The following is a 57,671-nucleotide window of genomic DNA, read 5'->3' as shown; positions in this document are numbered from 1 at the left end:
CATAGCCAACATTACCACTAAAGTAACTGCAATGATAGAACCAATAAGGTGCAACAACAATTCTGATACTTTATGTGAAGCTGTTTCTCCATAATTTCTAGTAACTTCTACATGTACATCATCAGGAATTAAAGTAGTTCTCAAATGGTTCACTTTATCTATAATTACTTCAGAAATTTTCATAGCATCTGCGCCTTTTCTTTTGGCCACAGAAATAGTTACTGCAGGATATTCCGATTTATATGTATTCGATTTTTTACTTGCTTTCCCAAAACCTAAAGACACATAATTTTGTGGCACTTCTGGTCCATCCATTACTGAAGCAATTTGTTTCAAATAAATAGGCTGATTTTGCTGCACACCAACCACCAAATTTTCTACATCAGTTTTAGATGCTAAAAATTCACCTGTTTTTACTAAAAATTCAGTATCATTTTTATCAAAACTTCCAGAACTTAATTGTGTGTTGTTAGCTTTTATCATTTCTGAAACCAACAAGAAATCTAGACCACTTTCGGCCAATTTATCCTTGTCTAAAATAACACGTAATTGTCTGTTTCTTCCACCAATTTTATGTGTAATAGAAACATCATTCGCCTTCTTGATTTCAGTTTCTAATTCTTGCGCCATTTGCCCTAACTGAAAATCATTGTAGTTTTCGCTCCACAATGTTAAACCTAACATGGGTACATCATCTATAGCACGTGTTCTTACCAAAGGAAACGTAACTCCTTTTGGCATTTCATCCATATGTTTGTTAATTTCGTTGTACAATTTTACAAACGAGCGTTCTATATCTTCTCCTACATAAAACTGCACAATTACCATGGCTTTTTCATTCATCGAAGTCGAATACACATATTCTACACCTTTAATATTAGAAATTAATTTCTCTAAAGGTTTTACAACTCTAGACTCCACTTCAGTAGGACTTGCTCCTGGATAACCCACAAAAATATCTGCCATTGGAACATCTATTTGAGGTTCTTCTTCACGTGGAATTAAAAACGAACTATACACCCCAATAACCATAAATACGATCATTAGCAATACAGTAAGTTTAGAACCAATAAAGACTTTTGCAATTTTTCCAGCTAAACCTTCTTTCATATTATTTATATTTTGGGCGTTTTAACAGGCTATTCGTTTGAATCTTTTTATTTGTTCTCCATACAATCCCGATGAAAAATCGGGATTACTCGAACTAATATAAAAAGGATTTCCACTACTATCCTTAACGCAAATTTTAGTTATTGAATTGAAATTTTTGCTCCGTTAAATAATTTTCCTTCAGCCGAAATTATATAGGTTTCATCAGCAGACAAACCAGCCAAAACTTCCACTTGATTTCCATAAGTTCTTCCTAAACGCAACCAACGTAACAAAGCTGTTTTACTTTCACTTACTGAGTAAACCCCTGATAATTGTCCGTTTTTAACAATTGCTTGAATAGGAATTAAAACCATTTCCGATTTCACTTTTCTTTCAACTGGAAACTGAACTGTTGTAAACATTCCTGATAAAATATTAGCATCCGTTTTTTCCAGATTTATTTTTACTAAATATTGTCCTCCAGTATTTTTAGCAGAAGTGCCTACTTCTATAACTTTTCCTTGAATATTTTTATCAATAGATTTTACCAATACATCAACCGAAGTTCCTTTTTTAATTTGAGATATTTCAGTTTCAGGAACCATTGCCATCACTTCAAAATCTTCTGGAGTTTCTATACTAATTAATGGCATACCAGGATTTGCCATATCTCCATTTTCTGCATTCTTACTTGTAATTACACCACTAAAAGGCGCTGTAATATTAGAATATGCAAATTGAGCGTTGATCTCGTTTTTCATTTGATTAGCAGATTCTAAGCTTGCTTTTGCCATTTCGAAATTAGCAGTCATATCATCCATTTCTTTTTGAGTAATACTATTACTTGAGTACAAATTTTTAAAACGATTGTAGTTCTTTTCAGCATTAATAAAGTTTGTTTTGGCCTGCATAATTCCTGCATTTATTTGTGCTTTTTTTGCTTGTAAATCTGTATTATTTATAGAAATTAATAGTTGACCTTTCCTTACTTTATCGCCCACATTTACATGAACTTTGGTTACATAACCCATCATCCTCGTGCTAACCTCTGCACTATTTGTGGCTTGTATTTTACCACTTACAGATAAAAATGGTGTATTATTATTTGGTTGTACTTTATCAACTTTTACTTTAATGGCAGGCGTATTATCTAATGCTAAATTTTTGTTTTCATTTCCACAGCTTTTAATTAATAATGATGCAGAAATTAAAGTGATGATGTAAATATATTTTTTCATTTTATGATTTGTTTTTAAATTAGGTCTAGACTGCGTTCGCCCTGAGATTATTCTGTATCCTCTAGCGCAGTCGAGAGGTTACTCTTTCGTTAAAAATTCTAAATAAATTTGTGTATAATTATGTTCGAAAATAGTTTGATAATATTCTAATTGCTTCTGTGCAAATTTGGTTTCTGCGATTAACAAATCGGATGTTTTTTCTAAACCTTCTGTAAATCTATTTTTAATAATTCTTAAAGATTCCTCTGATTGTTGCATGGCCAGACTTGTATATTCTAATCTGTTTTTAGCATCTACTAATTGACGTTTTACTTTGTTTAATTCTAAATTACTTTGAGAAACATATTGTGTATATTCTAATTTAGACTTCTCTAATTCTGCTTTACTTTTTTGAGCTTTTACGAAACGTTTAGAACCTTCAAAAATATTCCAACTTAACTGAGCACCCACTAAATAGCCACTTGCATCCCCTTGAAAAATTGTGTTGTCATACATTTCATAACTTCCAAAAGCATTTAATGTTGGTAAAAATGCCATTTTATCTGCTTTATTCATTGCTTCATAAGCTTTAGAAGCTAATCCCATTGCTTTTATATCTGCCCTGTTTTCAGAAATTTTTTTATCATCTATTTGAATTGCAGAAATTGATAACGAATCTTTTGGTTTGTATAACTTATTCGTTTCATCATTCATTAAATAAGACAAATAATTAGAGGCATTTTGTACGTTACTTTTGGCTGTTTGTAACTGATTTTTAACTTCGGTAACACGCACTTCCACATTTAAAACATCAATTCGTTTTAATAAACCTTGTTGAAAATTATTCTCTACAATTTTTTTATTTGCCTTTGCTGTAGCTAAAGCATTCTCTAAAACAGTAACACCTTTGTAAGAAAGTTGCAATTGCATGTAAGCTTTTTCAACCTCAAAAAATAAATAGTCTGCAGTTCTTTCTCTTTGTAAAGAAGTTGCATCCATTTTAGATTTTGCAGCCTTTCTTTGATAAAATCCTTCTAAATTAATTAGTGGTTGTTCTATTTTTATGATGGTTGCAAAATTTTGGGTGCTTTCTGGATTATTTAACAAATCTGGATTAAAATCTGCAGCAGTTAAAATTCCCTGATTTAATTTAGAGCCAAATGCCATTAAAGGATTTGTTGTGGTAAAACCTGTATGACTTGCTGTAATGTTTGGTAAAAAAATAGCCTTTGTTTGATTGAAATCTGCTTTGGATTTTTCAAAATCTTTTTCAGAAATTTTTATATTTAAGTTATTTTGTTCAACCTTTTGTAAAACCTCAGACTTAGAAATTGATTTAATTTCTTGAGCTTCTAGAGAAAAGTGAAAAAGAAAAAAAATGAAGATTAAAAAGTTATTTTTCATCGTTTAATATCTATTTATACTGCAAAAATAGAACGAAGAAAAACTTCTATAAGTAACAAAGGTTACTTACCAATGGTAAACATTAAAGGTTATATTTTTATGATATTAACAAACAGCTCCATTCCTTCTCTATTGTGAAAAGAATTGTAGCAAGAATCCATTTGGATATTTTTAAAATAGGTTTGAAAATAGGTTCTATATTCCTTTTGATTGCCACCAAAAGGAGGATGATTGTCATTTAAAACAGCATCAAAAAGAAGTCCTACTAACTTGCCTGTTGGTTTTAGAATTTCATACATCTTTTGGGCATAGTTAGGTCTTAATGATGGATGAATGGCACAAAAAAAGGTTTGCTCAATTACTAAATCAAAAGTATCATTCAAATTAAAAAAATCAGCTTGTATTAATTGAGCATCAGGAAAATTAGGGATTCTTTTTTTGATATTTTGCAAAGGAATTTCTGACAAATCAACAACAAAAATATTTTGAAATCCGTTGTTATATAAGTACTCTGCTTCATACGAATTGCCTCCACCAGGAATTAGAATTTTTAAATCTTTATCTACTAATTGATCAAAATAAGCTTTTAAGGGTGGAGAAATTACACCCAAATCCCAACCTGTTTTATTGTTTATGTATTTATGATTCCAAAAATCTGCTGATAAATCCATGGTATAAAAGTATGCTTTTTTACTAAAAAAAGCACCTGGAAAAAATTCCAGGTGCCAACTAACCAACTATTATAAAAAACTAACTAAAACTATTTATGATTGAAAGGATCTCTCCTTTTTGTACCATCCCTGATTGTCTCCAAACTTGTTTTCCTGCTTTGTATAAAACAAATGTAGGCACGCCTCTTACTTGGTATTTTGATGCCAAAGCTTGATTTTTATCAACATCAATTTTAATGATAGAAACTTTTTCACCCAATTCATCTTTTACTTCTTTTAAAATAGGACTCATCATTTTACAAGGACCACACCATTCTGCAAAAAAATCGACTAATACTGGTTTCTCTTGATTGATAATTTCTGAAAAATTACTCATAATTATTCTTATTTTTTAAATGAAACATTCCAAATTCCACGAACCTCATTGATGTTATAACCAAAAGCCAAATCATTTGGATATAATTTTTGAAGGGATGCCAAAGTGTTTGCTGAAATCTGTTTTTCAAGAGTTCCATGACATTGCAAACACATTCCGTTTGTTGAAATTGGGTAATATACGTTTACAGCATTATTACTTTCTACAACAATAGGTTCAGATTCTTTATGTTGTTTGCTATCGTTTTTAAAAATTTTTATGTATTCTAATTCTTCTTTATTCGCTTTGTTTTTTGGGTTTCTAGGTTTGTCTGAAACTCTTTTAATGGTTGCATTATGAGCAACTGACATACTATCTGTTAAAGGAAATGCTTTTTCGTTACAAAATTCTAAAGCGGCTTCTGTTCCTTTTTTTTGAATTTTACTCATTAAATTTGTACCTAAAACTGCTTTTGTTGAAAGGGCATATTTTAAACCTCTTTCTGAGTAAGGTATTTCCTTAAGATTCACTTCTGTTTTTCCTGTTTTCTTTCCCTTCATCATTTCTTTCCCATGTCCTTTTCCTTTTTCTTCATTATAATGAGATTCGAACCATTCTGGCTCTTCAATTTCATTATCAAACATATATTCAGAGATTTGTTTTATGGTTTCTTCAGAAAAATATTGCTTTGGCATTATACCAAATTTTTTAACTGCTCCATACATTTTTGCATTCTCTTTCGTTGGATTTTTAATCCAGTTTTGCATAGAGTTTACAAATTCTTCTTTGCTTGTATTCTTAGAAATATAATGTTTTTTTACTGCAATCATTGGAGGCGCAATTCTTTCATCGTGAGAAGTGGTTGGGTTATGGCATACATAACATTTCGTTTGCATTAATTTTTTCCCAGGATGATTACGAACCTCTTCTATTTTTTTTGCATAAGAAGGTTCGTTGCTCTTTTTACAACTAAAAAAGCCAAGTAATACCAAAATGAATATGTAATGTTTCATCTTTATTTTTTTCAAAAATAATAAAGATAAAGTATATGGTTCGTAACAAAAGTTACAGTTCTAAAACTTTTATACTGTTTCTATACAATTGAATTTTACCATCGTTTTCTAACTTTTTTAGCAAGCGAGAAACTACTACCCTAGAGGTATGTAAATCTTCTGCAATTTCTTTATGGGTAGTTGTTAACTCATCGTTTTGATTAACCATAGCTTTGTCCTTTAAGTATTTAAACAAGCGCTCATCCATTCTTAAAAAAGCAATAGTATCTATTGCTTCTAAAAGTTCTTCTACTCTGTTATGGTAGCTCTGTAATATAAAAGATTGCCAAGATTTATAAGCACTTAGCCATTCTGTCATTTTTTCTTTTGGTAACATTATTAAAGAAACATCTGTTTCTGCAACTGCTCTAATTTTACTTTTTGTTTGTCCCATGCAACAAGACAAAGTCATAGCACAAGTGTCTCCTTTTTCTAAATAATATAAAACCAATTCTTCACCATTTTCATCTTCACGCAAAATTTTAATGGCACCAGAAAGCAATAAAGGCATCGATTTTATATAATCGCCTTTTTGTATAATTATACTATCTGCAGTAAATGATTTTTGAACACCTATTTTAGAGATTTCCTTTATTAAATCTTCTTCGAGCAAGTAACCAAAATTGGTTTGTAAATCGATATTCATTTTTACTAATTTATATGTATAAATATAAATTTAATAAAACGATTCAACAAAGTTTAATGAAAAAGAATTGAAAGTATTATTTTTCTACTTTTTTATCATTATTCATTAATAAAAAAACAGCTGAAATTAAACCAACAACTACCAGCACAAAAACACCAATCATAATAGTGCCATTTACCCAAGAAACTAAATTTATATTTAAGGAATTCATAAGTCACATATTTTGATACAAAACTAAAACCTATTGGATTCGAAAAATATGATAAAAATCAGCTTCTAAAATTTTACATTTAAAATATCTCCACTTAATTGTAATAATTGTAATTCAATTAATTTGGCATCAAACTTTGCATTATTTAAAGCCGTTTTTGCATTTATTAAGTTAATTTGAGCTTGTCTAAACTCGACAGAAGTTATTTGACCTAATTTAAAACGTTCTTGTGTTCTATCGAAATTATTCTGATTACTTAGCACATTTTGTTCTTGTGCGCTTAATATAAACAACTGATTGTTATAGTTTTCCCAAGTATTTTTTAGGTTATTTTCGATATTTACTTTCTGTTGTTCTAATAATATTTGTTGATTATCTAATGCAATTTTAGCGTTTGTAACTCTCGTTTTTGTTGCTCCACCATCAAAAACATTCCAGGTTAAATTTAAACCTGCATTCAAACCATCTGATGTAATTAATTTTGCCCCAAAAGGATTTATTAAGTTTTCGTTTACAGTTTTATTAAACCCATAAGACGTATTAAAGTTTAAAGAAGGTAAAAAATTAGCTTTATTTATTTTGATGTTAAACTCAGAAATTGCAATGTTTTTTTCGTTTTGTTTTAACAATGAATTGTTCTCTAATGTTTTTGATTTTAAGTCGTCATAATTCAGCATTTTATTATAATCAACTTCGGTTTCTACATCAAAATTGGTATCATCTTTAGAACCTAAAATTACATTTAAACCACGTTTTGCATTGTTTAGTTGTTGCTTTGCAGTTATTAAAGTAATGCTATCGTTATTTACATCTACTTGTGCATTTAACAACTCTAATTTGGTAGATTGCCCATAATCATATTGATATTGTGCACGTTGCAATCTTTGTTTAGAAATGGTTAAAGCTTCTGCTAAATTATTAGTGTTTTCTGATAAACGTGCAATTTGAAAATAGGTCGTAAATAACTGCAAATACGTGTTTTCTATGGTTTCTCTAGCTTGTAATTCAGTTAAATTGTACGTTTCCTTTAATTGTTGCACATTATATTTTCTTCCAAAACCATCAAAAATTGTATAGTTTAAAGCTAATGAGGCATTATACGTTTTTGAAACAACACCATCTCCTGATATTTCTGAATCATTTCCAGTGGTTCTGTCTGTAAAAGTTAAACTTTGATTATTTCTTTGATAATTTGCGCCAGAATTTAATGTTGCTGTTGGCAGAAAACCTGTGTTATAAATACTTGTATTATTTTCTGCAATTTCTAAATTGTTTTTGGCAATTTTAATTCCGAAATTATTTTCTAAAGTAATTTCTAGTGCTTTTTCTTTGGTTAAAATTTCTTGAGAATTTATTGATAAACTCAAAAGAAATGCAATAATCACAATGCTGTTTTTACTCAATTTCATAAACATTAGATTTAGTATTAGAAATAAATTCTTCGTGGTCTTTTTCGTCATCAAATTTAGATTCGATAATGGCTCGTTCTACTTCTTCTTTGGTTACCTTTTCATTAATTTTCAACCATTTAATATTCACTTTTATAGAATTGGAAACAGATAATAAAAGTGGCAACATTACTAAAGTTAATACAGTTGCAATCGCAATTCCATAAGCAATTGAAATTGCCATCGGAATTAAAAATTGTGCTTGTCTACTTTTTTCTAACATTAATGGTGCTAAACCTGCAACAGTTGTTAAGGATGTTAAGAAAATAGCTCTAAAACGAGATTGACCTGCAGCAATTAAAGCGACATCAAACTTCATACCTTCTTTTAAATAGCTGTTAAACTTACCTATTAAAACAAGGCCATCATTTACCATAATTCCTATTAAAGCAATAATACCTAACCAAGATAAAATACCAATTGGAAAATTGTGGAAATAATGCCCCCAAACAACCCCAATCATACTAAAAGGAATCATAATAATTAATAAAATTGGCTGGCTATAAGAACGAAATGTAAATGCAATTACAAGATAAATTAATAATAAAATAATTGGCCCAACTACATTTACAGAGTCCGTTGTTTTTTTAGCTTCTCTATTCTGACCTTCAAATAAAGGCGAAACTGTTGGATATTTAGACAATATTGCTGGCATAATTCTAGTCTTAATATCGTCTAGAATTTCTGTTGCACTTGTTTCTAAATTTTTTAAATCTGCAGTAATTTGAATTTCACGTTTTCCTTCTAAGTGATTGATAGCAATATCTCCTCTTTCAATTTCGTAATTGGCAATTTCAGAAAAAGGAATTCGATTTCCTGTTGGAGTTATAATACGCATATCATCTAAATCTTTTATAGAAGACCTGTCCTTTTTGTCATAACGTACCCAAACTTTTATTTCATCTTGTCCTCTTTGAAAACGTTGTGCTTGGAAACCAAAAAATCCATTACGTACTTGAGACATAATAGATTGTAGGTTTAATCCTAACAAATAAGCATTGTCTTTTAGCGTAATTTTAATCTCTTTAATTCCTGCAGGATCATTGTCTGAAACATCTTTTAAAAGTGCATTATTTTCTAATTCTTCTTTTAATTCTTGTTTTGCAGCTTTTAAATCATCGATATTATTACCTAGTAAAGAAACTGCTACTGGGCTTCCTCCAAAATTACCTCCAGAACCAAAAACTAAACTTTCTACGCCATACACTTTCCCAACTCTGTCACTAATTGCGTTTGTAATTTCTGGTGATGAAACATCTCTGGCTTCGCCAGGCAAAAGGTTTACAGTTACACTGCCATTTGCAGAACCTGGCCCAACTCTTTTAATTACGTTTTCTACAACTGGAATGTTTCCTGTTTGTTTTGCTGTATATTCTTTGTTAACCTCCCAGACTTTTTCTTCTATTAAAGAAATAATAGAATCTGTGATTTGCTCATTAGTACCTTGAGGCATATTTAGAGTTATCTGAACTCTATCACTCGCAATCCTTGGGAAAAATGAAGTTTTTACGATACCTGCTCCAATTGCCATAAAACTGAAAATTAAAATAGCAATTGGCACACAAAAAGCAAAAATTTTGTTTTTTAAAGAAAACCTTAAAAATGGAACATAAAAATCATCTCTAACTTTACACAAACCTTTATCTGCATATCTATTTATTTTGGCAAAAAAGGCATCTATTTTACTCTCTTTATCTAACTCAATCGATTCTCCATTTTTAACTACAATTACCTTATTTCTTTTGTGTTCTATGGATTCTATAGCTGAATCATCAAAATTAAAATTAGCAGCTAAATTTTCTTCTTTTCTGCGTTTTAAAGCTTTGGAATGCGCAATGTGTGCAGGTAAAATAACTAAAGCTTCTATTAATGAAACAGTTAATGTTAACAATACAATTGTAGAAACCTCGCCAAAAAAACTACCTATTCTACCATCCACAAAAAAGAACGTAGAAAAAGCAATTATGGTTGTTAAAATTGCAGAAACAATTGGTGGAATTACTTCCATGGTTCCATCTATTGCTGCTTGAATTTTGGTTTTTCCTAAATCGTAATAATGATGATAAATATTTTCGCCAATTACAATTCCATCATCAACCAAAATACCAATAACGATAATCATTCCAAAAAGTGATAATACATTTATGGTAACACCTAATTGAGCTGCAAAAATAAACATCCCAAAAAAAGCAACAGGCAATCCAAAAGCTACCCAAATTGCCAATCTTAAATTTAGAAATAGGGCAAGAAAAAATAATACTAACAGAATTCCCATAAATCCATTTTCTATTAGAAGCCAAGTTCTTCCATTTAAAGTTATAGACGCATCACTAGAAACATTTAATTGAACATTTTGTTGTTTTTGATTGTACTCATGAATGTATTCTTTTATTTTTTCTGCGGATGAAATTAAGTCTTCATTATTGGTATTACTTACTGTAATATCGATGGCTAAATTGCCATTATAAAATAATCTGTCTGGGTTTTCTGACCAAGTATCTCTAACTTCTGCAACATCTTTTAAACGGATAATGTTTCCATTTGTTTCTGTTCTAACAATTATATTTTGCAGTTCAACACCATAATAAGAACGATTGCTAGCTCTAATTAAATAATCTTCTTCAGCTGTTTTTATATTACCACCTGTTATTAAAATATTAGAATTTCTAACTGCCTCTGCAACTTCTGTAAACGACAAATTATAAGCTAACAAATCGTTTTCGCGAATTGCAATTTCTATTTCTTCTTCTGGAAAACCTGAAATAGATACTTGAGAAATACCTTCTATTCCACGTATGTCATTCTCGATATTTCTGGCATATTGCTTTAAAGATTTTAAAGAAACATTTTCTCCACTAACTGTAAAACTAATGGTGGGTCTTATACTTTCTACTTTTGCAATTACTGCAGGTTCCATGCCTGAAGGGAAAGATGGAACTCTATCTACTGCGTTTTTTACATCAGATAAAACAACATCTATATCTTTGCCTTTTTCAACCTCGATATTTACAGTTGCAGCATTTTCTCTAGACACAGAAGTAACTCTTTCTACACCAACAATTCCTTTTAAATTGTCTTCAATTTTAAGCACAACACCTTCTTCCATTTCTGCTGGTGAAGCTCCTGGATAAATTAAACTAATGTTTATTAATTGTGAATCTACCAAAGGAAAAAAGGAAGATTTCATACTAATTGCCCCAACTGCTCCTAAAACAACAAATGCAAAAATCATTACGTTTACAGCAACAGGATATTTTATAAAATAAGTAATTATTTTTTTCATATAACTACTTTTTAGTTTCGGTTTTTACAATCATTCCATCAAAAGCACCAGGTAACGTTTGGGTTAAAATTTTATCGCCAGTTTGCAAACCTTTAATAATTACTTTTTCGGCACCAAAATAAATAGGTTGTATTTCAGTTAAAGTTAATATACTATCGTTTTTAACTGTGTAAACTGCTCTGTTTTCTATGAGTAATTTTCTTGGAATTTCTATGGCATCACTTTCCGATTTTGCAACTAAATCTGCTTCTAAAAACATCCCTTCTTTTAAATCTTCATGGGTAACATCTATATACGCTTTTATGGTTTGGGAAACTTGATCTATTTTTCCATTTACACGCACAACTTTACCCATATAAATTTTAGATTTATCCAAATTATTTAAGGCTACAGAATTCCCCACTTTTAATAAATCTGCAAATTCAGAACTAATAGAAACTTCCATTTCGTAAACGCCTGTATCTATAAATTCACCTAATTTTTGACCAGACCTTACTAAAGATCCTGGTGTAACTAAAGCCTCTGTTAAAACTCCAGAAAATGGAGCACTAATTCTGTATTTAGACAAACGAACTTCCAAATTTTTAACATTGTAATATGCCGTTAAAATTCCACGACCAGAAATAAAATATTTCTCTTTATCTGATGAGAATTCGGGTAGTTTTGGAATGATAGCATTGATATCGAAACTCTGCAAATAGCTTTCCCATTTTTTAAATTCTACAGGATAATCTAAACGCAAATCTGGTAAAACAGCTGTAATTAAATTATATAAATTACTTTTTTGCGATTGAATACTCGCGTAAAACTCATCACTATTTATGCTTAATAGTGTTTCTCCTTTGTAATAAGCAGTACCAGCTTTAAACAATTTACTTGATGATTTTAATAAGCCTTGAACTTCTGAATAAATATCAATTTTGTTCTTTGCATTCAAGTTTCCACTAGCTGTTAAAACAATTGGAACGTCTTTATTTTCAACATTTTCTACAAAAACTGTTTTAATAGTTTTTTTAAAAGTCGGTAGAGGCTTTTGGTTTTTGTCGATAAAATATTTTCCTAAAAAAATAGCTCCAACAATTAATAAAACTCCAATTATTGATAATATTATATTTCTCATATCTAGTTAGTTGCACTTTCTTTAAAATTTAGAAAGTAAAATAGTTTTGCTGCAAAGATACTTTATACCCTTAGCTTTACTAATTTGCACAAAGCGAAGTTTGTTAAAGAAACGTTATAATTTTTTTGTTTTATTTTAAAATTAGCTTAAAAAGTACTTTTTTTTAGCATCTTTATCGCTTGAACCTTAAGATTATTAAATAACTTGAATTTCTGCTCCAATACTAACAATGTATTATTTTTTTCTTCTATAGAAGCTATTTCAGACGATATTTGGTTATCATTAGAAATTAATGATAATCTATATTTTAATCGTAATTTTTTAAAAGCAATAGAAAAAAATCATTCAGAAATTCAGTTTTCTTACATTATTTTATTAGATAAAAGTAAAAATCCGATTGCATTTTCTTCCATTCAAATTGTAGATTTTTATATTGATGAAATTAAAAATGATTTAGAGTTTATTATTAGAAAAATAAAAAATATTGGAAGAAAACTGCACATTTTTAACAATGATAAGCCTTTAAAACTGCTAATTTCTGGAAATACTTTTGTGAGTGGAGAACATGGAATTTTTATTAAAGATAATCAAGATAAAAAAGTAATTATAAAAGAATTAGCAAAAGCAATTTTACATTATTCAAATGAAAATAAAGATTTAAAAATCGATGCTTTTTTAATTAAAGATTTTATAAATGAATCGCTTTTTATTACTGATGAGTTAAAAGATTACAATTATCATCCTTTTTTAGTAGAGCCAAATATGAAAATGATGCTACCTGAAAACTGGCAAAATTTTGATGATTATTTAGCAGCCATGAAAACTAAATTTCGGGTAAAAGCAAGAAAAGCAATTACACAAAGTAAAGATTTAAAAATTGAAAAAGTAACCATAGAAAACATTGAAAAGCTTTTACCAGAAATGACATTATTGTATAAAAAAGTTGCCTCAAATGCGGATTTTAATTTGGGTGATTTTAATTTAAACACCTATAAAAATTTAAAGGAAACTTTGGGCGAAAAATATATTTTACAAGTCTATTGGTTAAATGATAAAATTGTTGGTTTTATGTCTGGTATTATCAATCAAAAATCTTTAGACGCACATTTTGTAGGCATCGATTATCAATTAAATAGAGAATATGCTATTTATCAAAAAATGTTGTACGATTATATACAAATAGCAATTAACCAAAAGCTATCTAGTGTAAATTTTGGCAGAACTGCAAGCGAAATTAAGAGTTCTGTGGGTGCAGAACCTCAAGACTTAACCATGTATTTAAGACACAAAAAGTCTATTAAAAATAAAATTTTAAAGCTATTTTTGCTTAAAATTCAGCCAACTCCATTTCATCAAAAATTTCCCTTTAAAGAAATAAATGTAACCCATGAAAACTAGCAAAGAATTAGTTAATTTATTAAATTTAACAACCATAGATAAAAACACATTTTCTGGAGAAAGTGTAACAGTTGGAAGTGCTATAGTTTTTGGTGGTCAGGTTTTGGCACAAGCAGTAAATGCTGCTTACAAAACAATTTCGAAAGACCGATTTTTACACTCTTTGCATTCTTATTTTTTAGAACCTGGAGACTTAACTTTACCAATTAAGTATGAAGTTGCAGAAATGAGAAATGGAGGCAGTTTTTCTACAAGAAGAGTAACAGCAAGCCAAAAAGGAAAAACAATTTTTATTTTGGCAGCTTCGTTTCATAAAAAAGAAGATGGTTTTGAGCATCAAACCAAAATGAATTCTGATATAAAACAACCAGAAGATTTGTTAAGCTGGACTGATATGGTTCATCAATTTGGTGATTTTTTACCCAAAGGAATTAAATCATTTTTAAGTATAGAACGTCCAATCGACTTTAAACCAGTTCGTGTTGCAAACCCTTTAGAGCGTGAAAACTTGCCTGCAAAAGAAGAAATTTGGTTTAAATTAAAAGGAGAAATTCCAGAAATGGATTTACAAACTAAACATCAAATTCTAACGTATATATCTGATTATAATATTTTAAACGCTGCTTTTAATCCGAATGCAAAAGACTATAGTTTTGCAAATACAATGACAGCGAGTTTAGACCATTCTATGTGGTTTTTTAGAGATTTTGAGTTTGATGATTGGATGCTTTTTTCAGCAGAATCTCCAAATGCATTTGGTGCAAGAGGTCTGTGTAGAGGAAATATTTTTACAAGAGATGGTAAACTAGTGGCTTCTTTTGCGCAAGAAGGATTGATGCGTCCTAAAAAATAAGTTGGCAGTTGTTAGTGTTTAGTGTTTAGTGTTTAGTGTTTAGTGTTTAGTGTTTAAAACTAAAAAAATAAAAATTATGGATTCCGTTATTTACGTATTAACTACAAATGGTTTGTTGTTTTTGTTAAGTATTATTTTTTGGAAATTTCCACCAAAAAAAATAAATAGTTTATATGGTTACAGAACTTTTAAAGCGATGCAAAATCAACAAATTTGGGACTTTGCAAACACAAATTTTAATAAAACCTTACTTTTTTATTCGGGTATCTCTTTTATTGGAGGATTAATTTTAGCCAACTTTTCAGCCAAAGAAATTACTTGGGAACCCATGGTTTTAGTGATGCTTTCTATTTTAGTATCAATCATAAAAACAGAACGTGCTTTAAATGATAATTTTACTGATGAAGGGAAAAGAAAAAAGAAGTAGTTTACAAATCAATTAAAAATACTTTGTCCTTTTAGGTAATCGAAATTTTTTATTTCTCCTATATCCAAAACACTGTGAAACAAAAAATCTGTTGTGATAGAATCTTGTTTTTTAGATTTTAGCTGCTTTATTTTTAAAGGATAACTTTTTTCAAAATTATTAGAATACCAAACTAACATTGCTGGGTTTTTAGAAGCTTTATGCTCTTGTGCATGCAACCACATATCATCTTCACCCAAAGTTTCTCCATGATCAGAAATGTAAATCAATATTGTTTTTTTAGAGGATTTTTTCAATTTTTCAATCAATTCATTTAAGAAAAAATCTAAATATAGAATTGTATTGTCATAAGAGTTTACAATATCTTCCTTTCTTGAAGATCCCAAATATTTACTAGTAATAATTGGTTTGAATTTCATAAAAGAGCTATCAATTCTGCTATTGTAAAACCAATGACTCCCAATCATATGAAAAGTAGTAATATTGTTTACATATTCATTATTGTCATCTTTAAAATAATTTAACATTACTAAATCTTTTTCTTTTTTAAAACTTAAAAAAGAATGAAATTTATCTACTATAGTTCTAGATGAGTTTTCATAAATAATATCTTTATAACTTTTTTCTAAGGTTTGATTTCCTATCCATTCTGTTTTAAACGATGCTTTATTCAACACAGAATATAAGCTGGTAAATTCAATGTTTTTTTCTACATTATCTATAGATTGATTGGTTAAAATTTGAGGTATACTTTGTGCAGTAAAAGTAAATGGAGTATATGTTTTATGAAAGCTTACAATGTTTTCTTGTTGAGAAAGTAATGGATTTGTATTTCTATAATATCCATTTAAAGATAAATGATCTGCTCTCACAGATTCGCCAATAACAACTATAATTTGCAGATTATTTTCTTTGGTTAATACATTTTGAGTTACCTTTTTTAAGGTAATGTTTGGTTTATCAAAATATTTAATTGTATTGAAGTAAATACTATAGGGAAGTCTATTTTTAAAAGCATCGAACTTGTAATTTTCTACCACAAAAAAAGTGATTATACCAATTATTGCAAATATTAATATTGGTGATTTTACGCTACTTTTTTGATGATTTTTATGATATTTAAAAAAGTAGACAATAGTAAAAGTTGCCAATATTAGGAATAAAATAAATGGAAAGTTAAATACATCCATAGCTATATCTAAGTTTGTTTCTAAAATTGCCTGAATCATTCCTACCCCAATTGTAAGGTCTTGTGTATACACCCAAAAAGCAAATGAAGAAGCAATAATAAATAAGATTGGTAATAGAATATTAAATACTTTTTTTAATAGACTAATTATATAAATAAACCCAAATAAAGAAAAGTGAAGTAAAAGAAAATGAAAACCATAAATAAAATTCCCTTTTAAACTACCAAAAGGAAGGTGAATATAAGATGCTATTGTTATAAAAATTACAATTAAAATTTGCAGTCTTAAATGAAAACTAATTTCTTGCTGAAGCTTTGATTTTTCCATTTAAAATTGGTAAATATTTATTCGTGAAAAGGATAATTGGATATAAGAATGCTAATTGAAAAAATACAAGAACTATTTTATCAAACTCATTAAAATTAAAAACTTTTACACTAAAAATCAGTAACAAAATTAGTTTAATTACGGTTAGCATTCTTAAGTGTAGAGCTAAAACAGGAATGGTATTTTTACCAAAAAAAGTCAAAATTTTTATTTGCTTTATTCTCTTGAAAAATAACAACCAAAAACCAATTGCAATAATTGCATTTAATAAAAATAGAAACTCATTTGTATATATAGATCTATACATATCTACTTTTACAATTAAAAATAAAGAACATAATAAATGAGCTATAAAAAAAATAACTAGCACTAAATTCCCTTGGATTATAGATTTTTTTTTGAATATATAATCTTTTAAAAAGAATGCTAATGCGTAAAAAGATAGCGAAACTAAAGATATGTCTAAACTCCAAATAATATGAATCCCAAATAATCTCGGAATTAAAAAACCTAAAAATATTAAAACTAAAACACATAGTATTTGGTATTTTTCTTCTTTTATTTTTCTAACAATTCCAAAAACTAAAAAACTAAAAAAAATTGATGGTAAGAACCACATAGGAACACCCCAACTCATATATGGATGACCTCCTTGTGCATAGAAAATACCTAAAAAGTGATCTAATACACTATAATTTAAGAAAACAGAGTCTCCAAATTTTCTACCTATTAATAACCAAAATAAAAAAAGTAAACAACTCCATAAAAAGTAAGGCACCAAAATTTGATTTGCTCTTTTTTTTACAATTTTCAAATTTATTTTAGGTGGATGAAAAAGACCTCCGATAAAAAAGAACAGAGGCATATGAAAACTATAAATATAACCTTCAACAACTGGTAAATTATGACCATAGATGACTAAAATAATTCCAAACCCTTTTAGTTGGTCAACCCAATTTATTCTTTGTTTTATAGAAGTTATCATATTTCATTTTTATAATAATTCTTATTCATTTTAAAATTTAAAAAAATGAAAATACAAAAATTAAAAATTAGCCATAAAAGAAACAGATAAATTTCTTCCTGGAGAAGAAACTCCAGATGCAAATTCTATATAATGCACATCAAAAATATTGTCCAATCTTGTTTGTACAGAAAAGTTTTTACTTACTAAATAACTTCCATTAATTCCAAAAGTTACCCAACTTGGCGTGCCAAAAAATTTATCTTTATCATTGGTTGCATTTGCGTTTACAATTGGTGTTAACTCGTGGTTATCTATACCTTCTGTAAAGTTAAAATCTTGTATATCTTTTTTACTGTTAAAGCGTAATTCAGCACCTAACTCTATTTTATCTTTTTTATAATTTACTTGAAACTGACCAAATAATGGCGGAATTGAAGACATTGGTTCTTTGGTATCGTAAGTTCTTCCTTTTGTATAGGTTATAAACCCTGATGTATTTATAGTTTCAGAAATTTTTCCTAAATAATTTATTGTATACCCCAAAATATAGGCAGTCTCTTTATTAAAATTAGTTACTGCATTTCCCAATTCACCATCAAATTCTACTTGTTTTATAGTTCCATTTGCATTATAAACAAAATCTCTTTGAATATAATTATCTAATAAAGTATAATAAACATTTGCTCCCAATCTAAATTTTCGTTGGTTAAAATACTTCTGAATTCCTATTTCTGAACTGTAAGCAAACTCTGGTTTTACGTCGATATTAGGAACAGTTATTTCTCCAGCCTTTTCACGAACTCTGCCAACATCATCTATATTTGGTGCTCTAAAACCAGAAGATAAAACACCATTCAATTGCCAGTTTCTATTTGGTTTATAAACATAGCCTATTGTTGCAGTAATTGCAGAATTATTTGTGCTAATATTTGTGGTTGGTAAATCTAAATATGTTTCGTCTATCCAAACTGCATTTAAGTTTGTGTTTGTAAAACGAATACCCGTATTTAATGTAGATTTACTATTAATATTCTGTCTATAATCTATATAAGCAGCTGTGCTTAAATAATCACTTCCTCCATCAGGATATCTAGATTGCACTTTAAAATTGTTCGAGAACCCATTAATTTCATCATTCACAATATTTAAAGTTTTACCATAAGAAGTAGAATTTACATCATTATAATTAAACTCAAAACCATAAGAAAGCACTCTTTTTTTATCCTCACTTAAAGGCACAGAGAAGTCTCCATTTACACTAAAAACATCTACTTCTTCTTCTCTATAAGAACGCTGTAAATCTCCGAATTTTCTTTGAATTCTGCTTTCTTGAATGTTTTGATAAGCAACTGTTATGGCTCCACTTTCCAACCAATTTTTGTTAGGATTGATTAAAATTTGAGATGAAATTAACAATCTGTTTTGAGGACCATAATACCATTCTGCAAACTTTAAAGAAGATACATCTGTACTATTTTTAAGTTCTGTTAACCTATCAAATCTTTGAATATCTGAAGATGTTGAGTATTGTAAATTGATTTTTAAATCGGTATTTTTTGATAAAGGAACAAAAAACTTTTGCAAAACATCAGTTTGATGATACCCTGTATTTCTTAACAAATTTGGATCAGAATTTAAAGTCGGATTTGCATTGTAATTCCCATTCACATTTTCTGAATAGTAGAAAACTTTTCCCCAATCAGAAAAATTATGATTTCTATTCTCACCAGCTTTTAAATTGCCAAAATCTGAATAAGAAATACTCGTAAAAGATGCCCAATTACTAAAACTAACCTCTGCAGAAACATTAGTTGTAATTTCTTGATTTACAGTTGAAAACCTAGAAAAAAGATTGCTTTCTACTTTATTTTCTTCAGATAATTTAGGTGTTTTTGTATAATAATGAATTACGCCTCCTAAAGCATCTGAACCATAAATTACAGACGATGGCCCGAAAACTACCTCTGTTTTGTCTAATAAGTTTGGTGAAAGTGTAATTGAGTTTTGTAAATGTCCCTTTCTATAAATAGCATTATTCATTCTAACACCATCTACCACCAACAAAACTCGGTTAGATTCCATTCCTCGCAAAACAGGACTTCCTCCTCCAAATTGAGATTTCTGTACTTTTATTCCTGGAATTGCAGCCAATAAATCTGCTGAGGTTTGTGGAGATATTTTCTGAATATCTTTTTGAGATAAAACAGCTATTTGTTCTGCAATTCTCTTTGCCTTTTCATCTTTTTTAAATGCAGAAATTACAACTTCATCTAATTCTTCTGATTCTTTGGTTAAATAAACCGTAAAATTTTGATTTTTTAAATCTGATTTTTTTATTCTAAAAATAGCGTAAGATAAATGCGAAAAGAAAATAATTTCATTTTCTTCTATAGATGAAATATCAGCAAAACCATCATCATCAGTACTTAAACTAACTGTATTAGACTCGTTAAAAACAGTAACATTTCTAATTGTTTTACCTGTTTCATTATCTAAAACTTTAATTTTTTGAGCAAAAGAAATGCTACCAATTAAAAAAACTAACGCAAAAAAGTAATACCTCATCATCAACTAAAAATGGTTTCTAATACTTGTAAAGATTTCGGATTTTTAAAATTGCCCAAATGTAATTTAAAATACTGGATAATAATTTGCAAAACTAGCTGTCTTTCTTTTTTACTGAAAGACACTTTTTCTATAGCATCAAAATTTATGCCTAACAGCTTTTTAAATTGATAAAAATTATTATTTGTAATCACATTTTTATCAAAAACGTCATCAGAAAAATTGCCTTCTAATAAATTAAACCCTTTTTTATCTTTTTGAGAAACATCTGGATAAAAACCCAAAAAACTTGTAAAATTCAAGAGAAACAGTAAATGAAAATTTGTGATTTTTTCATGCTCATCTAACCAAATAAATGCAGTTTCTAAATATTGATACAAATCCTTATTCTGCTCTTCTTCCTGTATTGAGTTTGATAAAATTTCGGATAAGAAAAAAATAACAGATTGCTTAACAATATCTAAATGTATCGTTTTATAAGGATGAATTACTTGAACTTCCCTTATTGAATTTAAAGAGTTTTTTAAATTGTGATTTGCAACAATTTTTAATTGCGTTAATGGCTGAAAATGAGCAACTTTTAGACCTGTTTTTTTAGCTTTTAAAACACCTCGAATTAAGTAACTTTTTAAACCATCTTCTTCTGTAAAACATTTTACAATAAGACTTGTGTCACTATATTTTAGCGACCCCAAAACAATTGCTTTTGTGCTAACAATAGCCATTAATTTACGATCGCAATTTTTGTAGTTGCGTTTTTTGAAGCATCATCATTAGATAATAAAACTATATAAACACCAGAGGCAACTTTTCTACCTGCCAAATTTCTTTTATCCCAAACTACCTTACCTCCTTGTAATTCTTGTCCTTCTACAACATTGGTTTCATATACCAAATTCCCAGCAACATCCAAAATTTTCACATTGGTTCCTTTAGGTAAATGGGTTCCATTTCTACCATCAATGGTTATAGTTTCATGGTTTTTTAAAGCTGGATTTGGGTATGCATACACTTCACCTAAACTTTCTCCAAAAGGTGCAACATTGCTGTTGTATGCTACAATTCCTTTATCTGTTGCAAAATATACTTTGCTATTCGTATCATCTACTCTAATTTTTAAAATTCTGTTAGATGGTAAAGGGGAATTTTCTTTACTAAAATTTGCCAAAGTTCTTTGACCTGAAGGATTTGTATAAATGACTCCTCCATTATCTGTACCAAACCATTTATTATCTGCACCATCCACAACAATAGTATTTACTCTTTGGTCTCCTAACAAACGTTCTCCAACTCCATTTTCTTCAATAATAACAGGTTCTGCATTTAGTACTTCTGCATCAAAAACACCTGAAGCATTTCTAAAAACCACCATTCCAGATCTTGTACCTAACCAAACTCTACTGCTTCCATCTATTGCTACTGTTAATACATCTGTATCTGGTAAATTACCTAAATTCGGAGTTGCTATTAAAGCTCTCTGCCTATTTCCATTTTCATTAAAAGCGTAAACTCCATTTCTTCTTGTACCCATCCAAACAGTATTGCTGCTGCTTATTGCTACTTCATTTAATCCATAAATGGTAGGTTCAGTTTTTAAAGAACTAATATTAAAACTACTCCAACTTCCAGAAGGAGATAATTTTTTTAACTCATTTATGGTGCTTACATTGGCCACCCATAAATTACCTTGCGAATCAAAAACAGAACCGCTAATTCTTAAACTTGCTCTTGTGGGGTCTAAAACTAAATCTTCTAAACCGCTATTTAAATTATTAAGAAAAGTTTTTTTTGTATCATCTTCTACCACAAGCATACCTCCTGTGGATACAGAATTGATATCTCTTGTGTCTCCATAAGAACTTATATACACTCTGTTATCCACATTTGGGTCAATCGAAATATAGTTCAAATCAATTACAGGAAAAGTAGGATCAAAAGGTGTATTAATCCAATTCTCTCCATTATAATGACTAAATCCTTTTTTAGTTTGTGTTGGTGTGTGAGTAATATCATACCCCCCATAAACTACCCAAAGATTATTGTTTTTGGCATCGATTGAAAATACATCGTTCGAAAGTGGACCTTCTGGATGTATTTCTTGGTAATTATTAATTTGACTTATAGTGGTTTTCAGAATTCCAAATTCGTTAGTAGCTAAATAAATAGTTTTGTTTTCAAAAAAAGCATCTGCCAATGTAAAATCGAAATCTGCAATTGTACTGAATTGAGCTATTTGGTTTTGATTGGTATCTAAAACAATCGCACTTTTATTTAATGATATGGTTAAATTAGAGCTAGATGAATTTAAGTTTACTATATTTTCAAAGAAGTTTCGAACTTGAGTAATTGATCCATTTACAAATTCGTATAAAACTGCATTTTCTGAGATATAAATTCGATCGTTTAAAATAGAAATATTGTTAAAATTTGCTCCAGGAAACTGCTGTGTCCAATTACTAAAGTCAATTAATAAAGCACTATTTACATCTGCACTAAAAAGTCCATCTTGGGTAACAGCTATTATTTTATTGTTATTAATTAGTGTTTTATTTATAAACAATGCACTAGAACCATTTCCTATAAAAAAAGTGTCGCCAAATTCTAATTTTTCTATATTATATTCTACAATAGCAAAAGGTGTAGATAAATAGAGTTTGTTTCCAAATTCAGAAAAGTGGTTGATGCTTTTAGAACCAGATTGACTAAAATTTACAATATCTGATGAAATTGTAATTTCACCATTTTCATCAATAACCTCTAACAAACCATTTTCGTAACCAATAACCAATCTTTTATATGCAGCACTGTAATAAATTGCAGAAGTTGTTTCTCCAGATAAACCTTGAATTGATGAAAACTTTTTTATCTCTAGAGAGTTTTCATTGTAGGTAAAAACTGCATTATCTGAAAGCGCATAAATAATATCATCAACCTTTATAAAATCTTTTATTTTGTTGTATGAGTAAAAATCTTCCCAAGAATCACTATAATCAACTTGTGAAAAATTAGATTGAAAAATGAAAAAAAGGAATAAGAAATATAGATTTTTCATGCGAGTATTTATACTTTCAAAGATATTTAAATATTCTAAAATAACGATAAAAACAACTATATTAGTACTTAAATCTGTTCAATTTTATGACTTTAGAAATAGAAAGAAAATTTTTGGTAAAAAATAACGACTTTAAAAAAGAGGCTTATCAACAGCGAAAAATAAAACAAGGTTATTTAAATTCTGATAAAAATAGAACTGTTAGAATTAGAATTACTAATGATAAGGCTTTTATTACTATAAAAGGAAAATCTAACCAAACAGGAACAACTCGTTTTGAATGGGAAAAAGAAATAGATAAAACTGAAGCTGAACAATTATTAATGTTTTGTGAACCTTCTATTATTGATAAAACCCGATTTTATGTAAAAAGCGAACATCATATTTTTGAAATTGATGAATTTTATGGAGCTAACCAAGGTTTAATTGTTGCAGAAATTGAGTTAAATTCAGAAAATGAAAATTTTAAAAAACCAGATTGGCTAGGAAATGAAGTTACTGGAGATTTAAACTATTACAATTCTAGTTTAAGCAAAAAACCTTATAAAAACTGGTGATTTTTTACAAATTATAAATTGCTAAAAAGTGACATAAACTACCCAATAAAACAAACAAATGAAAAATAGCGTGGTTAAATGGGATCTTTTTTATAGAATATAAAATAGCTCCTACTGAATAAAAAACACCACCTGCAACCAAGTATTCAAAATTTTCTGCTGATATACTTTCCATTAATGGCTTAATAAAAAACATCACTTGCCAACCCATAAGTAAATAGAGGGCTGTAGAAATTTTATCAAATTTACCTGTAAAAAAAAGTTTTAAAATAATGCCTGTAAGTGCAAAAAGCCAAACAAAAAGAAACATATACCAACCTAATTTGGAATCTAAACCAATTAAACAAAAAGGAGAATAACTACCTGCAATTAAAACGTAGATGGCAGCATGATCGAAAATGTTTAGTTTTCTTCTTTTCTTAGGATTTTTTGCAGCATGATAAAAAGTAGATGCAGCATACAAAATAACCATACTTAAACCATAAATTACAAGACTTATTGGTTTCCAAAAACCATTAAATTCTATAGATTTTACAACTAAAAAAGGGAAAGCTATGATACTTAAAAGCAAACCCAAACCATGAGAAATAATGTTTAATTTCTCTTCTTTTACACTATATTGGTGATTTAAATTCTCGCTCATTATTAGGTCTGTTAGTGTCTTTCATATACTTTTTATCGCTTATTAAATCGTTATAAACAATATCAAAAGTTTGTTTTTTTAGGCTTTCTAAATCTTCGATTTTTAAGCCTTTCGTTTCTATAAATTTATGCTGTCGAATTCTAAAAACACCAGGTCTTCCTTTAAAAAAATCCCAAGAAAAAAACCGTTTACAATCTAAGTAAACTTGTGGTATAATTGGTATTTGATACTCGATGGCTAAACTAAAAGCACCATTTTTAAAAGGTGCTAAAACTACGTTTTCAGTAGGCACTAATCCTTCAGGAAAAATTGCCATACTTACTCCATTTTTTAATTTTTCTTTCGCAATTTTATAAACTCGTTTTCTGCTTTCTGGATTGCTTCTATCAACCATAATTACCACTTTTTTATAAAAAAAACCAAAAATAGGAATTTTCACAAACTCTTGTTTACCCACAAAAACAATTGGGTTTTTGCTTAAAGCAATTAGCACAAAAGGATCCATTAATGATGCATGATTTGGGCAAAACATATAACTTTTATCTCTTTCTAATTCTTGGTCTCTTTTCACTTTTAAACGAAAACCCATTCCATAAATTAAAACTTTAGACCAGATTCTAACCATTTTCCAAAAAGTAGGATAATAGCTTTCTTTGGCAGTTAAAATCAACAAAAAGGGAATCATGATAAGAATGGTTGCTATCATTAAAATATAGAACCAAATACGCCAAATTAAAAGAAAAGGAATTTTTAAAAATTTCATAAGTGGCAAAAATACTAATATTCTTTTGTTTATTGGTTTTCTAAATCAAAACCTTATTTTTGCGCTCACAGAACGTTTTATTAAAACAATCTTACTCATATTTTTTTTTAAATACATTGTAAATGTCAAGAATTTTAACAGGAGTACAAAGTACAGGAACACCACATTTAGGTAATTTATTAGGTGCTATTTTACCAGCAGTAGAAATGGCAAATAATCCTAAAAATGATGCGTTCCTTTTTATTGCAGACATGCATTCTCTAACGCAAATTAAAGACGGAAATCAGTTAAGAGAAAACACCTATAGTACTGCTGCAACTTGGTTGGCTTGTGGTTTAGATATAAATAAAACTGTTTTTTACAGACAGAGTGATATACCTCAAGTTACAGAATTATCTTGGTATTTAAGTTGCTATTTCCCATATCAACGTTTAACATTGGCACACAGTTTTAAAGATAAATCTGATAGATTAGCAGATGTAAACGCAGGTTTATTTTCTTACCCTATGTTGATGGCTGCAGATATTTTATTGTACGATGCAGAAATTGTACCTGTTGGAAAAGATCAATTACAACATTTAGAAATTACTAGAGATGTAGCCAACAGATTTAATAATATAATTGGAGAAACTTTAGTAATTCCGAAAGCTAAAATACAAGAACATACAAAATTAGTTCCAGGAACTGATGGCGAAAAAATGAGTAAATCTAGAGACAACATTATTAATATTTTCTTAACAGACAAACAGTTGAGAAAACAAATAATGGCTATTAAAACAGATAGCACTCCTTTAGAAGAACCAAAAAATCCTGATACTGATAATGTCTTTGCAATTTATAAACTACTTGCTTCTGATGAAGAAATTAAAGTAATGAGAGCAAATTATTTAGGTGGAAATTATGGTTATGGACATGCAAAACAGGCTTTGTATGAATTAATCATAAAGAAATTTGCAACTATTAGAGAACGTTATCATCACTTTATGAATCATAAAAATGAAATTGATTATGCTTTAAAACTAGGAGCAGAAAAAGCAACTATTGTTGCTAATGATGTTCTAAAAAGAGTAAGAACAAAAATTGGTTATTAAGTCAAAATTTTAAGAAAAAATAAATGCCACTCTTAGTGGCATTTATTTTTTAATATTTTTTTTATTCTTAAACCCATTGACAAATAATACCTCCCATAATTGCTAAAGTTACAATCCAGTAACCAGCATTTATTGCAATATATTTAAAAGATTTCTTTTCAAATAAAGCTTGAATTCCTAAGATAGGTAATGCCAAGAAAAAGCCAAATAATATTCCATGAAAAGCACCATGTTTAAACGTTCTAAAACGATCGCTATAAGTCGCAACAAAGTTTTCGAAATAGGAATATGCTTCTCCTGTTTGTTCGTTAAAACCAGGCTCGCCTGCTAAAGTAGAAAAAACACCCATTTGATGAATAACCATAGGCATTAAAGCAAATGCAATAAGAAGACTTAACACATAGCTTATACTAAGTGTTTTTACCATATTTGTGTCTTCTAAAGATTCTTTGGTAAAACCCATTTGGTTCATCCAGGCATTACCAAATAAAGGTCCATACCAGACAAAACCAACAATCATTGGTACAAGTGCTGCTAAAAAAAAGATGTAAAAATTCATTTCCATGATAAAAAAGTTTTTTGGTTGAGTATCAAATATATGAAATAAGATTATGACTTTGAGATGGTTGCAAAAAAAAATCTAAAACTAGAGGTTTTAGACTTTTTATATTTGATTTAAAAATAATTATTTAATCTTTAATGATTTTGCAATGGCTTCTAGCTCGAAAACAAATGCTCTTTTACTTATGGAAGGTGCATACGTAAAACCTTCTACTATAATTAATCTATTATTCTTTTTATCTAAAACTGTATAATTTAGAAACGGCCCTGCCATAAAATCGTTTTTAACTTCCCATTTTCCACGAGTTTCATACGCTTTTTTTCCATCTATTTCTGCATCAAAGGTAAAAGGTGTGTATGCTTCTTCTGTAATCATATACATCCCTTCTTTTGAGCCTGGAATGTATTTTTTACCTATGCTATTTCTAACGGACACTATACTATCTGCAACCTGAGATTCATCTCCCAAAGGAACAGAGTATAGCAATATATTGTTGGTTCCTGAATTTGCAATTCCGCTTGTTAAATAATCACGTAACCATAAAAATTCTCCTGTATCATCTACCGTTTTAAATTTTTTTGGAATTGTTAATGATAAACCCAAATTTTTTAGAGTTACAAATTTAGAATCATCTAATTTATCTTTTTCAAAGATGCTTTGTGTAAAAGCAATATCTGATTCTAAGAAAATTCTTTTTATCTTTTCCTTATTCTTTTGTAAGCTTTTTATAATTTCTTGGTCATTTTTTGCTTGCACATAAATAATAGTTTGCGGTTGAGCAAAAACGTTTGTTTTTACAGTAAAACTGGCTGTTGGTGCTTCTGTAATTATTAGAACATTTCTGCTGGCTTTCATCATAGAACTAAAACCTTCAGGTGCCACTTGAGATAAAGATAAAATAGGTTCTGGTTGTGGTAAACCAACTTGCAACTCACCAAAAGAATTTCTGATTTCTTGACCCACATCACCTGTCCAATCGCTAATTTTTGCAACAACCATTACTTTGTTGATTTTTCCAATAGAATCTCGTAAAATCATTTTGTCATTTCCAACACACGATACTAATAATAAAGTGAGGAATGCAATTGAAAGTATTTTTTTCATGAGTTTAGCTTTTATAAATTTTTAGTTAGTTTTAATATCATTACCAAAAATTGTTCCATTTTTTATTTTAAAGTAAATTATAGAGAATTTAAAAATTATTATTTAATAGAAATATTAAATTCTTTTCGGAAAAATATAAAGTCTCTGACCTATTTTTAAATTACTGGTCTTTAGGCTATTCCATTTTTTAATATCGCTAACTCTTACACCAAATTTATCAGCAATTTTGCCTAAATAATCGCCACTTTTAACTTTGTAGCTAACGCGTTTGTCCATTTCGAAATACTTAGGCAAAGGCTTTTCTCTCTGAGAATCATCTAAATCTGCTAAAGCATATAATTCTTTTTCTTTGTCTAGAAATTCGATAATTTTATTTTTCGGCAAACGAACTGCATAATTTCTGTCTTTAATTGCTGGTATGATATCTAATTTATAAGAAGGATTTAAAAAAGACAACACTTCTTCATCAACATTAATAGTTTCTGAAATTTGATCGAAAGAAACCGTTCTTTTTATTTGAATGGTGTCTGTTTGAAAATTAAAATATTCAGGAACTTCAGAATATATTTCATGATCATTGGCATGTTCAAAAATATACATTGTTGCATAAAATGCTGGCACATAACCTGCAGTTTCTCTTGGCAAATAAGGTCTAATATTCCAATAATTTGTAAAACCTCCAGAACGTTTTATAGCTTTTGAAACGTTTCCTGGTCCTGAATTATAGGCTGCCAAAGCCAAATCCCAGTCGCCAAAAATTTTATACAATTGGCTTAAATATTTACAAGCAGCTATTGTAGATTTTACAGGATCGAATCTTTCATCTACATAAGAACTTACTTTTAAATCGAATTGTTTTCCTGTGCCATACATAAATTGCCACAAACCAGAAGCACCCACTCCAGATTTTGCTCTTGGTTTTAATGCAGATTCCACAATTGATAAGTACTTCATCTCTAAAGGAATATCAAACTGATCTAAATACTGTTCGAACATTGGAAAATAGTATTTTGCTTTTGCCATTAAAGCTGGATAATATTTTTTACGATACAATAAGTAACTATTAATTACTTTTTCTAAAGCAGGATTAAAGGCTAAATTAAATGGAGTGTTATCATTTAAAACAGACAATCTACTCTTAAGTAAATCTGTTGTTAAAACAAGATTTGTTTCTCCAATAATATCTTTATCGTTAATTACGTATTCTAGAGTATCTAATAATGGCGAGCTAAATTTTTCATCGACTAATAAACTATCGATAATTCTTAAATCGTCGTCTGTAAAAAAAAGTTTTTTTGTAGACTCTTTTGTAGACTCTTTTTTAAATTCTGTTTTAGATTCTGTTTTAGAAATCTTAAGGTCTGTTTTTATTGCAATAACACTGTCTTTTTTCTTTTGTGCAAGCACAGAAAAACTAATCAATAAAAAGAATAAAAATTGTTTCATAAAATGCTATGTATCTAATTCTAGTGCAATTGGACAATGGTCTGAATGTTTCGCTTGTTCTAAAATATAGGCTCTCTTAATTTTATTTTTTAAAGGTTCAGAAACCATTGCATAATCTAACCTCCAACCTTTGTTATTGGCTCTTGCATTGGCTCTGTAACTCCACCAAGAAAATTGTTGCAGGTCATTATTTAAATACCGAAAACTATCTATAAAACCACTGTTTATAAAATCTCCTATCCAGGTTCTTTCTTCTGGTAAAAACCCAGAAACTCCTTTCATTTTAGGATTGTGAATGTCTATTTCTTCGTGACAAATATTAAAATCTCCACAGATAACTAAGTTCGGAATTTCTTTCTTCAAATTATTGATGTATTGCTGAAATTCATCCATATAATTTAGTTTAAATTCCAGCCTGTCTAAATTAGTTCCAGAAGGCAAATACAAACTCATAATTGATACATTATCAAAATCTACTCTAAGGTTTCTACCTTCGAAATCCATAGATTGAATTCCAGTGCCATATTCTATGTGCTTGGGCTTTTCTTTACAAAAAACTGCTACTGAAGAATATCCTTTTTTTTGAGCAGAAAACCAATAATGATAAGGATAACCTGCATTTTCGAATTCTGTAAGATCTAATTGATCTTTATGGGCTTTTGTTTCTTGTATGCAAATAACATCCGGGTTTGCAGCTTTTAACCAATCTAAAAAACCTTTTTTTAGTGCGGCTCTAATTCCGTTTACATTGTATGATATTATTTTCATGAAGTTATCTTTAATTCTTATGCTAATTAATAATAATCGATTCTTTTAAAAAGATCCAAGTGATTTGAGTTTTTGTTCCAGTTTGAGTTTGTATTTTCTTTCTTTTTGGTGATAAAACAAACGCTAAGGTTACTGAAAAAACTGTTCTTAAAAGTGGATTTTCTACTCCTGAAATATACGTAATACCATAAAAGATTAAAAAAATAACTATGTAAATTGGAATTGGATATTTTGCAATTTCTTTCAAATTAAATACTCATTTCTGGGATTTCTCCATTAACTACCAAAGTGCCTTCTGTTGCCTTCTGAACATCTTCTACAGAAACTCCAGGAGCTCTTTCTAACAAATGAAAAGCATTATTTTTCACTTCTAAAACTGCCAAATTTGTAACAACTTTTGTTACACAACCAACACCTGTTAAAGGTAAAGAACAACGTTTTAAAATTTTAGATTCTCCAGCTTTGTTGGTGTGCATCATTGCAACAATAATATTCTCTGCAGATGCAACTAAATCCATAGCACCACCCATTCCTTTTACCATTTTTCCTGGAATTTTCCAATTAGCAATGTCACCATTTTCTGAAACTTCCATGGCTCCCAAAATTGTTAAATGAACGTGCTTCCCACGAATCATGGCAAAACTTGTAGAAGAGTCAAAAAAACTTGCACCAGGCATTGTTGTTATGGTTTGTTTCCCTGCGTTTATAATGTCTGCATCTTCTTCGCCTTCGAAAGGAAAAGGCCCCATGCCCAGAACTCCATTTTCTGATTGAAATTCTACTTCTACATCCTCTCTGACATAATTCGCAACTAAAGTAGGAATTCCGATTCCTAAATTTACATAAAAACCATCTTGAACTTCTTGTGCGATTCGTTTTGCTATTCCGTTCTTGTCTAACATATCTAAAGCCCCCTAACCCCCAAAGGGGGAACTTACAGGCGTTCTGTTCTATTATTTTTTTCGTTATTCTTAGTTTTTTATTTTTCTAATTATTTTACTCCCTCCCTTTGGGAGGGTTGGGGTGGGCTCTCACAGTTCTCTGTTCAATTCTTTTTTCATAGTTTTTTCCTTGAAAAATTCTTTGTACAAATATTCCAGGAATATGAATATTGTTAGGATCTAACTCACCAACAGGAACTAATTCTTCAACTTCTGCAACTGTAATTGTAGCTGCTCCACACATGTTAGGATTGAAGTTTCTAGAGGTTCCTTTAAAAACTAAATTTCCTGCAGCATCACCTTTCCAAGCTTTTACAAAGGCAAAATCTGCCTTAAAAGCTGGTTCTAAAACATACATTTTTCCATCAAATTCTCTTGTTTCTTTGCCTTCTGCAACCTCAGTTCCATAACCTGCAGGTGTATAAAATGCTGGAAAACCTGCTTGTGCAGCTCTGCATTTTTCTGCTAAAGTGCCTTGTGGAGTTAATTCTACTTCTAATTCTCCAGACAACATTTGTCTTTCAAATTCATCATTTTCACCTACATAAGACGAAATCATTTTTTTTATTTGTTTCCCTTGAAGCAACAAACCCAAACCAAAATCATCTACTCCAGCATTGTTAGAGATACAAGTAACTTTTCTAACATCTAGCTTTACTAATTCAGAAATAGCATTTTCTGGAATGCCACACAAACCAAAACCTCCTAACATAAATGTCATTCCACTTTTGACTCCTTTTAAAGCTTCTTTAACATTATTTACTTTTTTATTAATCATAATTACTACTATTTTATGATGATTTAAAAATCTGTATCTCCACCTGAAATTGAATTTTTATCTTCCTGAGATTTTTCCTGACAATTAATATTTATTGATAAATTTTCTGGCTTTTCGAAATCTTCTTTACTAATATTTAAGTTTTTATCCTCATAACATTTTCGCATAAATAGTGCCCAAGAAGGCAATGCCATAGTTGCTCCTTGACCTTTTGTTATTCCAAAAAAATGTGTTGCCCTGTCTTCACCACCTGTCCAAACGCCTGTTACTAAATTAGGAACAATACCCATAAACCAACCATCAGATTGATTTTGAGTAGTTCCTGTTTTACCTGCAATTGCATTGGTAAATTTATAAGGAAAACCCGTAACTGCATCACCACCTGAAGTATAAGTTGAACGCAATCTTATCCCAGAACCAGATTGTGTAACTCCTTCTAATAAGTTTAAAATTACATAGGCAGATTCTTCGCTTAAAACTTCTTGAGTTTGTGGCCTAAAGTCTTTTAAAACAGTGCCATTTTTATCTTCTATTCTCGTAATTATCATCGGTTTTACACGTAAACCTTTATTAGCAAAAGTGCTGTATGCACTTACCATTTCTAATAATGATAAATCTACTGCACCCAAAGCTATTGATGGATTTGGCTGTATTTCTGTTTCTATACCAGCTGCTTTTGCCAATCGAACTACGTTTTCTGGAGAAACTTTATCAATTAAATTTGCAGAAATTGTATTTACAGAACCTGCTAATCCATCCTTTAAAGTAAGCATTCCTCCATATTCATTATTAGAATTATCTGGAGTCCAAGCTTCTGGAATGCCATACTTGCCTTTTGGAATTGTGTAACGAATGTTTGGCAACTCATCACAAGGAGACATTCTTAATTGATTGATGGCAGTTGCATAAACAAAGGGTTTAAATGTAGAACCTACTTGTCTTTTTTGTTGAGCTACAGCATCGTATTTAAAATGTTTGTTATTTATACCACCTACCCAAGCTTTTATATGACCTGTTTGTGGTTCTATAGATAATAACCCTGAACGCAAAAAGTATTTATAATATTTAATAGAATCGTTTGGAGACATGATAGTATCTTTATCTCCTTTCCAAGAAAACACTTTCATTGGTGTTTTTGTATTGAAAATTTTCTTGATTTCTTTTTCTGATTTTCCGTGAATTTTTAAACGTTTATATCTTTCAGAATTCTTTCTTGCACGATCGTAAATTCCATCTATTTGGCTTTGATCAATATCATAAAAAGGAGCTGTTTTATTTCTTTTTTGTTCTCTAAAAAAACTTTCTTGCAAATTAGCCATGTGCTCTTCCACTGCTTCTTCTGCATATTGTTGCATTCTAGAATCTATGGTTACAAAAATTTTTAATCCATCACTAAAAATATCATATTGTTCGCCATTTGGTTTTGGGTTATTTTTTACCCAATTTCGCATTATCTTTTGCAAATGTGTTCTAAAATAAGTAGCATAACCTTCATCATGACTTTCTGGAGTATAATCTATGTTTAGAGGTAATTGTTGTAAATTTATCTTCTCACCTTCTGTAATAAAGTCGTTTTTGGTCATCTGCAATAAAACAACATTTCTTCTTTGTTTTACCAACTCCTCTCTTCTTAAAGGATTAAAATAAGAGGAGTTTTTTAACATGCCCACCAACATTGCAGATTCTTGAATTTCTAATTCTTTTGGTTCTTTGCCAAAATAAATTCTTGCTGCAGAACGAATACCAACTGCCTGATTTAAGAAATCGTATTTATTTAAATACATTGCAATAATTTCTTGCTTAGTATATTGCTTCTCAAGTTTTGTTGCAACTACCCATTCTTTCAACTTCTGTTTTATCCTTTCAATCGGATTTCTAGATTTTTCTCCAGTAAATAACATTCTTGCCAATTGCTGTGTAATAGTACTTGCACCACCACTTCCTGGCTTAAAAATGGCTCTTGCTGTTCCTCTAAAATCGATTCCAGAATGTTCGTAAAAACGCTCATCTTCTGTAGCAACTAAGGCGTTTACTAAATTTTCTGGTAAATCTTTAAAATTAACAGGCGTTCTATTCTCTTTCGCATACTTACCAATGGTAACACCATCTGAAGAAATTACTTCTGTTGCCAGATTGTTTTCAAAATTTTCTAATTCTTGGAAAGTTGGTAATGTGCCCAAGCCACCAATAGAAGCTATATAAAATAGTAAAATAATTATGGTAAATCCTCCAAGAACTATGCCCCAAAACCAGACTATATATTTTCTAAAATTTGCTGTTTTCTTTGTCATAAATAAAACTTTTTCTCAAATTTTTGAGATTTTTATTAATTTTTGTATTCTTTAAAAAGTAAATTTATTCTGTTTTTTCGATGCTGAAACCTACATCTTGCACTCCTTCTAAAAATGGAATTACTTTTAAATCCCCATTTTTTCTCATTGCCTGATGCACTTTAAACTCATATTCACCATTTAAAGGAAACACTTTATTTTCTTTATAGAATAATTTATTTTCTTTAATGTCTGTAAATCCTTTTCCTAAAAACTTGCCAAAATTATCAGTCATTTCATATTGAAGTGTATCTATAATTTTAGTTCCATTTGGGAAATCTAATTCTGTAATTACAAATAAATTGCTGTATGCGTAATTTCTATTATTTCTAATATTGATAAACAAATCTTTTGATGAAATAGTGTCTGTTATTTCGAATTTAAAAGAGACGTTTTTATTTGCTTCCCAAGAAGCATTTGGTAATGATTCGTATTTTGAAAACTCAATATTATCACTACAAGAAACAAGGAAAAGAAACAAAATCAAAAAAGTAAATCTGCTATTTTTCTGGAGAATTGTTACCATTTTTTGGCTTATTTTTATTCCTATTTCTGTTATTTTTTCGTGGTTTATTTGTTTTAGCAACTTCTGCTGTTGGTTGATTTGCTTGATTTGAATTGCCTAAATCTTTGTTTTTTTGATTAGGATTCTTTCTTGGCTTTCTCTTTACCTGCTGTTTTTGAGGGCTTTCTTTTGTCTGATTTACAGCAACTGTTGCTGGTTTCTTCTTCTTGTTATTTCTTCTTCTGTTACTTTTCTTTGGAGTATCAAAACGAGTTAAACTATCTTGACCAACAGCATCTTCGAAATCAACTTTTTCAATAATTTCTACATCAGATTCGTACTCTTCTAACGAAATAGATTTCTCGTTATTTTTATTTAGTTCAATAATTTCTAAAACTTGATCTAAAGTTAAACGAAACCATTTAAATCTTTCTTCTGAATATGTATACCAAAGATGTTTCTTAAAAATATCCATCTTTACAAAAACGGCATCGCCTTTTTCTGTTTTTAAAATTAAATCTTGTTTTGGGAAAGATTTTAAAGCGTCTAAATAAGAATCTAATTCAAAATTTAAACAACATTTTAATTTACCACATTGCCCAGCTAATTTTAATGGATTCAAAGATAACTGTTGATAACGTGCAGCAGAAGTTGTTACTTTTCTGAAATCTGTTAACCAAGTTGAGCAACATAATTCTCGTCCACAAGAACCTACTCCACCTAATCTTGCAGCTTCTTGCCTGGCACCCACTTGTTTCATTTCTACTCGAATAGAAAATGCACTTGCTAAATCTCTAATTAGTTGTCTAAAATCTACTCTAGAATCTGCAGTGTAATAAAACGTAGCTTTGTTTCCATCACCTTGAAATTCTACATCAGAAAGTTTCATTTGCAAACCTAATTTACCTAAAATTTCTCTTCCTTTTCTTTGTGTTTCCTCTTCTCTATCTCTAGAACTTTGCCAAACATCAATATCTCTTTGAGAAGCTTTTCTATAGATTTTTAAAATTTCTTCACTGTCTTCAGCAACTTTATACTTTTTCATTTGCACTTTTACCAATTCTCCTGCTAAAGAAACAGTTCCAACATCATGCCCTGATGAACTTTCTACAGCGACAACATCACCCATAGAAATGGTTAAATTTTCTGTGTTTCTAAAAAAATGTTTTCTACCATTTTTAAAACGGACTTCAAAAATATTAAATCGTTCTTCACCATTTGGTAATGTCATATTCGAAAGCCAATCAAAAACTGCTAGTTTTTCGCTTCCACTGCCACAAGTTCCTGTGCCACAATTACCATTACTTTTACAACCTTTAGGTACTCCATTTTCTGTTGTACCACAACTTCCACATGCCATGTTAATTATATATTTTTATCCGTTTTTAAGGATTAGTGGTTTGTTTTTGATATAAATACCTCAAAATTATCTCTAAAATTTTAAAAACTTATGATTCATAAATTGATTATCAAGCTGATATAAAAACACAACTTCATCTAAACTATTTCGTAAATATACGTATTCTCGAACAATGAAAAAACAGGTTCTTAAAAGTTATTAAAACTACTTTTCACTTTATTTACAAACCAAATGTAGGTTTAAAGTTTGTTTTAATTTTAGTGTTTTTAGAATTTGTAAGGATTGAATTAGTATTCGCATAAAATCTAAAGTTCGTAACAAAAAAAGGCCACTAAATTGTGGCCTTTTTAATTTTTTATTTGAAAATATTAATTCTTAAACTTCAACACTTTACTTCTTCCTTTTTTGAAAATTTTATTGCTATTGCCTTTTCCTTTTCTCAATTCTTTTTGTTCTTCAAATGATAATTGAATTATTTCTTGACAGTCTGTAGAGCAAGTATGTTCCATTTTTTCTGCACATTCGTCACATTGAATAAACAGCAAATGACAAGCTTCGTTTGCGCAATTGGTATGTGTGTCACAAGGTTTTCCACATTGATGACAGTTGGAAATTACATCGTCTGTAATTTTTTCTGCACGTCTATGATCGAACACAAAGTTTTTACCAATAAATTTATTTTCTATACCTTCTTCGTTTACCTGACGCGTGTATTCTATAATACCACCTTCTAATTGAAACACATTTTTAAAACCTTTGTGTTTATAATAAGCTGATGCTTTTTCGCAACGAATACCACCTGTGCAATACATCAATAAATTTTTATCTTCTTTATTGTCTTTTAGATCTGCTTCTATAATATCCAAAGAATCTCTAAAAGTATCTACATCTGGAGTTACTGCTCCATCAAAATGCCCAATTTCACTTTCGTAATGATTTCTCATATCCACACAAACTGTATCTGGGTTTGCCAACATTTCATTAAATTCTTTGGCATTTAAATGTACACCCTTGTTGGTTACATCAAAAGTTTCATCATTTAAACCATCAGCTACAATTTTATCACGAACTTTTACCTTAAGCTTTAAAAAAGATTTATTGTCTTGTTCTAAAGCAACATTTAAACGAATATCTTTTAAAAAAGAAATGCTGTCTAATTGATTTTTTAAGGCGTATAAATTTTCTGATGGCACAGATAACTGTGCATTAATGCCTTCGAAAGAAACATAAATTCTCCCTAAAACGTCTAAAGCATTCCATTCTAGGAACAACTTATCTCGCAATAATTGTGGGTTTTTTATTTTGTAATATTGATAAAAAGAAATGGTAAGTCTGTCTTTACCAGCTTTATCAATTAATTCTGCGCGTTCTTTTGCGCTTAACTTGTTGTACAGTTGCATGCTATACTTTTTTAAGTTGAACGATTCGTTTTATGATTCCTGCTTTGGCAGGAAAGACAATTTATTTGATTTTTGAAAAACTTCAAAAGATTTTTTCGTGATGCAAAATTACAGTTTTTGAAATGGATTTCATAGATTTTAACTAAGAATTGCTTTTTAGAGCCATAGCTGGTAAACAAGTTTAGCCCAGATTGAAGACATTCGTCAAGCTCAAGACAGGCTAATGTTTGAGCTCTTTTTTAGTTGTCAGTTCGAGTAAATTTGGTTTTTCTGCAAATTTGTATCGAGAACAAAACTAAAAAAAGCGAGTGTGATACTGAAACAAGTTCAGTACAGGAAGCTGGAAATAGCTTCTAAAAAATAAAATTATGTCAAGTTGTTAAAAATTAAACAATCCAAATTATTTTGGTAAATATTTATTAAAATAATGGTCAACATTTATTTTGTTAGCATCTTTGCAAACGAAAAAAAGAGTGTCTTAATTTTTAAGACACATTAAAAATGTCTTTTCTGCGAAAGTAGGAATCTAATAATAAATAAAAATGAAAGTAGCTGTAGTTGGCGCAACTGGAATGGTTGGCACTGTAATGTTAAAAGTTTTAGAAGAACGTAATTTACCAATTACGGAATTAATTCCTGTGGCTTCAGAAAAATCTGCAGGTAAAAAATTAATGTATAAAGGAAAAGAATTTACGGTTGTTACTTTGCAAGATGCTGTAAATATGCAACCAGATATTGCTTTGTTTTCTGCTGGTGGTACTACATCTTTAGAGTGGGCTCCGAAATTTGCAGAAGTTGGCACTACAGTAATTGATAATTCTTCTGCTTGGAGAATGGACGTAGATAAAAAGTTGGTAGTTCCAGAAATTAATGGCGATGTTTTAACTAAAGATGATAAAATTATAGCCAATCCAAATTGTTCTACAATACAGTTGGTAATGGCTTTAGCGCCTTTACACACAAAATATAAAATGAAACGTTTGGTAATTTCTACTTATCAATCTGTTTCTGGAACTGGAGTAAAAGCAGTTCAGCAATTAGATAATGAAGAAGCAGGAATTGATGGAGAAATGGCTTACCATTATAAAATTGGTAGAAATGCGATTCCACAATGTGATGTTTTTTTAGAAAATGGTTACACCAAAGAAGAAATGAAATTGGTTAAAGAACCTAAGAAAATTTTACGTGATGATTCTTTTTCGGTAACTGCAACTGCAGTTCGTATTCCTACTGCTGGTGGACATTCTGAAGCTGTAAATGTTCAGTTTCATAACGATTTTGATATTGCAGATGTTCGTAAAATATTAAGTGAAACTCCTGGAGTTGTGGTGCAAGATGATTTGGCAAATAACATTTACCCAATGCCAATTACTGCAAACGATAAAGACGAAGTTTTTGTTGGACGAATTCGAAGAGACGAATCTCAAGAAAATACCTTAAATTTGTGGATAGTTGCTGATAACCTTAGAAAAGGTGCTGCAACAAATACCGTTCAAATAGCTGAATATTTAATAGCAAATAATTTAGTTTAATTACATTTATGGCAGATTTTCACAAAATACACATACAAGAAATCAAACAAGAAACCGCAAATGCGGTTTCTGTTTTGTTAAACATACCTGCTCATTTAAAAGCAGATTTTAATTTTGTTGCTGGGCAATATATTACGTTGCAAACACTCATTAATGGCGAAGAAATTCGCAGAGCATATTCTATTTGTTCTACTCCAAAAAGTGGCGATATTCGAGTAGCCATCAAAGCAGTAGAAAATGGAACTTTTTCTAAATACGCAACTTCCTATTTAAAAGAAGGTGATGAGATCGAAGTTTCTACACCTGAAGGAAGATTTTTACTAAACCCAGAACCCAATAAAAATTATATTGCTTTTGCTGCTGGCTCTGGAATTACACCCATTTTATCGATGGTAAAATCGGTTTTAGAAAATGAACCTACTTCTAATTTTACTTTGGTTTATGGAAACAAAACTGCAGCTGACACTATTTTTTATGATGAGTTAAATGCTTTAAAAGAACAGTTTTCTAGCAGATTTAAACTACATTATATTTTTAGTAGAGAAGAAGTAAAAAACCAATTAAGAGGTAGAATTGATAAAAGTGTAACCAACTACTTTGTTAAAAATATGTACAAAGAAACCTCTTTTGATGCTGCTTTTTTATGTGGCCCAGAAGAGATGATTCATAGTGTTTCAGCTACATTAAAAGAAGCTAGTTTTTCAGCAGAAAACATTCATTTCGAACTGTTTACAGTTTCTATTGATGAACAAGCAACTTCAGAAATAAAAGAAGGAACTACAGAAATTAGTGTGTTATTAGATGATGAAGTAACTACTTTTACAATGGCGCAAACAGACAATATTTTAGCTGCCACTTTACGAAATGATTTAGATGCGCCTTATTCTTGTCAAGGTGGAGTTTGCAGTTCTTGTTTGGCAAAGGTTACTGAAGGAAAAGCTGTAATGGTTAAAAATTCTATTTTAACAGATAGCGAAGTTGCAGATGGTTTTATTTTAACTTGCCAAGCACATCCAACAACTGCAAAAATTTCAATTGATTTTGATGATGTTTAAATTGGAGCAAATTTTAAAAAGATGTTCTCGATACAATTTTTCATTTTTCAAAATTACTCGAACTAACCTATAATTTTTTTAAAAAGGATGCTTTTTGCATCCTTTTTTTTATGCTTCAACGAAAAAACAGTATTTTTAGACGATGGATATTTACAATTTTAAAAATGCTTTCTTAATAGGTTTTTTCATGGCTTTTATGATTGGACCTGTTTTTTTTATGTTACTACAAACCAGCGTTTTAAAAGGCGCAAGAGCCGCGTTTGCTTTTGATTTTGGTGTGATTTTAGGTGATATTACTTTTATTTTAATTGCCTATTATGGAAGTAGATCTTTACTAGAAAAAATTAAAGACGATCCAAGACTGTTTTTTATTGGAGGTTTAGCACTTATTGTTTATGGCCTTATTACTTATTTTGAAAAACAGAATAAAAAAGAAGCCTTAGAATCTGCTAAAATTGTAGAAGTCTCTGTGAAAAACAACTATATAAAATTATTGTTAAAAGGTTTTTTTCTAAACTTTATAAATGTTGGAGTTTTAGCTGGCTGGTTAGCAATTGTTATGGTTGTTGGACCTACTTTAGATATGAATCCTACTAGTATTTTCTGGTATTTTGCAACTGTTATTTTAGGTTATGTTGTTACAGATATTGTTAAAATTATTCTAGCCAAACAATTAAAAAGCAAAATGACGCCTTTAGTAATTTATAAAGTGAAAAAAGTAATGGGCATCATTTTAATTGTATGTGGTCTGTATTTAATGTTGATTGGTTTTATACCCAATGATAAAATAGACCAGTTTATAAACTAAAAAATTAACTCATTAATTAAACATCTGACTAAAGATTAATGGTAAAGAAAGGCCAAATATAATTATTGAAAAAGCCAATACCCAGGTCTTTTTTTCAACTTTAGGTACTTTTCTAAGTAAAGTAACCATAGTTAAAAGCAATAAAATAGCAATTAAAATAGCAGTTCCTAAACCTAAAGCAACTTCAATCATAGGAATTAAACCACTTTCATTTCTTTTAAGATTTCCTAATAGATCACTTGAAGATCCTAATCCATTAAAAAATCCAAATAAAATTGCAAAAATAAATACAAATTTATGTTTGCTTTTTAAGACCCTTTTTATTGAGAAAAAATTAAATAGAGCCAGCGAAAAAATGCTAAAAACAATTAAAAATTTTATAATTTCTAGTTTGGGTATAAAATTACCATAAACAACCAATACCATTCCAAACATATAAGCCAAAACTATAGAAATAGCTAACCATAGTGTTTTTTTCCATTGTTTGAAACTTAGAACAACAACCAATAGAGATAAAAAAAGTAAGTAATTATATATCGAAAATTTTAAAACATGTTTTACCCCTATCTTTAAAAACAAAACAAATGAATTAAATGATAATCCTATAGTTTTTTTTTCTCTCCAAAAGTGTTATTATACAAGTTTATATCTGCCATTAATCCACTTTTATCAATAACCACCGACTTTACTTCTTTAGATGCATCAAAAGAATAGGTTGGATATGCCCAACCCCAATCTTTCAAAACCTTTGCAGATGTTGGCTTACTACCTCTCATCATTCTTAAAGGGATATTAAAATTCTCTGTGGTTCCATCTACATAAGTAACCTCTAAATCAATTGGCATTGGCATTTGCCCAATTCTTTCTAGGGTTACTGTTTTATCATTTACAGCTTTTACTCCATAATCTATAGTATGTGTAGTTTGTGTCCATTCGTTTAAATACCAATCTAAATGAATGCCCGAAGTTTTTTCCATAGAACGTGTAATATCATTTGGAGTTGGATGTTTAAAGCTAAACTCGTTATAATACTTTTTTAATCCTTTTGCTACATTTTCTTCGCCAATTACATATTCTAATTGTGATAAAAATATATTTCCTTTGGAGTAACTTGCTTTTCCGTAAGCATAGTTTGTATTGTATCTGTCTGCATGTGTAGAGAGCGATTCTTCATAACCTCTATTTACAACATCTCTATAACCCTTATAAGAACCATCATGTGGATTTTCTTTTCCTTCTTTCAAAATTTCGTTCTCAGCTTTGTTAGAGATGTAAGATGTAAAACCTTCATCCATCCAAGGATGTAAACTTTCGTTGGAAGCTAATAAAAACTGAAACCAAGTATGCGCCATTTCATGCGCAGTTACACCAAACAAACTCCCAAAATTTCTTTGACCAGTAATTAAAGTAGACATTGCATACTCCATTCCACCATCTCCACCTTGAATTACAGAGTATTGTTTATAAGGATATTGACCAACATTCTCAGAAAAATAGGTCATTAACTCAGCTGTTTTTGGCTGTAATTCTTTCCAGTTTTTTAAAAACTTTTCGTCTAATGTTTTTTTATAAAAGAAGTGTAAATCGATTCCATTCTCCATTTTTAAAATATCGTGATTGTATTCAGGGTCTGCAGCCCACATAAAATCGTGCACATTTGGTGCTTTAAAATGCCAAGAAATTTTATTGGATTTAGACTTCTCTAAGGGCTTTGTTTTATCTTCATAACCATGACCAACTTCTTGCGGATTTTGCACATAACCTGTACCACCTACAACATAATTTTTATCAATGTGAATGGTTACATCAAAATCTCCCCAAACTCCATGAAATTCTCTTGCAATGTAAGGTGGTGTATGCCAACCTTGAAAATCGTATTCTGCCATTTTTGGATACCATTGAGCCATAGAAAAAGCAACATTTTCTTTGCTATCTCTTCCAGAACGTCTTATTTGTAATGGTACTTGCGCATCAAAAAGCATCTCAAAAGTTACACTTTCTCCAGATTTTATAGGTTTATTTAATTGTACTTCTAAAATTGTACCTACAGTTTCATAAGAAACTGCTGCTCCATTTTGCTTTAAAGAATTTACTTTTATATACCCAATTTCACCTGGCTGTAATTTGCTAATTCTATCTCCCACTCTAGAATCTGGATCTGAAATATTTAAAGAACGAACATCCATTTGAGAGCCTGGTTGAAATGCGTTAAAATATAAATGATAAAAAACGCGGTCTAAATCGTCTGGAGAATTATTAGTATACACTAGTTTTTGTGTTCCTTTATATTGATGTTTATTTACATCCATATCAACATCCATAGTATAATCTACATGTTGTTGCCAATAGCCATTTGATTTTGAAGCAGATTGTTTTTCTACATAATTTACTTCTTTGGTTTGCGCACAAGAAGTGATAAAGGAAATTGATAAGATTAGAACTAATAATTTTCTCATTTTTGAGTTTTTTTTAATGTTGATATAAAAATACTAATACAGATATGATTCGATGAAATTAAATAATCTATTTTTTCTTAGACATATATTCTGCCAATTGCAAAGCATTGTATGCATTTACAATTCTTCCAGAGACTGATAATTCAGAAAACGGAATTAATTCACCTTCTGGATTTTCTTCTGATTGAGAGCCTGGTTTAATGACATCAAAATTAATTTTTACGCCAGAATTCATCAAAATATATTTTACTTCTTTTGCTGATAAATTTGGATAATATCCGCGAATTAATGCTGCCACTCCAGAGGTTGATGGAGCAGCCATGGAAGTTCCACTTAATGGTTCGTATTCATCTTTTGGTATTGTTGAGTAAATATCTACACCAGGCGCAAAAACATCAACATTTATTTTTCCATAATTAGAAAAATTGGCTGGTAATTGCGCGTCATAATACAAACTGCTTGCGCCTATGGTAATTACATTGTCTGTAAATTCAGTTAGCAAATCATCAGAATCTGAAGGAAAAGATTTTCGAACATCCATATTTTTGGCATCATTTCCTGCTGCATTTACAATTAAAACATCTTTGCTTGCTGCATATTTTAGCGCATCGTAAACCCATTCTTTGTGAGGCGAAAATCGTTTTCCAAAACTTGTGTTGATAATTTTTGCACCATTATCTACTGCATACATTATACCTAGAGCTACATCTTTGTCATGCTCATCTCCATCAGGCACAATTCTAACTGTCATAATTTTTACGTTGTTGGCAACACCAACTGCACCTAAATTATTCGTTCTGTTTGCAGCTACAATTCCTGCAACATGTGTTCCATGCAATTCTAAATCTTTATTACCAATAACATTATTATTACCATAAAATTTATCTGAAATATCTTCTAAATTATCTCCTAAATTTTGGCGATAGTTCATCTCTAAGTCGTACCCTTTTATAGCTTTTTTAATTTCTGATGTGTATTCTTTTACTTGTTCTGTATATTCTTGTAAATCTTCTTCCTTCATGCCTTGATTTAAAATATTCTGAACATTTTGAACTTGCATTAACAGCGTTAAATTAGGCGCTTCTAATTTTTCTAAGACCTCTAATGTGAGTTCTTCTGTGTTTGCCAACTTTTTTACAGCATCGAAGTTTTCTTGAACTCTTTTTAGGTTTTCAATGGTTTCATCCATTTGCTGAATTTCAATATTTTTTTCTAAAATTGTTGCCTTAAATTCCTCTTCTAGTTTTAAAAATTCTTGATATTCAATTTTATCTTCTTCTTTAATTTCTGATGCTTTTTTATCACCAAATTTAACTCGTCCTTTTTTTACAATTCTTGTAATTTCTAGTTGATCTGTATTTACAATATCACCTGCTGCATTTCCTAAAAAGTTCCATCCAAAAACATCATCTGAATAACCATTTTTATCATCGTCTTTGTTATTATTTGCAACTTCGTTTTTGTTTATCCAAAGAACATCTTTTAAATCTTCGTGCTCAATATCTACTCCAGAGTCTGCAATTGCAACGATTACTTCGTTACTTTTTTTACCTTCTAAAAATTTGTAAGCCTTCTCTAAGCTCATGCCTGCAATAGAATCTTTGGTAATATCTAAATGAGACCAAATTTCAAATTCTTGTTCTGATAATTCGGTTTTTTTAGCAGGAGTTAAATTTATTTCATTAAAAATAGGTTGCGAAACTACTACTTGAGTCGATTTACAACTCGTTAAAATAAGTGCAACTGCAGCACTAAAAATACATGCTTTTATATTTTTCATTGTATACTGTTCTTAACTAAAAATTTCTGAAAATTTGTGTGTAGTATTTAATCTTACTCCTTTTTCTGTATGCTTTAATGTACAAATTTCATGGTGTGCATCATGCTCTAAAAATAGGTAAAATTCTTGGTCTGCAGCCAAGTTTAAAAAAGCTGCTTTTTCTTTAATAGTAAGTAAAGGTCTTGTATCATAACCCATTACATAAGGCAAAGGAATGTGCCCAACTGTGGGTAACAAATCTGCCATAAAAACAATCGTTTTTCCTTGATATTCAATTTTTGGTAGCATTTGTTTTTCTGTATGACCGTCCATAAATAAAACATCAAAACCAATTTGGTCTCTATAATTGCTATGAATAAACTCTAATTGTCCATTTTCTTTTATTGGATTGATATTCTCTTTTAAAAACGATGCTTTTTCTCTAGGATTTGGTTCTGTTGCCCATTTCCAATGCTTGTCATTACTCCAAACTTTTGCATTTTTAAAAGCAGGAATTAAAAGTCCGTTTTTATCTCTTTCAATAACTCCTCCACAATGATCAAAATGCAAATGAGTTAGAAAAATATCTGTAATATCATCTTTATGAAAACCTAATTTTGCAAGAGAAGCATCCAAAGAAAAATCGCCAAACAAATAGTAATAACCAAAAAACTTGTCAGATTGTTTATTTCCTAAACCAGTATCCACTAAAATTAAACGATTTCCATCCTCAATTAACAAACAACGCATGCTCATTTCAATTAAGTTGTTTGCATCTGCTGGGTTTGTTTTTTGCCAAATAGTTTTTGGTACAACACCAAACATTGCACCTCCATCTAATTTAAAATTACCAGTTTCTATAGGGTATATCTTCATCTTAAAAAACAACTTTGTATTTACTACAAAGATGTTAAAAAAATGATGAATTTTCGTTAAGAAAGTTCTAAAGATTTGGAAGTAAATTATTCTTTTATAATTACTTGTTGATGAATTTCGTTACCGAAATTATCCATCACTGTAAATTTAAAATCTCCAATTTTCGGAATCACTGCTAAATTATGAATCTCTTTTGTGGTGCCTAAAAAAGTGGTATTCGAATACCAATATAAAACTGCATCTTTATTAGAATGAGCAACTTTTAAAATGAGTTCGTTTTGTTTTCCATCAAAATCTTTGGGTAAAAATATGGTGCTTTTTTCTGTGGGATATAAAAATTTCATTGCGTTTTTATTTTCGCCCAAACAATCTTCCCTAAATTTTGGCAGCGATTTGTAAAACGGATTTTTATCTTTATAATAATATTCTTGTAAAGGTGGTAAAACAAACCAACTTTTCTGAGTAATGTTTTCTAAAGGTTCGCAAGAAGTGTTTACTTGGTAAAAATCTGATCTATCAATATTTATAAAAATATGATAAGGACAAGGCTCTGTTTTTAAACCTGAATTCTGAATATACTCCAACCTTTTTTCTTCACAAATTTCTGTGGCTCTAAAACCACTTTTAGTGCAAATTTCTACTTTTGTCATTTCGTCAAAAGGCTTGTCAAACCATTCCGAATTTGGTAGTTTATCAAACACATCAAATAAAATTGGAGCTGCAGTTTGCACACCTACCAAACCTGGTCTTCCTTCTCCATCTGCATTTCCAACCCAAACTCCAACTACATAATCTTTGGTGGTGCCAATTGCCCAAGCATCTCTAAAACCAAAACTTGTTCCTGTTTTCCAAGCAATTTGTTTAGAAGAATCGAAAAACTCCCAATTTTCTTCTTCATTGGGTCTGTTTACATCTTTTAAACTTTGAAAAGTTAAGTAAATTGAGGCTGCATCAAAAATGATTTTCTCACTTGATTTTTCTCCAAAATCAATTGTATCATCAGCATAAAAAATAGGTTCACAAAATTCATTTTTAAAATATCTGCTCGAATTTTCTGTATAATGATTTACGGTTGATGCCATTGATGCATAGCTTTTGCACAAATCCCACAAGTTACTTTCTGCACCACCTAAAGCCAATGTTAACCCATAATGATTTGCATTTTTTCTAATATCTTTTAATTGTAATTGTTGCAAGTAATGATGAAATTTTTGCAACCCAAAGCTTTCTAACATTCTTACAGTTGGCACATTTAAAGATCTTGACAACGCTAATTTTGCAGAAATTGCTCCTGCATATTTTTTGTCAAAATTTTCTGGTTGATAACTGCCATAATTTGTAGGAATATCTGCAACTAAAGTATTAGGTAATAATTCCCCAGCATCTAACATTGCTGCATATAAAAAAGGTTTTAAAATACTGCCTGTACTTCTGGGTTTGTTAATAATATCGACATCTTTTTGATGTTCTTTATCTGTTGGAGAATTTCCAACATACGTCAAAACTTGTCTTGTTTTTAAATCTAAAACTAATACTGAAATATTATAAATTCCGTTTTTTGATATTTGATTGTAATGATTTTCTACAATAGTATTTGTTTGATTTTGAAGTTTTTTATCAATCGTTGTTTTTACAAATTCACCTCTTTTTTCTCTGTTAATTTTTTGTAATAAATGTGGCGCAATTTGCGGAATCGAATATGCTTTTTGAGGTAAATCTTCTAAAATTGACAGTTCATAAGTTAAAGAATCGATGACGTTTTTTGTGAGTAATTTTTTTAACAAACGATTTCTTTTTACCAATAATTTTTGTTGGTTTTTTCCAGGATAAATTAAATTGGGTGCATTAGGTAAAACTGCTAAAGTTGCAGCTTCAGACCAAGATAAATCCGAAGATTTTCGATTAAAATAGCGCCAGGAAGCAGCATCTAATCCTACTACATTTCCACCAAAAGGTGCATTCGAACTCCAATAGGTAAGTATTTTTTCTTTTGATGCTCTAAACTCTAAACGTGTTGCTAAAATTAGCTCTTTAATCTTTTCGAAATACGTTCTAGGTCTGTCATCTCTGCTTAATCTGATAACTTGTTGGGTAATTGTACTTCCACCTCTTTTTATACCTCCAGCTTTTAAATTTTGCTTAAGTGCTTTAAAAATTGACATAGGATTAAAGCCTGGATGTTTGTAAAAATATTCGTCTTCAAACTGAATTAAACAAGTCTTAAATTTCTCTGGAACTGAATCATTGTGTGGAAAACGCCATTGACCATCTTCGGCAATTAGGGCTCCTAAAAGCTCATCAGAATTACTGGTAATTACGGTTGATGTTGGTTTGGTAAATAATTCTTTTGGCAAACAAAAAGCATAGAAAATCAACAAAACAACAAGAACTATTGTTTTCTTTTTGTGTTTTAATATGTAGTTTTTGATGTTCAATTTTGTTGTTATTTATTGGCTATTTTTAGAGTTAGTTTGTCATTTCGAAATGAGCCTTTTTAGGCGATTGAGCAATCTCCTAGCGTTATCTAATCGTGTGAGATTTCTCCTATCGTCGAAATGACAACTTTTACGTTTACAAGGGGTTTAAACCCCTTGTTGTGTTGTGAATTGCTTTATTTCAAAACCTCTATCCAACTTCCTTTTGTTCTCACTAAATAATCATTATCATACATTGCTTCTACTTGAATTCCTGGTAAATAATAATTCCCTAAATACGCTGCATTTAATAAAACTGTAAATGTTTTAGTTTCAGAAACATTTTTTCCTTTGTTTAAATCGAAATAAAAATTAACGCTGTCATCTCTAATGTCTGTGTAACGCGCTTCGCTTTTAGTAGTTGTTCCAAAATCTGTAAAACGTGTGTTTACAATTTCCCAACCAGAAGGAAAAATCTGTGTCAAAGCAATGTCTTTTACGGTCTGATTTTTAGGATTACTCACTGTAATTTTTGCCACAAAATCTTGACCTTGTTTTAAGTTTTTCACATCAATTTTATTTCCAACTAAATCCTTATAATCTAAAGAAACACTCAAACCTCTGCTTTCTGAAATTTCATCACCTAAAGCCAATTTTCCTAAATTTACAATTCGAACAAAAACAATATTATTATCATCATTTTTAAGAGTAATTTTATTAGTTCCTTTTTTAACTTCTAAAGTTCTTTGAATCATGGAACTCTTGGTTTTTATAACCTCTGTTTTACCATTATTTGTGTAAGATAAATTGATTGCTTTTCCACCATTTTTTATTACCATTTTTCCAATAGCCATTAAACTAAAAGCGGTTGTTTGTGTGCTCATCCAACCATCGCTTGAAAGTTCTTTTGCCATCGTTTTTGCAACATCTTTCGTATTTTTATCATTGGTTAATAACATCGTTTCCAAAGCCATTGCTCTGTTTCTGGTTTCAGAACCATAATTGTAATAATTGTTTCCTGTGAAATTTAAATTGGCTGTTTTCATAATTTCATCAGAAGCTTCTTTTTGACCAACCAAAGCATAAGTTGCAGCCAATCTCCATTTTGCTTCGTTGGAAATTTGTTTAAATTCGCGCAATCTGTTCATAGCAGATAAATCTGCACTGCCAGCTAAAGCCAAAGTATATAACCTGTATGCTTGTGCTAAATCTCTTGAATAAGAATTGTAATTTGGTCTCCAATTTCTTGCTTCATTTTTTTGATATTTAATAAAATTACTCTTAAAAGTTAGAGGTAAAACAAAACCTTTTTTCTCAGCTTCTAATAGAAAATGACCAGCATAAGTTGTTCCCCAATCATCTGTGTAATTTTCTCCAATCCAATAACTTAAACCTCCATTTGCTTTTTGGAAATTTCCTAAACGTTCTATTCCTTTTTCGATATTTCTTTGAATTTCTTGTTTTTTTACTGATGATAAATCAAACAAATCATTTAAGAATAATTGTGGAAAAACACTAGAAGTTGTTTGCTCTACACAACCATGTGGATATTGAATTAAATACTGCAATCTTCCTGAAAAATTAATTGGAGGAATTGTTGATAACTCCAAAATTGCTGTATTTGTTCCTTCAACTCCAAAAGTTTCAAAATCAATATTTTGAGTTTGATTTCCGTCAATATTTATGTCAATAACTTTAGAAGTAATAGGGTTTGGATTTACCACATCTAACCCTACTTTATACGTTGCTTTTTCCCCATTTCCTGTAGCAATAACTTCTACTGAATTGATGCCATTTGCTTTTAAAACATCCAACTCAAAATAAACCATTTTTTCATCAGGTTTTTCAAAATTGATCGTTTGAGTTTTACTTCCAATTACAGAAATTCCATTAGAAGTTTTTACCTGAATTTCTACGTTTTGCACTTTTTTATCCATCGCAAAAACAGAAATTGGTAACGTAACTTTTTCTTTTGGTGACAATTTTCTTGGTAAAGTTGCTAACACCATTAAAGGTTTTTTTACAGGAATAGCTTTTTCTGCATTTCCAAAAGCTTCGTTATTTACATCTCCAGCAACCACCATTGTTCTTACAGAGCCAATATAATTTGGCAAGGTAATTTTATGAGTTTTTTCTGCTCCTTTTTCTAACTCAAAAGGACCTAAATACTTAACTACAGGTTTAAATCTATTGGCTTTTTGGTTTTTTCCTTTTGATAAACTTCCATCACCACCAATTGCAAAAACTTGATCTATACTTCCAGAATAAGCGCCAATTACATCATCAAAAATGTCCCAAGTTTTTACACCTAAAGCTTCTCTTGCATAAAAAATATCATACGCATTTGGAGTTTGAAAACGTGTTAAATCTAACAAACCTTCTTCTACAACTGCCAAAGTATATGTCATTGCTTTGTCATTTTTTTCAGAGACTTTAACAGTGAATTCTTTTTCTGGTTGCAATTCTTTTGGCATTGTAATTTGAGGTTCTAATTTTGTAGAAGCATCTTCTACTAAAATTGGAATTACACCAAATAAACGAATTGGCAAATCGTTTTCTGTGACTTGATGTGGTTGTAATAAAGAGATATTTACAAACACATTTGGTGTCATGTTTTTGTTGATAGGAATTTCTATTGAAGTTGTTCCTTTCGCAGTTTTTACCCATTTTGTTTCTAAAACTTTTGTGCCATTTTCTATGCTGATTAATGCACGTCCATCACTTCCAGAAGGAAATGTAATTTTTGCAATTTCGCCAACATTGTAGGTTTCTTTATCCGCAGAAAAAACCAACATTTTTGCAGCTTCTTTGTCTGACGAAGTTGAATTTTGCCACCAATTTTTGTAAAAATATGCTGTTCTACCTGTTGAATGTCCGCCTTTTTTATCCATCACTCTGATTAAATAACGACCTCGATCTCTTTCTGGAATATTCAAATTGAAACTTCCTTTTCCATTTGAATTTGTAGTTACTTTTAAGTTTTTATAGGTTTTTTGATAACTGCTAGAAGTATATCTTGATAAATTATCTTCAGATGAACTCCACCACCAACGCCAATTTATTTGATACACTTCAATTTCTAAATCTCTGTTGGAAATTGTGTTTCCTTTCTCATCTAAAGAAACTACAGAAAAAGTCTGATTTTCGTCTGTAAAAAAAGAACCATATCTATTGCCTTCAGGCGATTTTAAACCCACAAAAGAAGAAAAAGGTGCATATTTTTTGGTAAAAGCATCAATGGAAAAATCGCCACCATTTTCGAAAGCTCTTACTAAAAACTGAATATTTAACATTCCTGGAGCATTTTCTCTAACTGTTAATTTGCTATCAATTTTTGCAATTCCATTTTCGTCTAATTTGCCCTCGAAAACATTAATTTCTTCTGTTGAAAAACTTTTTGATGGATCTGAAAACACATAATCCTTATAACTTTCGAAGCTAAAATTGGCAGAAGACACTTTCGCTTTTATTTCTGCTTTTAAATTTTTTGCTGGAGTTCCATGCAACCATTTTACGTCTAAAACTCCTTGAATGGGTTTATTGCTTGTTAAAATTTCTTCATTAAAATCAACCTTTATTTTAAGACGATTTGGTTTTACGGTTTCAATTTTTAAGTTCTTGTAAAATTTTGCTCCACCAACAGAAATTTTTGCGGTGTAATTTCCTGTTTTTGATTCTTGAGTAGTTGTTACTTTGAATTTGTAGAAATTATTTAAATTTTCTGAAGTAACATTTTTATAAATTAATTTTCCACTTGGGTCTGTAACTTCTAATTTAACTGGGTGATTTTTAGGTAATTTATTATCAGCATCATTTAAAACAAAAGTTAAATGAAGAGAATCTCCAGGTCTCCAAACTCCACGTTCTCCATATAAATATCCTTTTAATCCTTTTTGAGTTTTACTTCCTGAAACATCAAAATTACTTAGAGAAAGAGAGTTTCCATCTTGCAGTTTTATGTATCCTTTATTACTCCCTTTTGATACAATTGCAAATGCAGCGTCTTTACTTGATTTTATGGTTACAAAACCCTCTCTATTTGTAAGACCTTTTGCAATTTCTTGTTGCTGAAAATTATATAATTTTACTATTGCATCTAGCTCTGATGTGGTATTTAAAATATTGGTTACTGCAAAAAAGTAGGAATCGTCACTTCCTTTTTTTGCAATAATTCCCAAATTAGATGCTAAGAAATTTTGAGCAATTATTTTATCATTATTATAATAAGCTTCATGACAAGGGTTTTCTCTTTCTCTCCAATTATAGTTATAGTTTTTATAGCTATACAATTTGTTGTCCCAATAGAATTCTTCTCTTTCCTCTTCGCTTTCTACATCACTTAAATTATCATCTTCTTCGTCATAATAATCTTCTTCATAATCCTCAGAATTGTCAGTGGAAATGGTATTTTCTGAACAATCATAAAATGCTTGATTTTTGTTAAAACTCAGCTCAATTCTATAAATAGCTCCTGGTTCTGTCTTAACCATTTTAGAAATATCTACACTATAGGCTTTCCATTCTTGGGTGTTGTTTTTTTCATCATCAATTAAAGTGATGGTCTTTTTTGCAACTCTTCTACCAACTCTTTTTATTTGATAATCGTCATTGCTATTGATATCATTTTCTTGTAAAAATTGTAACACATTGTCTTCGAATATTTTTATGATTCTAACATCTACTTCTCGAACATTAATCGCCTCGAAATTGAATTTTAAATCCTTAGAATTTGGTAAAATTGTTCCGTTTGAAATGCTTCTAATTTGGGGCTTTTTTTGTTCGAACGTAACTACTTCTTTAAAGTTGTTTCTAAGTTTAAAATCGTCAGAATTTAGAATTCCAGGAAAAACAGAAATAGAAATAGTACCATCAAATTTATTATCGGAAAATACTTTTAACTCATTTCCATTGACAATAAAACGTGGGTTTTTTTCATTTTGAAGAACCACTAAACCATCAAAATTTTGTTGCTTTTTTAGAGCATCAGAAAAGTTTATAGAAATATATTGCTCAGTGGTATTATTTATTTTTACATCAATAACTTTAAAATTATTTTTACCTGTAATAACAATCTCTTTTTCTCCTTTAGAATCTGCTTTTATCGCTTTTCCATTCCACGTAATTTCTAATTTACTTTCTTCTACAAAACGTTGAATACTATCAATTTTAAACTCAAAAACTTTTCCAGTTTGAAAAGATTCATTCCATAAAATATTTTTTTGAAGGTTTTTTTGAGAGGCACTTATTAGTTTTTTAGCATTTTCTAAAGTGATGATGTCAGAAGAGTTTAAAACTCCTTCTAAGTATTGATACTCTTTAGAATATGATTGCAAAGCTTCAGTTCTAATAATAAAATTTGGAGTTATTGTTTTGAATTCGAATGTATATTTTTCGAATTCTTTAGGAGTATTTTTATAAATTTCTGACAATTTTATGGTAACAGCATATGCAGTTTCTGGATCCAAATCTTCATCTGGTGTAAAAATAAAAGCGTGTTTATTTATTGTTTTTATTTTTCCGTTTACAAATGGTTCTATTGATAAAATATCAGCTGTAATATTTTGATCTGCTTTCCAACCTTCCACTTCTTTCGCCAAATTTACTTGAATTTTTTCTGTTTTAGAAACTACTCCAGAAGTTGTGTAACTTATATATTCTTTGAATTTAAAAATATTATCGGTTTCTATTTTTTCATTTTTACAAGAAAAGATAAATAGAAAAAATACAAATATTGAGAGTAGATTTCTGATTTTCATGACTATGGAGTTTATTAGTACAAACCAAAAGTAAGAATTTAAGTATCAGAAAAGTAAACAAATGAGAATTCGTATCTCTTTTTTTAGAATTTGATTTAAAAATCTCTACTTGTGAAAGAGTTAGAAATTTTGGTGACTATGTCTAGAAGTTTTAAAAAATTTAGAGCTTGAAGATGTTAGGGTTTTTTTTCGCATATTACTGTATTAAATTTATAACATAATTTTGGAATTAAATAAGTTAAAATTAAACCTTGAAAATAGTAATTAGAAATGAAATTTAATCTGCAGTGGTTGCCAGGTAAAGAAGAATTGTAAGAAACTTCAGCTAAAGTCTTTTCAGAATATTACAATAAGTTGATAAAGAATTTTTAAAGAATTAACTTTTTGTTTTTCTTTGATTTAGTTTTTTTAAAGCAAAAGCATAAGCTCCCAATCCAATAATTAATGACATATGATTGGCGAATTTATGAAAACCTTAAAAGAAGAAGGTATTCTAGAAAATACCTTAATTGTTTTTTCTAGTGATAATGGGCCTGTTTTAAATGATGGTTATTATGATGATGCTGTAGAAAAAATTGGGAATCACGATGCAAAAGGAGGCTTAAGAGGAGGTAAGTACAGTATTTTTGAGGCAGGAACAAGAGTACCATTTATAACCTATTGGAAAGGTAAAATACAACCAGCAGTATCTGATGCAATTGTTTGTCAAATGGATTTATTAGCATCCATTGCAGATTTAGTTGGTGTAGAAGAAAACACGACAGACAGTAAAGATTTATTAAATACGTTTTTAGGAAAAACTACAGAAGGTAGAGCAAACTTAATTATTGAAGCAACAGGAAAAACAGCTTTAAGAAGTGGAGATTGGTTATACATTCCTGCTTATGATGGAGAAAACTTTAGAAAAGCTGTGGGCATTGAAGTAGGTAACTTTCCTTATGAACAATTATACAATTTAAAAGAAGATAAAGGTCAACAGAATAATTTAGCGGAAATAAATACTCAAAAACTCGCAGAAATGAAAGAAACCTTTATCAGTTTAAGAGGAGAAGATTATCAAAAAGGAGTGAAAGAAGTAGTTTTTGAATAAGCCATATATAATTTACAATACATAAAATAATCAACTAAACAGAATTACTATGCAATTATTAACATTTATAGGATTTACAGCTCTTGTAGCAATTATCGCTTATTTAAAAACAAGAAATACAGATGAGAGTTCTTCTGATGGTTATTTTTTAGGTGGAAGAAGTTTAACAGGAGTTGTTATAGCAGGTTCTTTATTATTAACCAATTTATCTACAGAACAAATTGTAGGGTTAAATGGTGCTGCATTTAAAGAAGGTATTTTAGTAATGGCTTGGGAAACGTTGGCAGCAATTGCCATGGTTATTACCGCTGTTTTTTTATTGCCTAGATATTTAAAAGGAGGTATTACAACTGTACCTCAATTTTTAGAAAACAGGTATGATAAAATGACCAAAACCATTGCATCTGGTTTATTTTTAACTGGGTATGCAGTTATTCTTTTGCCTATTGTTTTATATTCTGGTGCTTTGGCAATTAACTCTATGTTTAGTGTACCAGAAATGTTAGGTGTTTCTAAAAACACAGCATTATGGATTACTGTTTGGGGAATTGGAATTATTGGTTCTATTTATGCAGTTTTTGGAGGTTTAAAAGCAGTAGCAGTATCCGATTTAATAAATGCAATTGGTCTTTTAATTGGTGGTTTAATGATTCCTTTCTTTGGATTAATGGCAATTGGAGATGGAAATATTTCTGAAGGAATATCAACCTTAATCAATACAAATCCAGAGAAATTTAATTCAATTGGTACTGAAGATTCTTCCATACCATTTGCAACTATTTTTACAGGAATGATGTTGGTGCAACTTTTTTATTGGGGAACAAATCAAGCCATTATTCAAAGAGCATTAGGCGCAAAAAATTTAAAAGAAGGTCAAAAAGGATTAATATTAGCCTCTTTTATTAAAATATTAGGCCCTTTAATTGTAGTGCTTCCAGGTATTATTGCATTTCACATGTTTGGAGATTCGTTAACGAATCAAGATGAAGCTTACCCAATGTTAGTAACCAAAGTTTTACCAAGTTATTTGGTTGGCTTTTTTGCAGCGGTTTTATTTGGCGCTATTTTAAGTTCGTTTAACTCTGCTTTAAACAGTTCAGTTACATTGTTTGGTATTGATATTTATCAATCTTATATTAAAAAAGATGCTACTGAAAAACAAGTGGTTTGGGCAGGTAAAAAATTCGGAATAGTACTTGCTATAATATCTATGTTTATAGCGCCTTTATTGATATATGCTTCAGATGGTTTGTTTGGCTATTTACAGGAAGCGAATGGAATTTATAGTATTCCTATTTTAACGATTATTGTGGTTGGTTATTTAACAAAACATGTGCCTGCAATTGGTGCAAAAGTTGGTGTTATTTCTGGTTCTGTATTGTATATAATTAGCCAGTTTATTATAAAACCAACATTTAATATTGTAGAAATGGTGGATGGTGTTGAAACTGTTACAGGAAATACCTATCCTCATTTTTTAAATGTAATGGCTATTTTATTTGTTTTAAACATCATCATTATGTTAATTATTGGAAAATTACAACCAAGAGCCAAAGCTTATGAATTAACATACACAAACCAAGTAGATATAAAACCTTGGAAATATCTTAAAATCACAGGAATTATAATTTGTATAATAGTCGTAGGTATTTACATTTATTTTGCAAAATAAGTATAAATTAAAATTTTACAACAAACCAAACAATCTGGGCAACCAAAGGCTTAATTCAGAAAAGCAAGTAACAAGAAAAAGGGAAAAAATCATTGCTAAAAATAAAGGTAGCAATGGTTTTATAACCTTTTCTATGGTGGTATTTGCAACTCCTACACCTACAAAAAGTACAGATCCAACAGGAGGTGTGCATAAACCAATAGATAAGTTTAAAACCATTATAATACCAAATTTCGCCTTTTAAAAAAGAGATCTTTTTCTGTGATGAAGATTTTAAGTTTGAAAGTTTACTCCAAAAACCAATTTCTAGTTTAGAAAACATAAATAAGAATGATATTTATGATTCTTTAATTAAGAATTCTAAACTATTTATTAACACGAAAAAAATTAGACCTAGATCTAATTCTGGAAGCAGACAGACAGTGAGTAAAACATCAACTTACAATAAAAAAGTCTTTGTGGCTTTAAATGAAAAGAATAAACTGATTTGTGCTGATTTTTCAAAATCTATGTTTTGTGATTTTGTATGTAACTACGCATATAAGAATGAATCCTTTAAATTAAAAAATGGTGATCTTCCAGTTAAAAAAGAAAATGAAGGTATTTACAATCCTAATACTTTTAGTAAAAATTATTTATTCAAAAAATCGATACATAAAACTGTTGATAATTATAAATTCGAAGAATACACAGTTGACATATATGATTATGTTGATTATTACAAGTC

Annotated in this window: 46 protein-coding genes and 1 pseudogene (1 of these 47 running past the window's edge); 11 read left to right on the top strand and 36 right to left on the bottom strand. The window is 29.8% G+C overall.

Translation table 11 applies throughout. The features are described from left to right. From WAO74_RS05805 to WAO74_RS05755, 11 genes are all read right to left on the bottom strand, one after another. On the bottom strand, positions 1-1,110 hold the start of the coding sequence (locus tag WAO74_RS05805; RefSeq protein ID WP_422160319.1) for an efflux RND transporter permease subunit. It extends 2,085 nt beyond the left edge of the window; only the first 1,110 of its 3,195 coding nucleotides appear in the window; it begins with the start codon at positions 1,108-1,110; its stop codon lies off the left edge, out of view. Between the two features lie 140 nt (positions 1,111-1,250). Next, complete coding sequence (locus WAO74_RS05800; protein ID WP_422160317.1) at positions 1,251-2,330, bottom strand: efflux RND transporter periplasmic adaptor subunit; 1,080 nt, start codon at positions 2,328-2,330, stop codon at positions 1,251-1,253. Between the two features lie 78 nt (positions 2,331-2,408). Next, positions 2,409-3,713, bottom strand: a complete 1,305-nt coding sequence (locus WAO74_RS05795) for a TolC family protein (RefSeq protein WP_422160316.1) — start codon at positions 3,711-3,713, stop codon at positions 2,409-2,411. A gap of 89 nt (positions 3,714-3,802) precedes the next feature. Continuing rightward, on the bottom strand, positions 3,803-4,384 hold the full coding sequence (locus tag WAO74_RS05790) for a methyltransferase domain-containing protein (RefSeq protein WP_422160314.1): 582 nt from the start codon (positions 4,382-4,384) through the stop codon (positions 3,803-3,805). A gap of 79 nt (positions 4,385-4,463) precedes the next feature. Then, on the bottom strand, positions 4,464-4,760 hold the full coding sequence (gene trxA / locus WAO74_RS05785) for a thioredoxin (protein ID WP_422160312.1): 297 nt from the start codon (positions 4,758-4,760) through the stop codon (positions 4,464-4,466). Positions 4,761-4,768: 8 nt separating this feature from the next. After that, positions 4,769-5,752, bottom strand: a complete 984-nt coding sequence (locus WAO74_RS05780; protein WP_422160310.1) for a Tll0287-like domain-containing protein — start codon at positions 5,750-5,752, stop codon at positions 4,769-4,771. A gap of 52 nt (positions 5,753-5,804) precedes the next feature. Then, positions 5,805-6,437, bottom strand: coding sequence for a Crp/Fnr family transcriptional regulator (locus tag WAO74_RS05775; RefSeq protein ID WP_422160308.1), 633 nt, complete (start codon positions 6,435-6,437; stop codon positions 5,805-5,807). A gap of 76 nt (positions 6,438-6,513) precedes the next feature. After that, the gene (locus tag WAO74_RS05770) at positions 6,514-6,648 is read right to left on the bottom strand and encodes a hypothetical protein (RefSeq protein WP_422160306.1); all 135 of its coding nucleotides are present in this window, start codon (positions 6,646-6,648) and stop codon (positions 6,514-6,516) included. A 65-nt stretch (positions 6,649-6,713) separates the two neighbouring features. Further along, the gene (locus WAO74_RS05765) at positions 6,714-8,057 is read right to left on the bottom strand and encodes a TolC family protein (RefSeq protein ID WP_422160304.1); all 1,344 of its coding nucleotides are present in this window, start codon (positions 8,055-8,057) and stop codon (positions 6,714-6,716) included. Continuing rightward, positions 8,044-11,379 carry an efflux RND transporter permease subunit gene (locus tag WAO74_RS05760; RefSeq protein ID WP_422160302.1) on the bottom strand — a complete coding sequence of 1,112 codons (3,336 nt, stop codon included), beginning with the start codon at positions 11,377-11,379 and terminating at the stop codon, positions 8,044-8,046. Before WAO74_RS05760 ends, WAO74_RS05765 begins: the two co-directional genes overlap by 14 nt. A gap of 4 nt (positions 11,380-11,383) precedes the next feature. Continuing rightward, entirely contained in the window at positions 11,384-12,499 is a 1,116-nt protein-coding gene (locus WAO74_RS05755) for an efflux RND transporter periplasmic adaptor subunit (RefSeq protein ID WP_422160301.1), read from the bottom strand. Between the two features lie 204 nt (positions 12,500-12,703). Between WAO74_RS05755 and WAO74_RS05750 the strand changes: the two genes are divergently transcribed. The 3 genes from WAO74_RS05750 to WAO74_RS05740 all read left to right on the top strand — a co-directional run bounded on the left by WAO74_RS05750 (position 12,704) and on the right by WAO74_RS05740 (position 15,177). After that, positions 12,704-13,897, top strand: a complete 1,194-nt coding sequence (locus WAO74_RS05750) for a peptidogalycan biosysnthesis protein (RefSeq protein WP_422160299.1) — start codon at positions 12,704-12,706, stop codon at positions 13,895-13,897. After that, positions 13,887-14,750, top strand: coding sequence for an acyl-CoA thioesterase (locus WAO74_RS05745; RefSeq protein ID WP_422160297.1), 864 nt, complete (start codon positions 13,887-13,889; stop codon positions 14,748-14,750). Before WAO74_RS05750 ends, WAO74_RS05745 begins: the two co-directional genes overlap by 11 nt. A 76-nt stretch (positions 14,751-14,826) precedes the next feature. Further along, positions 14,827-15,177, top strand: a complete 351-nt coding sequence (locus tag WAO74_RS05740; protein WP_422160295.1) for an SdpI family protein — start codon at positions 14,827-14,829, stop codon at positions 15,175-15,177. A gap of 8 nt (positions 15,178-15,185) precedes the next feature. Here WAO74_RS05740 and WAO74_RS05735 read toward each other — a convergent pair whose 3' ends face one another. The 5 genes from WAO74_RS05735 to WAO74_RS05715 are packed head-to-tail and all read right to left on the bottom strand — an operon-like array spanning position 15,186 to position 23,278. Beyond that, the gene (locus tag WAO74_RS05735) at positions 15,186-16,694 is read right to left on the bottom strand and encodes a sulfatase-like hydrolase/transferase (protein ID WP_422160293.1); all 1,509 of its coding nucleotides are present in this window, start codon (positions 16,692-16,694) and stop codon (positions 15,186-15,188) included. Then, a complete protein-coding gene (locus WAO74_RS05730) occupies positions 16,663-17,679 on the bottom strand; it encodes an acyltransferase family protein (RefSeq protein WP_422160291.1) in 1,017 nt (338 codons plus the stop codon). Before WAO74_RS05730 ends, WAO74_RS05735 begins: the two co-directional genes overlap by 32 nt. Positions 17,680-17,739: 60 nt before the next feature. Beyond that, on the bottom strand, positions 17,740-20,229 hold the full coding sequence (locus WAO74_RS05725) for a TonB-dependent receptor (protein ID WP_422160289.1): 2,490 nt from the start codon (positions 20,227-20,229) through the stop codon (positions 17,740-17,742). Further along, complete coding sequence (gene recO / locus WAO74_RS05720; RefSeq protein WP_422160287.1) at positions 20,229-20,951, bottom strand: DNA repair protein RecO; 723 nt, start codon at positions 20,949-20,951, stop codon at positions 20,229-20,231. The genes WAO74_RS05725 and recO overlap by 1 nt, the downstream gene beginning before the upstream one ends. Next, complete coding sequence (locus tag WAO74_RS05715) at positions 20,951-23,278, bottom strand: hypothetical protein (RefSeq protein ID WP_422160285.1); 2,328 nt, start codon at positions 23,276-23,278, stop codon at positions 20,951-20,953. Before WAO74_RS05715 ends, recO begins: the two co-directional genes overlap by 1 nt. Positions 23,279-23,364: 86 nt before the next feature. Between WAO74_RS05715 and WAO74_RS05710 the strand changes: the two genes are divergently transcribed. After that, entirely contained in the window at positions 23,365-23,835 is a 471-nt protein-coding gene (locus tag WAO74_RS05710) for a CYTH domain-containing protein (protein ID WP_422160283.1), read from the top strand. A gap of 4 nt (positions 23,836-23,839) precedes the next feature. Here WAO74_RS05710 and trhA read toward each other — a convergent pair whose 3' ends face one another. Then, complete coding sequence (gene trhA, locus WAO74_RS05705) at positions 23,840-24,478, bottom strand: PAQR family membrane homeostasis protein TrhA (protein ID WP_422160282.1); 639 nt, start codon at positions 24,476-24,478, stop codon at positions 23,840-23,842. Then, positions 24,450-25,241: a lysophospholipid acyltransferase family protein gene (locus WAO74_RS05700; RefSeq protein WP_422160280.1), complete on the bottom strand. Its 792-nt coding sequence runs from the start codon at positions 25,239-25,241 to the stop codon at positions 24,450-24,452. Before WAO74_RS05700 ends, trhA begins: the two co-directional genes overlap by 29 nt. A gap of 122 nt (positions 25,242-25,363) precedes the next feature. Here WAO74_RS05700 and trpS point away from each other — a divergent pair, with 122 nt between their 5' ends. Next, complete coding sequence (gene trpS, locus WAO74_RS05695; RefSeq protein WP_422160278.1) at positions 25,364-26,332, top strand: tryptophan--tRNA ligase; 969 nt, start codon at positions 25,364-25,366, stop codon at positions 26,330-26,332. A 67-nt stretch (positions 26,333-26,399) separates the two neighbouring features. On the opposite strand, the gene WAO74_RS05690 is transcribed toward trpS, so the two are convergent. The 11 genes from WAO74_RS05690 to WAO74_RS05640 all read right to left on the bottom strand — a co-directional run bounded on the left by WAO74_RS05690 (position 26,400) and on the right by WAO74_RS05640 (position 37,526). After that, complete coding sequence (locus WAO74_RS05690) at positions 26,400-26,897, bottom strand: DUF1761 domain-containing protein (RefSeq protein WP_422160276.1); 498 nt, start codon at positions 26,895-26,897, stop codon at positions 26,400-26,402. A 120-nt stretch (positions 26,898-27,017) separates the two neighbouring features. After that, positions 27,018-27,998 carry a DUF4837 family protein gene (locus WAO74_RS05685; RefSeq protein ID WP_422160274.1) on the bottom strand — a complete coding sequence of 327 codons (981 nt, stop codon included), beginning with the start codon at positions 27,996-27,998 and terminating at the stop codon, positions 27,018-27,020. A gap of 114 nt (positions 27,999-28,112) precedes the next feature. Then, complete coding sequence (locus WAO74_RS05680) at positions 28,113-29,444, bottom strand: transglycosylase SLT domain-containing protein (RefSeq protein WP_422160272.1); 1,332 nt, start codon at positions 29,442-29,444, stop codon at positions 28,113-28,115. Between the two features lie 6 nt (positions 29,445-29,450). Then, positions 29,451-30,212: an exodeoxyribonuclease III gene (locus WAO74_RS05675; protein WP_422160270.1), complete on the bottom strand. Its 762-nt coding sequence runs from the start codon at positions 30,210-30,212 to the stop codon at positions 29,451-29,453. A gap of 22 nt (positions 30,213-30,234) precedes the next feature. Continuing rightward, positions 30,235-30,459 carry a hypothetical protein gene (locus WAO74_RS05670; RefSeq protein ID WP_422160268.1) on the bottom strand — a complete coding sequence of 75 codons (225 nt, stop codon included), beginning with the start codon at positions 30,457-30,459 and terminating at the stop codon, positions 30,235-30,237. Position 30,460: 1 nt separating this feature from the next. Then, positions 30,461-31,114, bottom strand: coding sequence for a 3-oxoacid CoA-transferase subunit B (locus WAO74_RS05665; RefSeq protein ID WP_422160267.1), 654 nt, complete (start codon positions 31,112-31,114; stop codon positions 30,461-30,463). Between the two features lie 94 nt (positions 31,115-31,208). Further along, positions 31,209-31,931 (bottom strand): CoA transferase subunit A, encoded by a 723-nt coding sequence (locus WAO74_RS05660; protein ID WP_422160265.1) that lies wholly within the window; start codon positions 31,929-31,931, stop codon positions 31,209-31,211. A 23-nt stretch (positions 31,932-31,954) separates the two neighbouring features. Then, on the bottom strand, positions 31,955-34,222 hold the full coding sequence (locus WAO74_RS05655) for a transglycosylase domain-containing protein (RefSeq protein ID WP_422160264.1): 2,268 nt from the start codon (positions 34,220-34,222) through the stop codon (positions 31,955-31,957). Positions 34,223-34,286: 64 nt separating this feature from the next. Then, positions 34,287-34,787 carry a gliding motility lipoprotein GldH gene (locus WAO74_RS05650; protein WP_422160262.1) on the bottom strand — a complete coding sequence of 167 codons (501 nt, stop codon included), beginning with the start codon at positions 34,785-34,787 and terminating at the stop codon, positions 34,287-34,289. Next, positions 34,762-36,126 (bottom strand): PSP1 domain-containing protein, encoded by a 1,365-nt coding sequence (locus WAO74_RS05645; RefSeq protein ID WP_422160261.1) that lies wholly within the window; start codon positions 36,124-36,126, stop codon positions 34,762-34,764. The genes WAO74_RS05650 and WAO74_RS05645 overlap by 26 nt, the downstream gene beginning before the upstream one ends. Before the next feature lie 368 nt (positions 36,127-36,494). Beyond that, on the bottom strand, positions 36,495-37,526 hold the full coding sequence (locus tag WAO74_RS05640) for a rhodanese-related sulfurtransferase (RefSeq protein WP_422160259.1): 1,032 nt from the start codon (positions 37,524-37,526) through the stop codon (positions 36,495-36,497). A 542-nt stretch (positions 37,527-38,068) separates the two neighbouring features. Here WAO74_RS05640 and WAO74_RS05635 point away from each other — a divergent pair. The 3 genes from WAO74_RS05635 (at position 38,069) to WAO74_RS05625 (ending at position 40,921) form a co-directional block, all read left to right on the top strand. Beyond that, a complete protein-coding gene (locus tag WAO74_RS05635; RefSeq protein ID WP_422160257.1) occupies positions 38,069-39,058 on the top strand; it encodes an aspartate-semialdehyde dehydrogenase in 990 nt (329 codons plus the stop codon). An 8-nt stretch (positions 39,059-39,066) separates the two neighbouring features. Then, positions 39,067-40,113 (top strand): 2Fe-2S iron-sulfur cluster-binding protein, encoded by a 1,047-nt coding sequence (locus WAO74_RS05630; RefSeq protein WP_422160255.1) that lies wholly within the window; start codon positions 39,067-39,069, stop codon positions 40,111-40,113. A gap of 142 nt (positions 40,114-40,255) precedes the next feature. Then, positions 40,256-40,921 (top strand): LysE family translocator, encoded by a 666-nt coding sequence (locus WAO74_RS05625; protein WP_422160253.1) that lies wholly within the window; start codon positions 40,256-40,258, stop codon positions 40,919-40,921. A gap of 12 nt (positions 40,922-40,933) precedes the next feature. Here WAO74_RS05625 and WAO74_RS05620 read toward each other — a convergent pair whose 3' ends face one another. The 6 genes from WAO74_RS05620 to WAO74_RS05595 form a co-directional block, all read right to left on the bottom strand. Then, complete coding sequence (locus tag WAO74_RS05620; RefSeq protein ID WP_422160251.1) at positions 40,934-41,500, bottom strand: HupE/UreJ family protein; 567 nt, start codon at positions 41,498-41,500, stop codon at positions 40,934-40,936. A gap of 23 nt (positions 41,501-41,523) precedes the next feature. Next, positions 41,524-43,377: a M1 family metallopeptidase gene (locus WAO74_RS05615; protein ID WP_422160249.1), complete on the bottom strand. Its 1,854-nt coding sequence runs from the start codon at positions 43,375-43,377 to the stop codon at positions 41,524-41,526. 67 nt (positions 43,378-43,444) lie between these two features. After that, positions 43,445-45,157 (bottom strand): S8 family serine peptidase, encoded by a 1,713-nt coding sequence (locus WAO74_RS05610; RefSeq protein ID WP_422160247.1) that lies wholly within the window; start codon positions 45,155-45,157, stop codon positions 43,445-43,447. A gap of 12 nt (positions 45,158-45,169) precedes the next feature. After that, the gene (locus tag WAO74_RS05605; protein WP_422160245.1) at positions 45,170-46,012 is read right to left on the bottom strand and encodes an MBL fold metallo-hydrolase; all 843 of its coding nucleotides are present in this window, start codon (positions 46,010-46,012) and stop codon (positions 45,170-45,172) included. Between the two features lie 86 nt (positions 46,013-46,098). Beyond that, positions 46,099-48,447 (bottom strand): penicillin-binding protein 1C, encoded by a 2,349-nt coding sequence (gene pbpC, locus WAO74_RS05600; RefSeq protein WP_422160243.1) that lies wholly within the window; start codon positions 48,445-48,447, stop codon positions 46,099-46,101. Between the two features lie 176 nt (positions 48,448-48,623). Continuing rightward, positions 48,624-54,182, bottom strand: coding sequence for an alpha-2-macroglobulin family protein (locus WAO74_RS05595; protein WP_422160241.1), 5,559 nt, complete (start codon positions 54,180-54,182; stop codon positions 48,624-48,626). A gap of 451 nt (positions 54,183-54,633) precedes the next feature. On the opposite strand from WAO74_RS05595, the gene WAO74_RS05590 reads away from it, so the two are divergent. Together WAO74_RS05590 and WAO74_RS05585 are read left to right on the top strand one after the other, a co-directional pair. Further along, positions 54,634-55,272, top strand: coding sequence for a sulfatase-like hydrolase/transferase (locus WAO74_RS05590; protein ID WP_422160239.1), 639 nt, complete (start codon positions 54,634-54,636; stop codon positions 55,270-55,272). A gap of 49 nt (positions 55,273-55,321) precedes the next feature. Continuing rightward, a complete protein-coding gene (locus tag WAO74_RS05585) occupies positions 55,322-56,944 on the top strand; it encodes a solute:sodium symporter family transporter (protein ID WP_422160238.1) in 1,623 nt (540 codons plus the stop codon). Between the two features lie 15 nt (positions 56,945-56,959). Here WAO74_RS05585 and WAO74_RS05580 read toward each other — a convergent pair. After that, positions 56,960-57,175, bottom strand: a pseudogene (locus WAO74_RS05580) (TRAP transporter large permease subunit); the annotation flags it as partial. A 191-nt stretch (positions 57,176-57,366) separates the two neighbouring features. On the opposite strand from WAO74_RS05580, the gene WAO74_RS05575 reads away from it, so the two are divergent. Continuing rightward, positions 57,367-57,671: hypothetical protein (locus tag WAO74_RS05575; protein ID WP_422160237.1), on the top strand; the 305-nt coding region annotated here is incomplete at its 3' end.

Origin of the sequence: Polaribacter sp. (assembly GCF_049276715.1) — a bacterium.
Classification (GTDB): domain Bacteria; phylum Bacteroidota; class Bacteroidia; order Flavobacteriales; family Flavobacteriaceae; genus Polaribacter.
The sequence above is the reverse complement of the archived record's forward strand: the minus strand, read 5'-3'. Positions and strand labels throughout refer to the sequence as shown.

What these genes read in the sequence shown, in the direction of transcription:
- WAO74_RS05635 (WP_422160257.1), top strand. Translation starts at nt 38,069, where the DNA reads ATGAAAGTAGCTGTAGTTGGCGCAACTGGAATGGTTGGCACTGTAATG.
- WAO74_RS05770 (WP_422160306.1), bottom strand. Translation starts at nt 6,648, where the DNA reads ATGAATTCCTTAAATATAAATTTAGTTTCTTGGGTAAATGGCACTATT.
- WAO74_RS05625 (WP_422160253.1), top strand. Translation starts at nt 40,256, where the DNA reads ATGGATATTTACAATTTTAAAAATGCTTTCTTAATAGGTTTTTTCATG.
- WAO74_RS05725 (WP_422160289.1), bottom strand. Translation starts at nt 20,229, where the DNA reads ATGATGAGGTATTACTTTTTTGCGTTAGTTTTTTTAATTGGTAGCATT.
- WAO74_RS05680 (WP_422160272.1), bottom strand. Translation starts at nt 29,444, where the DNA reads ATGAAACAATTTTTATTCTTTTTATTGATTAGTTTTTCTGTGCTTGCA.
- WAO74_RS05735 (WP_422160293.1), bottom strand. Translation starts at nt 16,694, where the DNA reads ATGGAAAAATCAAAGCTTCAGCAAGAAATTAGTTTTCATTTAAGACTG.
- WAO74_RS05685 (WP_422160274.1), bottom strand. Translation starts at nt 27,998, where the DNA reads ATGAAAAAAATACTTTCAATTGCATTCCTCACTTTATTATTAGTATCG.
- WAO74_RS05800 (WP_422160317.1), bottom strand. Translation starts at nt 2,330, where the DNA reads ATGAAAAAATATATTTACATCATCACTTTAATTTCTGCATCATTATTA.
- WAO74_RS05640 (WP_422160259.1), bottom strand. Translation starts at nt 37,526, where the DNA reads ATGCAACTGTACAACAAGTTAAGCGCAAAAGAACGCGCAGAATTAATT.
- WAO74_RS05630 (WP_422160255.1), top strand. Translation starts at nt 39,067, where the DNA reads ATGGCAGATTTTCACAAAATACACATACAAGAAATCAAACAAGAAACC.
- WAO74_RS05710 (WP_422160283.1), top strand. Translation starts at nt 23,365, where the DNA reads ATGACTTTAGAAATAGAAAGAAAATTTTTGGTAAAAAATAACGACTTT.
- WAO74_RS05715 (WP_422160285.1), bottom strand. Translation starts at nt 23,278, where the DNA reads ATGAAAAATCTATATTTCTTATTCCTTTTTTTCATTTTTCAATCTAAT.
- WAO74_RS05585 (WP_422160238.1), top strand. Translation starts at nt 55,322, where the DNA reads ATGCAATTATTAACATTTATAGGATTTACAGCTCTTGTAGCAATTATC.
- WAO74_RS05615 (WP_422160249.1), bottom strand. Translation starts at nt 43,377, where the DNA reads ATGAGAAAATTATTAGTTCTAATCTTATCAATTTCCTTTATCACTTCT.
- WAO74_RS05645 (WP_422160261.1), bottom strand. Translation starts at nt 36,126, where the DNA reads ATGGCATGTGGAAGTTGTGGTACAACAGAAAATGGAGTACCTAAAGGT.
- WAO74_RS05795 (WP_422160316.1), bottom strand. Translation starts at nt 3,713, where the DNA reads ATGAAAAATAACTTTTTAATCTTCATTTTTTTTCTTTTTCACTTTTCT.
- trpS (WP_422160278.1), top strand. Translation starts at nt 25,364, where the DNA reads ATGTCAAGAATTTTAACAGGAGTACAAAGTACAGGAACACCACATTTA.
- recO (WP_422160287.1), bottom strand. Translation starts at nt 20,951, where the DNA reads ATGGCTATTGTTAGCACAAAAGCAATTGTTTTGGGGTCGCTAAAATAT.
- WAO74_RS05740 (WP_422160295.1), top strand. Translation starts at nt 14,827, where the DNA reads ATGGATTCCGTTATTTACGTATTAACTACAAATGGTTTGTTGTTTTTG.
- WAO74_RS05755 (WP_422160301.1), bottom strand. Translation starts at nt 12,499, where the DNA reads ATGAGAAATATAATATTATCAATAATTGGAGTTTTATTAATTGTTGGA.
- WAO74_RS05780 (WP_422160310.1), bottom strand. Translation starts at nt 5,752, where the DNA reads ATGAAACATTACATATTCATTTTGGTATTACTTGGCTTTTTTAGTTGT.
- WAO74_RS05605 (WP_422160245.1), bottom strand. Translation starts at nt 46,012, where the DNA reads ATGAAGATATACCCTATAGAAACTGGTAATTTTAAATTAGATGGAGGT.
- WAO74_RS05590 (WP_422160239.1), top strand. Translation starts at nt 54,634, where the DNA reads ATGATTGGCGAATTTATGAAAACCTTAAAAGAAGAAGGTATTCTAGAA.
- trxA (WP_422160312.1), bottom strand. Translation starts at nt 4,760, where the DNA reads ATGAGTAATTTTTCAGAAATTATCAATCAAGAGAAACCAGTATTAGTC.
- WAO74_RS05675 (WP_422160270.1), bottom strand. Translation starts at nt 30,212, where the DNA reads ATGAAAATAATATCATACAATGTAAACGGAATTAGAGCCGCACTAAAA.
- WAO74_RS05665 (WP_422160267.1), bottom strand. Translation starts at nt 31,114, where the DNA reads ATGTTAGACAAGAACGGAATAGCAAAACGAATCGCACAAGAAGTTCAA.
- WAO74_RS05610 (WP_422160247.1), bottom strand. Translation starts at nt 45,157, where the DNA reads ATGAAAAATATAAAAGCATGTATTTTTAGTGCTGCAGTTGCACTTATT.
- WAO74_RS05775 (WP_422160308.1), bottom strand. Translation starts at nt 6,437, where the DNA reads ATGAATATCGATTTACAAACCAATTTTGGTTACTTGCTCGAAGAAGAT.
- trhA (WP_422160282.1), bottom strand. Translation starts at nt 24,478, where the DNA reads ATGAGCGAGAATTTAAATCACCAATATAGTGTAAAAGAAGAGAAATTA.
- WAO74_RS05690 (WP_422160276.1), bottom strand. Translation starts at nt 26,897, where the DNA reads ATGGAAATGAATTTTTACATCTTTTTTTTAGCAGCACTTGTACCAATG.
- WAO74_RS05730 (WP_422160291.1), bottom strand. Translation starts at nt 17,679, where the DNA reads ATGATAACTTCTATAAAACAAAGAATAAATTGGGTTGACCAACTAAAA.
- WAO74_RS05760 (WP_422160302.1), bottom strand. Translation starts at nt 11,379, where the DNA reads ATGAAAAAAATAATTACTTATTTTATAAAATATCCTGTTGCTGTAAAC.
- WAO74_RS05650 (WP_422160262.1), bottom strand. Translation starts at nt 34,787, where the DNA reads ATGGTAACAATTCTCCAGAAAAATAGCAGATTTACTTTTTTGATTTTG.
- WAO74_RS05765 (WP_422160304.1), bottom strand. Translation starts at nt 8,057, where the DNA reads ATGAAATTGAGTAAAAACAGCATTGTGATTATTGCATTTCTTTTGAGT.
- WAO74_RS05655 (WP_422160264.1), bottom strand. Translation starts at nt 34,222, where the DNA reads ATGACAAAGAAAACAGCAAATTTTAGAAAATATATAGTCTGGTTTTGG.
- WAO74_RS05595 (WP_422160241.1), bottom strand. Translation starts at nt 54,182, where the DNA reads ATGAAAATCAGAAATCTACTCTCAATATTTGTATTTTTTCTATTTATC.
- WAO74_RS05660 (WP_422160265.1), bottom strand. Translation starts at nt 31,931, where the DNA reads ATGATTAATAAAAAAGTAAATAATGTTAAAGAAGCTTTAAAAGGAGTC.
- WAO74_RS05745 (WP_422160297.1), top strand. Translation starts at nt 13,887, where the DNA reads ATGAAAACTAGCAAAGAATTAGTTAATTTATTAAATTTAACAACCATA.
- WAO74_RS05790 (WP_422160314.1), bottom strand. Translation starts at nt 4,384, where the DNA reads ATGGATTTATCAGCAGATTTTTGGAATCATAAATACATAAACAATAAA.
- WAO74_RS05700 (WP_422160280.1), bottom strand. Translation starts at nt 25,241, where the DNA reads ATGAAATTTTTAAAAATTCCTTTTCTTTTAATTTGGCGTATTTGGTTC.